Origin of the sequence: Pseudomonas sp. URMO17WK12:I6 (assembly GCF_003253625.1) — a bacterium.
Lineage (GTDB): Bacteria > Pseudomonadota > Gammaproteobacteria > Pseudomonadales > Pseudomonadaceae > Aquipseudomonas.
In genome coordinates, this window is record NZ_QKYZ01000021.1 from 57,106 (window position 1) to 105,191 (window position 48,086).

Sequence of the window (48,086 nt, forward strand, 5' to 3'; positions counted from 1 at the left end):
GCGTCACGCCGTTCAATACCCTGGAAAGCCTGGCCAATGGCGTGACCGGCGCTCACCAGACCGATCAGGCAATCGGCTTGGCGGTGCTCGGCATCACCAGCAACGACATGCCGCCGGAGCGCCTCAACCAGCACATCTGGGACCTTGAACACCTGGGCTGCAGAGTGTTGGTGCTGTGCCCGACCACCGAACTGACGCTGTTCCATCTCTCGGTGCCCAACCCCCACAGTCAGCTCCAGTCCAAACCCGCCTGCACCCGCAAGCTGCGTCGGGCCCTGTCTGATCTGGTCAACCCGCGCCAGCAGCGCAGCGACCCCGCCGAGCCGGTTTCCAGCCGCGCGCCGAAGGTCCTTTGCGTGGACGACAACCCGGCCAACCTGCTGCTGGTGCAAACCCTGCTCGAAGACATGGGCGCCAAGGTGCTCGCGGTAGAAAGCGGTTACGCTGCGGTCAAGGCCGTACAGAACGAGACTTTCGATCTGGTGTTGATGGACGTGCAAATGCCCGGCATGGATGGGCGCCAAAGCACCGAAGCCATTCGCCAATGGGAAAGCGAGCGGCATTGCACGCCACTGCCGGTCGTGGCCCTCACCGCCCATGCGATGGCCAATGAAAAACGCGCATTGCTGCAAAGCGGCATGGACGACTACCTGACCAAACCCATCAGCGAACGGCAACTGGCGCAAGTGGTGTTGAAATGGACGGGCCTGGCGCTGCGCAATCAGGGTCCGGAGCGTAATAGCGATAACAACAGCGGTCATGAACTGCAGGTGCTGGACCACGAAGAAGGCCTGCGCCTGGCGGCCGGCAAGGCCGATCTGGCGGCGGACATGCTGGCCATGCTGCTGGCCTCCCTGGAAGCCGACCGCGAGGCCATCCGCGTGGCCCGTGAAGCCAACGACCAGAATGCCCTGATCGAGCGGGTCCATCGCCTGCACGGGGCAACCCGTTATTGCGGCGTCCCGCAACTGCGCGCCGCCTGCCAGCGCAGCGAAACCCTGCTCAAGCAACAGGACCCGAAAGCCCCCGTCGCACTGGAAGAACTCGAACGCGCCATCAATCGCCTCGCGGCCCATGCGCGCATCAATGCCTGATGCAGCGCAATAACGCAGGAGGACCTGAACGCTAAGCTTAAACCCTATGGCAGCTGCCGAAGGCTGCTACGGGGTTTGAGACTTCCAGGAGGACAGCATGCGCACGATTCTTTTCAGCAGCCAGACCTACGACCGCGAGAGTTTTCTCGCCGCCGTCCTGCCCGCCGGCATCGAACTGCATTTCCAGCCGGCACGACTGAGCCTCGACACGGCGGCGCTGGCCGAGCATCACGAGGTGGTCTGCGCCTTCATCAACGATGACCTCAGCGCCCCGGTGCTTGAACGCCTGGCAGCGGGCGGCACACGCCTGATCGCCCTGCGCTCGGCCGGTTACAACCATGTCGACCTCCCGGCGGCGAAGCGCCTGGGGCTGACGGTTGTGCGAGTCCCAGCCTACTCGCCCCACGCCGTGGCCGAACACGCGGTGGCGTTGATCCTGGCGCTCAACCGCCGTCTGCACCGCGCCTACAACCGTACCCGCGAGGGCGATTTCAGCCTGCACGGGTTGACCGGCTTCGACCTGGTGAACAAGACCGTCGGCGTGGTCGGCACCGGGCAGATCGGCGCGACCTTTGCGAAGATCATGCACGGCTTCGGCTGCCAATTGCTGGCCTATGACCCCTATCCGAACCCACAGGTCGAAGCCCTCGGCGCGCGCTACCTGAGCTTGCCGCAACTGCTGGCCGAGTCTCAGATCATCAGCCTGCATTGCCCGCTCAACGAGCAGAGCAAACATTTGATCAACCGCGAGTCACTGGCGCACATGCAGCCCGGCGCGATGTTGATCAACACCGGGCGTGGCGGTCTGGTGGACACGCCGGCGCTGATCGATGCGTTGAAAGACGGTCAATTGGGGTATCTGGGGCTCGATGTCTATGAAGAGGAAGCGCAGTTGTTCTTCGAGGACCGCTCCGACCTGCCACTGCAAGACGATGTGCTGGCGCGCCTGCTGACCTTTCCAAACGTGATCATCACCGCACACCAGGCCTTCCTCACTCGCGAAGCCCTGGGCGCGATTGCCGCGACAACTTTGCAGAACATCGCGGCCTGGGCGGCCGGTTCGCCACAGAATCAGGTCGAGCGCTGAACGGCTCAGGCCTTGGACAAGAGGATCATCAGGCCCAGCCAGCCGAAGCCCAGCAAGCGCTGCCCCGTTGAATGCCCGCGACGCAGCAGGAACCAGACAAAAAACGGCGGCAGAAAGAAAATCATCAGTTTCAGCCAGAGTTCCACCGGACGCGGTCCATTGAGCACCGGTGCCGGGACCTCAGCCTGGATTTCGGTTTTTCGTTTACGCCCGAAGGCGGCCGGGGTCACCCGAGGCACACTCTCATTGCTCGGCAAACGCCCGAAAGAAAGCGGTGCTTCCACAGGCGCTGCCGTCGAAGTAGCCGCGTGCACCGTTGCCGCAGGCGCACCGCAATGAATGCAAGCAGGCGCCGTGGAGCTGATGCGTTGCTTGCACTCGTAACATTCGATCAACGCCATTTCTGTTCCTTAGAGATGCAAAAGTGGCAGTTTGCCATGGATTAGCAGGCAATTTGAACCTGATCGAAGGTCACATGCCCACGCCATGCTGTGCTGATGCCCGTGCTAGCATATCGCGCATATTTGGAGGACCCATGGTCGAACACGATTTCCGCTACAGCCTGATGAACCCGCAACACACCCTCACCGAATGCCGCGCCCTGGTGCCGGGGCGTTATCAAGTCACCGGCAACGGCGGTTCGATTCGCAATAACGACGTGCTGGTAGTGACCCTCAAAGGCAGCAAGGACTTGTCCATGCGCCTGACCGTCGAAACGGTTCGCCACCTGATCAACCCGCCCGGCCAATGGGTCGCGGTGGCCAGTGGTCCGGTGTTCGGCGAACTGGCGATCCACACCTGGAAAGTCAACTGCGACAGCTGCGCCAAAGAGCTGAGCTTCGAGTTCGCGGTCGACGCCAAGCTGGGCAACAAGGCTGAAAAACCGGCCGCCACCGCACGGATTGCCGAGCTGGGCTGGACCGCAGACGGCGAAAAACACCTGTGCCCGAAGTGCCAGGAGCCTGCGTGATGAAACGCCTTGCTCTGACCACGATGGTCGGTGCCAGCCTGCTGGGCTGCGCCGCCGAGCCGGTAAAGTTGCAACAGAACCGCAGTTACATTCTGGAGTGGATCGGCGAACGTCCGCTGATGGACTACAGCCACCTGACCATCACGCTCGGTGACGATGGTCGGGCCTACGGTAACGGCGGCTGCAATCACTGGTTCGCGCCGTATTCCCTGGAAGGTGAAAAGCTCAGCTTCGGCAAGATCGGCAGTACCCGCAAACTCTGCGCGCCGGCGTTGATGGAACAGGAAAAACGCTTCCTGCAGGCGCTGGAAAACGTCCAGCGCTGGGACGTCTCACCGATTGACCAGATGCGCTTCTGGCCGGCCGAAGGCAAGCCATTGCGTTGGTGGCTTGAAGAGGGGTGATGCCCCTGTAGCGAGGGAGCTTGCTCCCGCTCGGCTGCGCAGCAGTCGCTAACTATCCGACGCGGATTGTCTGACACACCGAGTCGGATGGTTTTAGGGCCGCTTCGCGCCCCAGCGGGAGCAAGCTCCCTCGCCACAGGCGGTGCTCGGTCAGTTGGTCGCCTGCAACGCCTCAAGCTTCGCCATCACCCCCGCCGCCGTCTGCTCGCCCATCAACTGTTCCCGCACCTTGCCCTTGTTATCAATGATGTAAGTCACTGGCAGCGCTTCACTGCGCGGCAATTCGAAAAGGTCGGCCGGATCCTGGGCCAGCACGGTGAACTTGATCCCCAGTTTCTCACTGGCGCCTTTGAGCTCTTCGCCCTGCACATTGTCGAAGTTGACCCCGAACACGCCGATCTTCTTGCCCTGGAGCTGCTCGGCCAACACATTCAGCTGTGGGATTTCGGTCCGGCACGGGCTGCACCACTCGGCCCAGTAATTGAGCACCAGCCATTGTTTATCCAGACGCTCGGCGGCGACCTTGTGACCATTCTGGTCGATGCCATAGTCGTTGCCACAGCCCCCCAGCAATAACGCCCCCATGATCGCCAATGCTGCTGCCAGTCGCCTTGTCATGTCTCAATCCTTGTCAAAAATAGAATGCACCTGCGACCCATCGCCTCCCAAGGTTCTGGATTACGCGCCGCACAGTTAGAATAGCCGCCACTTTACGCAAGAAGCGACCCGCACATGACCGATCTGACGCTTTATCACAACCCGCGCTGCTCGAAATCCCGCGGTGCGCTCGAACTCATCGAAGCCCGAGGCCTGACGCCAACGGTCGTCCGCTACCTGGAAACACCACTGGACGCCGCGCAAATCCAGAGCCTGTTGAGCAAACTCGGAATCAGCGCCCGGCAATTGCTGCGCACCGGCGAGGACGAGTACAAAACCCTCAACCTGGCCGACAGCAGCTTGAGCGAAGCGCAATTGATCGCCGCCATCGCCGCGCACCCAAAGCTCATGGAGCGGCCGATTCTCGAAGTCGGCGACAAAGCCATCATCGGCCGTCCGCCGGAGAATGTACTGGAGTTGCTGCCGTGAGCGCGCCGTACATTCTGGTGCTGTATTACAGCCGCAGCGGCTCGACCAATGAAATGGCCCGGCAGATTGCCCGTGGCGTCGAGCAGGCCGGCCTTGAAGCCAGGTTGCGCACGGTGCCGGCGATCTCCACTGAATGCGAAGCCGTGGCGCCGGACATTCCCGATGAAGGCGCGCTGTACGCCAGCCTCGACGATTTGAAGAACTGCGCCGGCCTGGCCCTGGGCAGCCCGACCCGCTTCGGCAACATGGCCGCACCGCTGAAATACTTCCTCGACGGCACCAGCAACCTGTGGCTGACCGGCGCCCTGGTGGGCAAACCGGCCGGGGTCTTCACCTCGACCGCCAGCCTGCACGGCGGCCAGGAAACCACACTGCTGTCGATGATGCTGCCGTTGCTGCACCACGGCATGTTGATCACCGGCCTGCCTTACAGCGAATCGGCGCTGCTGGAAACCCGTGGCGGCGGCACGCCTTACGGCGCCAGTCATCACGCCGGGGCCGATGGCAAAAGCGGTTTGAACGAACATGAAGTCGCATTGTGCCGTGCCTTGGGCCTGCGCCTGGCGAAGACTGCGCAGAAACTGGAGAGCCATCGTGGCTAAGAAGCCTAAGGTGTTGCCTGCCATCGAATGGCTCGAACCGCGTGTACGGGCGATGCGCGTCATCAGCCTGCTGTGCTTTTTCGGCCTGGCGGGGCTGCTTTGCGCCTACTACCTGGTGTTCGCCGACCTGCATGGCGCGCGGCCGTGGGTGATTCTGCTGATCGAACTGGTGCCGCTGTTGTTGCTGGCACCGGGAATGATCGTCGGCAGTGCCCGTGGGCATTCGTGGATGTGTTTTGTGGTGAATCTGTATTTCATCAAGGGCGCATTGGCCGCCTATGACCCGAACCGGCAGCTGTTCGGTTTGCTGGAGATGGGCGCGAGCCTGGCTGTGTTCTGCTCGGCGATGCTGTATGTGCGGTGGCGGTATCAGTTGAACCGCAAGTTGGCGGGGGAAGGCGAGATTGCCCCCGCCTGATAGCCCCGCGGTGATCGTTCCTACGCTCTGCGTGGGAATGATCATCTTCGTCAGTGGTTAACGGTATACGCCAGCATCATCGAAATCTGGCTCATCGGCCGTCCACCACTCTCTTCGTGCCACTGGTTGAACGCATTCTGCACCGTGGCCAGGTCGCGCAAACTGCTCGGCACCTTGTCGATGATCTGCTGTGCATTCAGCGCTGCCACCACGTCGTAGCTCGGCACGAAGGTGTCCTTGCCGACCATCCGCAAGAATCGCGGCGCCGATAACCCGCCCAACTGATGGCCGTGTTTTTTCAGGTAGGTCCACAAGCCGACGATATCGGTTACCGGCCAGTCGGCGATCAACGCACCGAAACTACCCTTCTCATGGGCCACGTCCAGAATGAACTGCGCATTGCGCGGCACACTCTTGAGCTTGCCCAGGTGGCGGATAATTCGCGCGTCCTGCATCAAGCGCTCCAGATGTTCGGCGCTCATCAGCACGACTTTTTCCGGGTCGAACTTGAAGAACACTTCTTCGAACGCCGGCCACTTGGCATCCACCAGGCTGTGCTTGAGCCCGGCACGGAATACCCGCAATGCCATGGTCGAGAGGTAGCGGTCGTCGCTGATCTTGCGCAATTGCGCCGGGGTCTTGGGAACCGGCAGATGGGCTTCCAGTTCAGCCGCCGAACCGAAGCGGTTCAGACAGTATTCGTGCAGCCACTTGTAATCGCGCATGCCCTCTCCTACGGGATGAAATGAAAACGGCGCCCGCGAGCGCCGTGTGTCTGAGTGACTTGAACCGTCAGAGGTTCACTACGTTGACGAACCGCGATGCGGCGCTTTCGTCGATACGCAGGTTGGTGAAGTCGAACAGGTTGCGGTCCGCCAGTTGCGACGGGATCACGTTCTGCAGGCTGCGGAAAATGCTCTCGGTGCGGCCCGGGGTCTTGCGTTCCCACTCCTGCAGCATCTCTTTAACCACCTGGCGTTGCAGGTTTTCCTGGGAGCCGCAGAGATTGCACGGGATGATCGGGAATTGCTTGAGGTCCGAGTAGGCCTGGATGTCTTTTTCGTTGCAGTAGGCCAGCGGGCGAATCACCACGTTGCGCCCGTCGTCGGCGCGCAGCTTTGGCGGCATGGCCTTGAGCGAACCGTTGAAGAACATGTTCAGGAAGAACGTCTCGACGATGTCGTCACGGTGGTGACCGAGGGCCATTTTGGTCGCGCCGATTTCGTCGGCAAAGGTGTACAGCGTGCCGCGACGCAGGCGCGAGCACAGCGAGCAAGTGGTCTTGCCTTCCGGGATCAGCTCCTTGACCACCGAGTAGGTGTCTTTCTCGACGATGTGGTACTCGATGCCCAGTTCTTTGAGGTAAGCCGGCAGCACATGCTCGGGGAAGCCTGGCTGCTTCTGGTCCATGTTCACGGCGACGATCTCGAACTTGATCGGGGCGACTTTCTGCAAATGCATCAGCACGTCGAGCATGGTGTAGCTGTCCTTGCCACCGGACAGGCAGACCATGACCTTGTCGCCGTCTTCAATCATGTTGAAATCGGCAACAGCCTCACCGGCCTGGCGGCGCAGGCGCTTTTGCAGTTTGTTCTGGTTGACCGTAAGAGTGCCCATGACGCGAAATCCGTGAGGTGTGACGAAAGGCCGGCATTTTACGCAAAAACCCTTCAAGGGCGAAGAGCCCTGACGGATCGTACGAGATCCGGGTGCATATCCGCGATCTTCGGTCATTTCAGCACCACCGAGGATCAAAATCTCAAGACACTTCCGCGATTAACGGTGTGCTTTACAGCGCGATTTGCTCTAAAGCCCTCGCACTATTGCAAGTAACTCCTTTCTATACTGCGACATAAGGTCGCACGCGTATTCAGACCTGTTCTTACCTGGCCACTTTGGCCTGTAAGCGCTCCGCTGGGGGGCGATGGCAACAACAAGAGGAGTGACTGGCATGATCCATCACGTAGTGGGACTCTTTACCCACCCTGACCAGGAATGGAAAGAAATCCGTGGCGACGAGGAAGAAAGCATCAGCCACATGTACCTGACGCACACCCTGATTCTGGCGGCGATCCCTGCCATATCGGCGTTTATCGGCACTACGCAAGTCGGCTGGGTCATCGGTAACCGAGCGCCGGTCATGCTGACTATGGAAAGCGCGCTATGGATGACCATCATGTCGTACCTGGCGATGCTCGGCGGTGTCGCGGTGATGGGCGCCTTCATTCACTGGATGGCCCGTACCTATGACGCCAACCCGAGCCTGGCGCGCTGTATCGCATTCGCCACGTACACCGCCACCCCACTGTTCGTCGGCGGCCTGGCGGCGCTGTACCCGCACTTGTGGCTGGGGATGATCGTCGGCACCGCGGCTGTCTGCTACACGGTGTACCTGCTGTATGTAGGGCTACCAACGTTCATGAATATTCCATCGGACGAGGGCTTCCTGTTTTCGAGCTCGGTGCTCGCCGTAGGATTGGTGGTGCTGGTAGCCATCATGGCGTTTACCGTGATTGTCTGGGGCCTTGGCGTGGGACCGGTCTATACCAACTGACAAACAAGCGCCGACATAAAAAACACGCTCCGCCACTACAGGCCGCCGCAAGGCGGCCTTCTAATGCGAGCAACGACCATTCGGCGCCTGAGCGATTCGCAAGCCCTCGGGGTTGCGGCATACTCGACATCCTTGGAGATCCATCAAGCATGCCCGAGCAACTCAATACCCGCGTCGAAGACTGTTTCCTGCAAGCCGAATCCTTTTTCAAACGACCTTTCAAACGCCCCGTGGTGAGCCTCAAGCTGCGCGGGCAAAAAGCCGGTGTCGCGCATTTGCACGAGAACCTGCTGCGCTTCAACCCGCAGCTGTACCGGGAAAACACCGAAGACTTCCTCAAGCAGACCGTGGCGCATGAAGTGGCGCACCTGATCGCCCATCAACTGTTCGGCGACCGCATCCAGCCCCATGGCGAAGAGTGGCAACTGATCATGCGCGGCGTCTACGAACTGCCGCCCAACCGCTGCCACACCTATGACGTCAAACGCCGCAGCGTGACCCGTTACATCTACAAATGCCCGTGCCTCGACAGTGATTTCCCGTTTTCGGCACAGCGTCATGGTTTGGTGAGGCAGGGGCGGCGGTATTTGTGTCGGCGTTGTCGCAGCACGTTGGTGTTCAGTGGGGAGATGCGGGTCGAGTAGTGAGATTTATGGTGTTTGGGCCGGCCCCTTCGCGAGCAAGCCCGCTCCCACATTTGATCTTCGCCTTGACACAATCCCAATGTGGGAGCGGGCTTGCTCGCGAAGGCGTCCGTACAGCCACTACACAACCACCCTGGCACGCCGCAACGCTTCAATCCGCTCAACACTAAACCCCAACTCCCCCAACACCTGATCGGTATGCTCACCCAGCCTCGCCCCGATATGCCGTGGTTCAGGCAACCCCGCTGAAAACTTCAACGGACAGGCCATCTGCGCCTGAGTGGTCCCATCGCCCCGCGGCACCTCAGTCACCAATTCCCGCGCCTTCAACTGCGGGTGCCGAACCGCTTCGCCCAGGCTCAACACCGGTTCAACACACGCATCGACCCCGGCAAACAGCTCACACAGCCAGGCAAAGTCGTGTTTTTCGAATTCAATGTTCAGCGCGTTCTTGAGCGCCTGTTGCCGGGCAGGTTCGGGGGCCAGTCCCTCGGCTGCCAGCTCTGGCCGGCCCAACGCCGTGCACAGTTGCTGCATGAACCCTGGTTCCAGGCTGCCCACCGCCAACCAGCGGCCATCGCGCGAGCGGTAGTAGTCGTAGAAACCGCCGCCGTTGAGCATCTGGTCTTCCCTGCCCGGCTCCACGCCACAGGCCAGGTACCCGGCACCAGCCATGGCGTTCAGGCTGAAGGCGCAGTCGGTCATGCTCACATCCAGATGCTGCCCCTGCCCCGTCTGCTGGCGCGCGATCACCGCCGCCAGCAAACCGATCACCCCATGCAACGAACCGCCGGCGACATCCGCCACCTGCATGCCCAACGGCAACGGGCCGCTGTCGGCGCGGCCGGTGTAGCTCGCCAGCCCCGCCAAAGCCAAATAGTTGATGTCGTGGCCGGCGCGGTCCCTGTAAGGGCCGGTCTGGCCGTAACCGGTAATCGACACATAGATCAGCCGCGGATTGATCGCCTTCAAGGCGTCATAGCCAAGGCCCAAGCGTTCCATCACACCAGGGCGGAACTGCTCCAGCACGATGTCGTAGTCCGCCAACAACTGTTTGATCACGTCCAGCGCCTCGGGCTGCTTGAGGTCCAGCGCCAGGCTGCGCTTGTTGCGATTGAGGTAGGCGTGGCTGGCCGACACCCCCTGATCATGGGGCGGCAGCACCCGCAGCAAATCCATGCGGGTCGGCGATTCGATGCGCAGCACCTCGGCGCCCATGTCCGCCAACAGCAACGAGGCGAACGGCCCCGGCAGCAATGTCGAGAAATCCAGAACCTTGAGTGATGCCAGTGGACCGAGCATGAGCGTTCTCCAGTGCAGTCCCCCAAGCCTAGGCAGCCCGGGACATTGCAGCAATCACCTTATGTGCCAGTGACGCTGACCGTTACGCTCAAATCGCAGGCAACAAAAAACCCGCCGAAGCGGGTTTTTCATTACAACAAGGCTTACTTGGCGTTCGTCGGGGTTGCCCCTTCGACGTGGCCCAAAACATCATCTTTAGGCTCGTCGGCAATGCCGCGACCGCCCGAGGCCAGCTCGGATTGCAGCACGTCGGTGTCGAGTTCCTTGACCCACTTGGCCACAACAATGGTGGCAACCGCGTTACCGATCAGGTTGGTCAACGCGCGGGCTTCGGACATGAAACGGTCGATACCCAGGATCAGCGCCAGGCCGGCAACCGGCAGGTGGCCAACAGCGGACAAGGTAGCGGCCAGTACGATGAAGCCACTACCGGTCACGCCAGCAGCGCCTTTGGAGGACAGCAGCAACACCACCAGCAGAGTGATCTGGTGAGTGATGTCCATGTGGGTGTCGGTTGCCTGAGCAATGAACACTGCCGCCATGGTCAGGTAGATCGCCGTACCGTCGAGGTTGAACGAGTAGCCGGTCGGGATCACCAGACCTACCACGGATTTCTGCGCCCCCAGACGCTCCATTTTGATCAGCATGCGTGGCAGTACCGACTCCGAAGAGGAAGTACCCAGTACGATCAGCAGTTCTTCACGGATGTAGCGGATCACTTTCAGCACGCTGAAGCCATGAGCGCGAGCGATACCACCCAGCACCACCAGAATGAACAGCAGGCAGGTGATGTAGAAGCAAGCCATCAACTGACCGAGTTGCACCAGCGAGCCCACACCGTAGGCACCGATGGTGAACGCCATGGCGCCCAAGGCACCGAGCGGCGCGAGCTTCATGATCATGTTGATGATGTTGAACATCACGTGGGCGAAGCGATCGATGAAGTCCAGGATCGGCTTGCCGTAGGCACCCAGGCGATGCAGGGCGAAACCGAAGATCACCGAGAACATCAGCACTTGCAGGATATCGCCCGTGGCGAACGCACCAATGATGGTGGTCGGGATCACGTTCAGCAGGAAGCCAACGACGCTTTGATCCGCACCGGCAGCCACGTAGGTTGCGATTTTGGAGGCATCCAGCGTGGTGACATCGATGTGCATGCCGTTACCCGGCTGCACAATGTTGACCACCACCAGACCGACCAGCAGTGCAATGGTCGAAACGATTTCGAAATACAGCAGCGCGTAACCGCCGGTCTTGCCGACCGACTTCATGTTCTGCATGCCCGCGATACCGCTGACGACGGTGCAGAAAATGATGGGAGCGATGATCATTTTGATCAGTTTGATGAACCCGTCACCCAACGGCTTGAGGGCTACACCGGTCTGCGGGTAGAAGTGACCGAGCAGGATGCCGATGGCGATGGCAACGATCACCTGGAAATACAGGGATTTGTACAGTGGCTGACGAGTCGTCATTGCAAAGTTCCTCAAGAGCGCCCGGTGACAACATCCATCTGTTGCCCAAGACACTTCAATTGCGAACCCTCCTGCACTGGAGGGATTTGTTTTGTCGAGCTGCGCAACGGCAGGCATCTGCTGGTTGTATCGCAAGGCCCGTGCCACATTCACCAAAAAGCCTGCGAGCCTTTTGACATCAAGGGTTACAGGTTTCTTTTGGTCACCAACCAGTTACAACTATGTGGCGGATTTCCGCCAACCCGCTTGACCTCGTCCTGTAATTTGGCGGATATCCGCCTTGTTCATCGTCGATGGGCACCGCTACCATCCATTGCTCAGTGGACGGACCTGCCCCATGCGTGAACGCACCATCGCCAGCCATTTCGCCCGTGCCGCCCTCGGCGGCGCACGCCGACGTGGCTACGACTATTCGAGCCTGCTGCAGCAACTGGGGATCAGCCCCGAGTTGCTTGAAGAACCGCGCGCCCGAATCGCGCCGGAACAGTTCACCCGGTTGATCCAGGGATTGTGGCTGGCCCTGGACGACGAATACCTGGGCTTCGGGCAGGCCCCGAGCAAACCCGGCAGCTTCGCGATGATGTGCCACGCGGTGATCCACTGCCGCACGCTGGAGAAAGCACTCAATCGCGGCCTGTTGTTTTACAGCCTGTTTCCCGGGGCGCCGCGTCTGACCTTGAGCCGCGAAGGCGAGATGATTCGCCTGAGCCTCGACGATTCGCCGCTGTGGGACCCGGACCACTTCCTCAGCGAAAGCCTGCTGGTGATCTGGCATCGGTTCGGCAGCTGGCTGATCGGCCAGCGCATTCGTCTGGAGCACGCCACATTCAGCTACCCGAGGCCCGAGCACGGGGCCGAATACGACTTGCTGTTTTCCTGCCCGCTAACGTTCGATACTACTCAGAGTAGCCTGCTGTTCCACAGCCGCTACCTGAACATGCCGCTGTTGCAGGACGAACGAACCCTCAAGCACTTTCTCGAGCGCTCCCCCGCCGACCTGCTGTCACGCCCCGACGAAGGCGACAGCCTGAGCAGCCAATTGCGGCGCTTGCTCAGCCGCGACAGTGCACGCTGGCCGGACCTGGAAGCAGTGGCGGCGCACCTGCACATCAGCCCGCAAACCTTGCGTCGGCATTTGCGTGAGGAAGGCACGAGTTTTCAGGAATTGAAGGATCAGTTACGCCGGGACATCGCGATTTATCACCTGGGGCGGGCGGATCTATCGTTGCAACAGATTGCCGAGCAGTTGGGGTTTTCCGAACCTTCGGCGTTTCACCGGGCGTTCAAGAAGTGGACGGGGTTGACGCCAGGGGCTTATCGGGCGCAGGAGAACTGATTTCACAACTTTGCAGGCAGCCATGCTGTTGTGGCGAGGGAGCTTGCTCCCGCTGGGTTGCGAAGCGACCCCAAAATCTGCAACCGCAGGTTTCAGGTGCACCGCATACACCGGTTTTGCGACTGCTGCGCAGCCGAGCGGGACGGTGCGGCGATCCGACAAGCTCCCTCGCCACAATAAGTGCTCTCACCACAGACTTTCGTCAGCCCTGCGGATCAAGGTTATCCAGCACCCGGTTGACGGCCAGCTCACCGAGCATGACCACCGATTGAATCCCCAACATCATGTTGCGATGGGGCATGTCCATCAGCCCGGCGAACTCACAGAGCATCCCGCTGGCTGACGCCCGGGATTCGCAGGCGTTGACCAGCAGGGTTTCGTTATCAAAAAGAGGTGGCAGCTGTACCCTGGTTAGCAGACCAGGACTCTAGAACCCGGCGCACCGAAGTGCCTTATCTACCTCACCTCGAATTTGTCGACGTACATGTCATCTCTATTACGAATAATGATTGATTTTATTCTGCTCTTGCCCGGCGCACTGAAACTGACATAGGCGTATTGGTAGAGACTCGTATAAGGCAATGGCATCGTGCCAATGACATTGCCTCGTTCATCCATATAAACGACTGCATTCTCTTCGTGCAACTGGTGCGAAACGAACAAAAAGCTGACATGACTGGCTAAACCCGGAAGGGTGATTTCAACCGTGCCTAGCATGTTCAGCGTGACGCGTCCGAGTAGCGACGTGTAGTTTCTGTCGGTGGTATGAACATTCGTCAAATGAACAATTCCGCCCAGTGACTTTAGCGTTATTCCACTTGCAAACTTATGTACGGAGCCGGGGTTAAAACCAATCAGAGGTGAACTTTCGAAGTCTTCAGAGCCGGCATACGATCGAAGGCTGACGATGTAGTTAACGTCCTTGAAGACAACGGTATGACCGCCGACTGTTACCTCGACCTTGAGTGTTATTTCGGCATTATCAAATAACGCATCGAGCCATGGACGCGATATTGCCTGGGTCAATCCGTTTGTCACGTCCTGTTCTGTTATACGGTGGTTCTGCAAAACCGGAAGCGGTGCATGATTTCTATCCACGACCGTTACATCAATGCTCTGCCCGATCGCTATAGATACCCATGGGAGAAGTCGGAAGGTAGCGTCGACCTCAAAATCATCTAGATTTAGTCCACCCGCCTTCGCCTGCAGAATTTCCGCTACCGGCAAACGGGCATCGCCGTCCTCAATCCGTGCAACAGTCACCAACAACGCCCCTGACCGGGCAATCGCCTTGCCACCCCGAATCAACAACCAGCGAAACCTCAGTTGGCTCCCTTGCCGCTCCGCAAGAAATGCCTGGGTCAGGACAGTGTTCGTCCGCTTGTTCGTGTTGAAAGCCACCGCTGGAAATGGCGTGGCACCGGTCGGCGGGTTGATTTCGATCAACTGAGCCTTGTCCCCGGCACGGGCGTCCAGATACTCGACGCGCAGGGTGGCCAGCTCAAAAGGATCGAGGGGCCTGGCAGTGCCGACCAGCGTTGGAGGATTCAGTTTGATCGCGCCTTCGCCAATGACCTGCGCCTCGGCCACTTTGGAAACACCAATGACCTTGCCTCCCCTGATCTGCTCATAAGTCACGGACACCTGGCTATCCAGAAGAATCTTGGCCACCGGTACCGGCAATTTTTGAATAAAAGGCAGTCGACTGACCGTGGCTTCTGCACTGTGCCTCACCACCGGCCCAGTCTCTGGCGTACATGCGTAACTCACTCGAACGATATCGCCGGCCATCCAGAGTGGCGAAAACACATGGACCAGCACGTACAGAAAGTCCTTCACCTTGCCCAGATCAATGGTGCTCGGGTCATCGGAGGGATCATCCGGGTTCTCGCTCAGATCCGGAGCCGTCAGCGTGACGCGCTCCGTATCGACATTGGCCTTGATCGTGCGCGACCAACGCCGCTTGTCGGTCGGGTTGTTCACCTGGGAAACCACGGTGTAGGAGATCGCAAACTCCGGGTGACTACCGGCCCGTTCGAACATCGCCCGCGTGATGACGATCACGTACGGTTTGCCTTCCTCACCGGGTTGCACCGTGAAGGTGAAACGCTCGCGATTAAGCTCCAGGGTGATGACGTCATAGGCGTTCATGAACGGATAGCGCAACGTGAGACGTACACCTTTATCCACCTCGTCCTTGCCGATCTGAGGCGGATTGCCCAGTTCGGGCGGCGGGCTGATGTCCAGATGGGGATGAGCCCCTGTACCGGGAACGTCATTCCCGCCGGGAAGGTCGCGGTGATAAAGCGCCCATGACTCGGTTGATGGGCCACTGTTGCCGCTGGTGCGTTCTACCTCGTAAGTGAAAACATGCACGCCGTCATTCAGAAGCGACTGGAAGACGTTGAAATACACAGGATCGTTCTGATCGGCCGGGGCCACCGGTTTGCGCTCGATCAACTGCGGCTGAGTATCCCGAGGCCCCTTCACGTACAGCGCAATGTTGAGATACCCCCCAAGCAATGGCGGATCGACCACAGCCTGAACCGCCCCTTCCCGACTGCCGTCCTTTTTGACGACCTCCCTGAAACTCGCTCGCGGCAGGCCCTCCACCGGCACGTCGACAGGCGGCGGCGGATCGACGATAACACCAGGTGTTGCCCCCGCAAATTTCACGGGTGAAAGCGCCATCACACCAAGGTTTGTTTGATTGACCGTCATGGGACACCTCTAGTCGTCGACAGGGGCCGCGAGCGCGACCGGATCAGCACAATCAGACACTTGAGCAAAGCCTGTGGCTACTGTCAGAAATAACAGGTAGAGGCCGTATTAAGACGAACGGTCGACAGGTGCGAGGGCATTGGTTGATCTTTTAAGCCAAAAAAACGGCCCGCGAAGGCCGTTTTCTGAGAGGAGCAAACACCGTCGACTAGCCAGCGGTATTCTGCGGATCGAGGTTATCCAGTACCCGGTTGACGGCCAGCTCCCCGAGCATGACCACCGATTGAATCCCCAACATCATGTTGCGATGTGGCATGTCCATCAACCCGGCGAACTCACTGAGCATCACGCTCGCCGATGCCAGGGATTCGCAGGCGTTGACCAGCAGGGTTTCGTTATCGACCTTCGCACCGACATGGTAAATGGTGCTGGGTTTGCGCTTGGTGTCTTTGGGAGTGGGTGGTTTGAGGTAGTGGTCGAGGGCGCGGTCGGCGGCTTCGTGGAGTTTTTTGGAATCGAGGGATTCGTAGGGGGAGACGTCGTCGGGTGCTGGTGGATTAGGTGTTGGTTTGAACATGGATAAAGCCTCCTAGAGTCATGGAGCCGCCACTGTTCGCTGCGAGACGAAAGAAGGTGGCAGCTATACGCGGGTCGCAGACCGGGACTCTAGAACCGGCAGACCCGAAGGTCTCCCACGTACAGCCGCCATAATGTGAACGGAGGATGTTGTGCGTCTAGAGATACACGGGCTGCGAGACCCGATCGCTGATTCGTCAACGACAGGGAAACGATATAGCCCACGCCCCAGGCGCACTAGCCGGCGGATTCTGGCGTAGTCGTAGGCAGCGGCGCAAGGATGTGTAGGTTGGGTGAGTTTCTGGAAGTATCGTTTAAACATCGCCGTTTAAGATCAAAAGATCGCAGCCTCGTTGCACTCGACAGCTCCTACAGGGATTTGCGTCCACCTGTAGGAGCTGTCGAGTGCAACGAGGCTGCGATCTTTTCGGCCAAGCCCCTACATCAAACCACCGGAAAATGAATCCGGAACGCCGCGCCGCCCATCGGCGAATCCCCCAGCGTCAACTTGGCGCTGTAGCTTTCGATGATGTCCTTGACCACCGCCAAGCCAATCCCCTGCCCCGGATGCTGGCGGTCCAGCCGCTCGCCGCGCTCGAGAATCCGTGCGCGTTGGTCCGGTGGTACACCGGGGCCATCGTCTTCAATGCAAAGCTCAATGCTACTGAGGGTTTCGCGCACGCTGATGCGTACTTCGTTCAGGCACAGGCGATAGGCGTTTTCCAGCAGGTTGCCCATCATTTCCAGCAAGGCGCCCTGCTCGATCGGCACGTAGCACTGATCCGGCAGATCGAAGGCGACCCGCACGCGTTTGTCGCGGTAGACCTTGTCCAGGGTGTCGCAGAGGCTTTGCAGCACCGGGCGCAGGCGCACCTGATGGCGCACCAGGCCGCTTTTGCGCAGGCTGGCCCGTTGCAGTTGATAGCTGATCTGCTGGCTCATGCGCTCGATCTGGGTTTGCAGCACCCAAGCCTGATCGCGCTCTTGCGGCTTTTGCGCCATGTCTTCGCTGACCCCTTGCAGCACCGCCAGCGGAGTTTTCAGGCTGTGGGCCAGGTCGTCGAGAGAGTCGCGATAACGGCTGCGCTGTTCACGCTCGCTGTGCAGCAAACGGTTGAGCGAGCCGGTCAGGCGCAGCAGTTCGCGCGGGTGTTGTTCGCTGAGGCTTTCGCGGGTGCCGCTTTCGATCTGGTCCAGCTCCTGGCTCAGCCGGCTCAACGCCTGCAAGCCCCAGGTCAGGCCGACCCAGAGCAAGACGAGCAACACCAGCAACGCGGCACCGAAGCCCAGGTAGAGGTTTTCCCGCAGGCCTTCGAGGGTGACTTCGTATTCGCGCACCGGTTGCAGCGCGACGATGCTGAACGCCGCGCTTTTGCCGCCGAGCAGCTTGACCTCGACGTCATAGACGAAAAACTCTTCACCATTGGCTTCGCGAATCCTCGCGAACTCGTTCCCGCGCCCGTCGTAACGCGGCTTGTAGTTGATGTTCTCTTCCTGGGTGGCCCTCGAGCGCCAGACCAAGTGACCTTCGCGGTCATAGATGTAGCCGAGCAAACGGCTGTCGGTGAGGTTGAAACGCTCATCGGGTAACTGCGCCGGCATCTGCAAGCGGTTGTTATCCACCCGGGCGGCGGAGATCAGCGTGGTGACGTCCGACGCCAGGCGCTGCTCGATGGAGTCCTGCAACGCCAGGCTGAACGCGCCCTGCATCGCCGGCAGTAACGCCAGCATGAACAACACCGCCAGGGTGGTGGCGGCGAGCATCAAGCGGACACGAAGGGAACGAATCAAGTGCAGCGCTCATTGAACAGGTAGCCGAGGCCACGCACGGTATCGATCGGCTTGAACCCGGCCGTGCCTTCGAGTTTGCGACGCAAGCGGCCGACCAGCACTTCGATCACATTCGGATCGCGCTCGTCGTCATCCGGGTAGAGTTGCTCCATCAAGCGGTCCTTGGCCACCACTTGCTGGTGATGGCGCATCAGGTATTCGAGGATCCGGTATTCGTAGGCGGTCAGCGCCAGCGGCTGGTCATCGAGGGACGCCTGTTTGCGATTGAGGTCCAGCAGCAAGGGACCGGCGACGATGGTCGACTGGGTGAAACCGCTGGAGCGACGCAGCAAGGCATTGAGCCGGGCGTCCAGCTCTTCGAACTGGAACGGCTTGACCACGTAGTCGTCGGCACCGGCGGCGAGGCCTTCGACCTTGTCTTGCCAGTTGCCGCGCGCGGTGAGGATCAGGATCGGAAACGTCTTGCCCTGGGAGCGCAGCTGACGAATCAGGTCGAGCCCGCCCATGCCCGGCAAACCGAGGTCGATCACCGCCAGGTCATGGTTGAACTGCTCGGCCTGATGCAACGCATCGATGGCGTTGGCCACGGCCTCGACCACGTGGCCGCTGTCCGTCAAACGGGTCTGCAGGTGATGGCGCAACAGCGCTTCATCTTCGACAACCAGCAATTTCATAAGGCTCTCCGGGGCAAATCAACATCTCCAAAGGTCAGTCAAGCCTGCTCCCACAGGTTGCGAGGCTTAACTGACTGGCAACCAAACGCTGTTTAGAAAGCGTAGTTGGCGGACAAGTACGTCTGGGCGCTGCTGGTCAAGTCCAGCGACCCCTGTTTGCTGCCGCCGCGCTCGCTCATCTCGGTGCTGGCGTTGCTACGCAGGTAACGGTAACCCAGCTCGACCGAGGTGTTTTGCGAAACTTGCTGCAACACGCCGAGCTGGCCGCCAATGGCGTAACCGATGTCGCTGTCGCGGCTGAAGCCTGGCGATTCCTGGGTCATTTTGGTCAAACCGGCCGTGGCACCGCCGAACAGTTTGGTGCTGCCACCCACTGGGTAAAACAGATCGTAGCTGCCCAGCAGGTTTTCCTGACGCAGTTTAATGCCATTATGCGAGCCCGACACGTTGTCGTAAGTGGCGTAGTAGCGGCCCTGGCTGTCTTGCTGGCCCACACGCAAACCCCAGGTGTTGTCCTTGCCGATCACACCGTCGGCGTTCGGGTGGTTGAGGTTGTCGTTCAGGGCACTGGATTTTTTAACCTTGTCGCTGGTCTGGCCAAAGGTCAGCCCGGCAAAATTGGTGGTGTCGGCGTGGGCGGCAACACTGGCGCCCATCACGGTGAAAGCCAGCAGCAGCTTTTTCAAAGTAGTCATTGGGGAATTTCCTCATGCGCTATGTGCTTTTTGGGTACGGGGCAAGGTTACTGACCTCACCCTGTACAGCCCCTGAACGCACTCTGAACCTGAGCTGAATCAAATCGGCTACGCTTTCTTGACGTTTGTTTATAAGGAGATTCAGCCATGCGTGTGTTGCTCGCCCTTGTATTACTGGCCGTGAGCGGGGTCAGCCAGGCCGCCATCAAGACCCAGGAAATTCCCTATCAGAGTGCCGATGGCACCAAGCTGATTGGCTATTACGCCTACGACGACGCCATTAAAGGTCCGCGTCCGGGTGTGGTGGTGGTACATGAATGGTGGGGGCTCAACGACTACGCCAAGCGTCGCGCCCGCGATCTGGCGGGTCTGGGCTACAGCGCGCTGGCGATCGACATGTATGGCGACGGCAAGAACACCGAACACCCCAAGGACGCCATGGCGTTCATGCAAGCCGCGACGAAGGACAGCGCAGCAGCCAGCGCGCGGTTTCAGGCCGGGCTCGATTTGCTGAAGAAACAGCCACAGACCGATCCGGCCAAACTGGCGGCCATCGGCTATTGCTTCGGTGGCGCAGTGGTGCTGAATGCCGCTCGTCAGGGCTTGCCGCTGGCGGGCGTGGTGAGTTTCCACGGTGCACTGGCGACCAATACGCCGGCGGTGCCTGGCAGTGTGAAGGCGAAAATCCTGGTGGAGCATGGCGCCCTGGACAGCATGGTCACAGCGGAAAACGTGACGGCGTTCAAGACGGAAATGGACAAGGCCGGTGCCGACTATAAATTTGTCAGCCTCGAAGGCGCCAAGCATGGCTTCAGCAACCCTGATGCGGATCGTCTGAGCCATGGCGATCATGGCGGGCCGGACATTGGTTACAACAAGGCCGCCGATGAGAAGTCGTGGGCGGACATGCAGGCGTTTTTCAAGAAGATCTTTGGCTGATCAGATAGACCTCTGTGGCGAGGGGGCTTGCCCCCGTTGGGCTGCGAAGCAGCCCCAAAACCTGCAACCGTATTTCGTCAGGTACAACGCGTTTGCCGCCTTTACGACTGCTACGCAGCCGAGCGGGAGCAAGCTCCCTCGCCACAAAAGCCCTCAGCCACTACCCAGCCTCAAGGCAACCCGGCAAAATGCCCGTCATGAATCCCGTCCCCGCCCTACCCGCCTGCTGCACCCCGCTCGACGCCCATTGGCCGCTGCCGTTTGTGCTGCCCGATACGGTCCTGCTGGGCACTCACTTCGATACCAAGCAATTGGCCAGCGATGATTTCCAGCGCAGCGCCATCGAGCCGCCCGCGAGCATCCAGCGTTCGGTGGCCAAGCGTCAGGCCGAGTTTCTTGCCGGGCGGATTTGCGCTCGGGCCGCATTGCAACAGCTGGAAGGGCTGAGCTTCATTCCGGCCATTGGTGAAGACCGCGCACCGGTGTGGCCAGCGCATATCACCGGTTCGATCACCCACAGCACCGGCCGGGCCGCGGCGATTGTCGCGAACAAGGCCCATTGGCGCGGTTTGGGGATGGACCTGGAAAACCTGCTCGACGCAGAACGGGCCGAACGCCTGGCCGGAGAGATTCTCACCGGGCCTGAGTTGCAGCGCATGACCGCCGGGGCCCGCGATCAGTTGGCGATGGTGGTGACGCTGACGTTTTCGGTGAAGGAAAGCCTGTTCAAGGCGCTCTACCCGATCGTCCAAAAGCGCTTCTATTTCGAACACGCCGAAGTGCTGGAGTGGAGCGAGGGCGGTGAAGTGCGGTTGCAGTTGCTGACCGACCTGTCCAGTGAGTGGCGCAGCGGCACCGAACTGGACGCGCAGTTTGCGGTGATGGATGGGCAGTTGTTGAGTCTGGTCAGTATCAAGGCCTGAAGCCCCCTGTCACGTGCCCAACCTCAACGCCGCTCCTGATTCCTCGGCCAGCTCAAACTGAAACACGCCCCGCCCAGGCTTTTGCTCTTGCTGATCAGCGCTCGCCCGTCGTGCCAATGGATGATCCGCCGCACAATCGACAACCCCAGCCCATGCCCACCCGAGGCACGGGTGCGGCTGTCGTCGAGGCGCAGGAACGGGGTGAAGATTTTCTCCCACGCGGTTTCCGGCACGCCCGGCCCGTCATCCTCGACATCCACCCGACAGCGCTGCTGCCCCACCTGATAACTGACGGTCACCCGTGAATGGGCGTGGCGCATGGCGTTGCTCACCAGGTTCTGCAACGCCCGGTGCAAGTAACGCGGCTCGGCCTCGACCCAGGCGCCGTCGCAATCGGCGGCGGACAGGCACAAGCCGCGCTGTACCGTGACCTCGGCGCGCAACGGTGCCAACTCCTCGATCACCTGATTGACCAACGCATCCAGATCGATCCGCTGGAAATTCAGCGCCGGCGAGCCCTGCTCCAGCCGCGCATAAGTGAGCATCTCATCGACCAACCGATCGAGATCCTCAATGTCGTGGTCCATGCCCTCGCGGTATTTCTCCAGCGCCTCAGGCGTGCTGGCCGAGCCGATCATCTCCAGGCCAAAACGCAGGCGCGCCACTGGTGTGCGCAATTCGTGGGACACGGCACGCACCAGTTCTCGCTGAATCGCCAACAATTGCTGCAAGTGCTCGGCCATGCCATTGAACGCCGAGGCCAGCCGCCCCACCGAGTCGGCGCCACGGGCCGGTACGCGGGTTTCCAGGCTGCCCTTCGCAATTCGCGTGGCGGCGGCTTCCAGACCGCGCAAACGACGCTCCAGTTGCCGCACCAACAGATAGACAATCAAACCAATCAGGCTCAAGCCAAGCGCCGCGATCAGCACCAGCCACTCGGGCGGGTAAGGATTCATCTGATACAGCGGACCGATTTCCAGCACCCACGGTGTACCGACCATGCCGGCAAACACCCGGATCGAATCGCCGCCCTTGCCCAACGCCATCACCGTGTCGCCTTCTGACACGCGGCGGCTCTGGTCTTCGTCCATGTCGGCCTCATCAACCGTCACCAGCCGCAGATCGAAGCCGAAACCCTTATCTTCCTTTAACTGCTCCAGACGCTTGGGCTGCTCGGCCACCGGGTAGCGCACCAGTTCATCGGCCAGCAGGTAGATGGTCGCCCGCGCCAGTTGCTCGCTGATCTGCTGGACTTCACCGGTGAGCACCAACTGCTCCTTTTCGCTGACCAGGCGATAAACCTTCGCCGCATGCGGACCGGTCTGCTCCACCAGGGCCTGGCCGTGCAACACGCGGGTGCGCTGGGTCAGGTCGAGGTCGGTCTGGGGGAACGTCTTCAGCGCCAGCGGAATCCCGAGCAAGCGCTCCCACAACAGCAACGCCCGATGGCGCTCGGTTTCGTTCATCGGTTGCAGGTTATCGGCCATCAGCGAGAAGGTGCCGTGGGCCAGGCGCTCGCGGTACTGCTCGCTGCGTACCTGATTAAGCAAGTGCAAGGCCAGCACACCGAGCACGGCCACCAGAATCAGCGCCGCGCACATGCCGCCATAAATACGCAGGAAGATCGAGTTCACAGGGTGCAGGCTTCCGGCACGAACAAATAGCCTTTGCTGCGGACGGTCTTGATCAGCCGCGGATGGTCCGGGTCATCGCCGATCTTGGGGCGGATGCGCGAGATGCGCACGTCGATCGAGCGGTCCTGGCCGTCATAACCGATACCGCGCAGCGCGGTGAATATTTCTTCGCGGGACAGAATACGCCCGGCATTGGCCACCAGCAGCCAGAGCAGATCGAACTCGGCGCTGGTCAATTCGATGCCTTTGTCATGCAGCCAGGCTTCGCGCAATGCGTTGTCCACCACCAATGGGCCGAACTGCAGGCGCCGTTGTTTTTCCTGGGGCACTTCAGGGGTTTCACTGCGCCGCAGCAGAGCCTGGATGCGCGCCAGCAATAAACGCGGACGCACCGGTTTGCAGACGTAGTCGTCGGCGCCCAGGTCCAGGCCAAGAATCTGATCGGTGTCATCGGTGCGCGCGGTGAGCATGAGGATCGGCCCGTCATAGCGGTCGCGAATCTTGCGGCAAATGCTCAAGCCATCTTCGCCGGGGAGCATCAGGTCGAGAATCACCAGGTCCGGTTTCTCCTTGATGATGCGTGCTGCGGCCAGGGCGCCATTACCCTCGATCGATACTCGCAGGCCATTGGCTTCCAGGTAATCGCGGGTCAGTTCGGCCAGACGCTGGTCGTCCTCGACAATCAATACCTGCCAGGCTTCTTGCTCCACGATGACCTCTGCTTGCCAACACCATCAATAAGGAAGGATCCACCCGTCTTTTTGTAATGATTGGGGAGGATAAGAATGCATCTGCATGGGCCGATTGTATAAACGCCACACGTCTGGAACACAAGCCGGTAAATGCGTTCGGACACAACGGTTTTTTGTGATAGGGTTCGCGCCCTTAAAAATCCGGATGACTGTTTTCTGTCGCTGAAAATCAGTGAAAAATGGTCGGCTCCAGCTAGGTCGCGGCCTACACGCCCGTTCCCTCTTTCACACACAATTTACGCACAGGTTTATCCACAGGTAGTACGTTGCAACACCCTCCAAAACGCATTATCTTGTACCTCGGCGCAAAAAAAACCCTACATGTAGGGTTTTATGCCAAAAACCAAACACAAACCGGACACCGATTTCAAGCGCTTTTATTGCCTCTTTCCGGTTGAACCAAACGTATTTTCGAAAGACCAAACCGCGTGTGCGGATGGCTACTGTTTTTAAGCCCGAAACGGCGATAACGGTACGGGTGTTGCAGTCATTTACTGCCACTCAAAACGGAATTCGGTTTCAGGCCCAAGGCGTGACACCAAAGACTTCGGCATGGAAGCGGCGCCCAATAGCCCCCTTCCTGATCTGTCCCGAAGTTGGTATGCCCGGCCCTCGCCGGTTGTAGTGCTTCAGGACAGAACGGTGGGCACCGTGATGGTGCCCAAACAAACATAGAGAATGTGGAGACAACCCCCCATGCAAACCGACACAACTCGCGAGAACCCGCAAGGCACCTTGCCGCAGGCCGCCGATTCGAATTCGGATCTGTCCGCCACCGCGCCTGGCCAACTGCGCGTGATCAAGCGTAACGGCACTGTCGTCCCTTACACCGATGACAAGATCACCGTCGCCATCACCAAAGCGTTTCTCGCAGTTGAGGGCGGCACCGCTGCCGCTTCGTCGCGAATCCACGACACCGTTGCCCGCCTGACCGAACAAGTCACCGCGACTTTCAAGCGTCGCATGCCTTCGGGCGGCACCATCCACATCGAAGAAATCCAGGACCAGGTCGAACTGGCCCTGATGCGTGCCGGCGAGCAGAAAGTCGCCCGCGACTATGTGATCTACCGTGATTCCCGCGCCAAAGAGCGCGCAGCGCACTCCCCTGCCGAAGAAGCCGTCAACGCTCACCCATCGATCCGCATCACCCGCGCCGATGGCAGCCTCGCACCGCTGGACATGGGTCGCCTGAACACCATCGTTACCGAAGCGTGCGAAGGCCTGGAAGAAGTCGACGGCGAGCTGATCCAGCGCGAAACCCTGAAAAACCTGTACGACGGCGTGGCCCTGACCGACGTCAACACCGCCTTGGTGATGACCGCCCGTACGCTGGTCGAGCGTGAGCCGAACTACTCGTTCGTGACCGCCCGCCTGCTGATGGACACCCTGCGTGCCGAAGGCCTGGGCTTCCTCGGTGTCGCCGACAGCGCGACCCACCACGAAATGGTCGACCTGTATGCCAAGGCACTGCCTGCGTACATCGCCAAAGGTATCGAATTCGAATTGCTGAACCCGGTTCTGGCGTCCTTCGACCTGGAAAAACTCGGCAAGGCGATCAACCACGAGCGCGATCAGCAGTTCACGTACCTGGGCCTGCAAACCCTGTACGACCGTTACTTCATCCACAAGGACGGTATCCGCTTCGAACTGCCACAGATTTTCTTCATGCGCGTGGCCATGGGCCTGGCGATCGAAGAGAAGCAGAAAGAAGACCGTGCGATCGAGTTCTACAACCTGTTGTCGTCCTTCGACTACATGTCCTCGACCCCGACCCTGTTCAACGCCGGTACCCTGCGTCCACAGCTGTCGAGCTGCTACCTGACCACCGTGCCGGATGACCTGTCGGGCATCTACCACGCGATCCACGACAACGCCATGTTGTCGAAATTCGCAGGCGGCCTGGGCAACGACTGGACCCCGGTTCGGGCGCTGGGTTCGTACATCAAGGGCACCAACGGCAAATCCCAGGGCGTCGTGCCGTTCCTGAAAGTGGTGAACGACACCGCCGTCGCCGTTAACCAGGGTGGCAAGCGCAAAGGCGCTGTCTGTGCCTACCTGGAAACCTGGCACATGGACATCGAAGAGTTCATCGAACTGCGCAAGAACACCGGTGATGACCGTCGTCGTACCCACGACATGAACACCGCCAACTGGATCCCTGACCTGTTCATGAAGCGTGTCTTCGATGACGGCAAGTGGACCCTGTTCTCGCCGTCCGAAGTACCGGACCTGCACGACCTGACCGGCAAGGCCTTCGAAGAGCGTTACGAGTACTACGAAGCCCTGACCGAGTACCCGGGCAAGGTCAAGCTGTTCAAGACCATTCAGGCCAAAGACCTGTGGCGCAAAATGCTGTCCATGCTGTTTGAAACCGGCCACCCATGGCTGACCTTCAAAGACCCGTGCAACCTGCGCAGCCCGCAGCAGCACGTGGGCGTGGTCCACAGCTCGAACCTGTGCACCGAGATCACCTTGAACACCAACAAGGACGAGATCGCCGTTTGCAACCTGGGCTCGATCAACCTGCCGAACCACATCGTCGACGGCAAGCTGGACACCGCCAAGCTGCAACGCACCGTGAACACCGCCGTGCGCATGCTCGATAACGTGATCGACATCAACTACTACTCGGTGCCGCAAGCGAAGAACTCCAACTTCAAGCACCGTCCGGTCGGCCTGGGCATCATGGGCTTCCAGGACGCTCTGTACCTGCAGCACATCCCTTACGGTTCCGACGCTGCCGTCGAATTCGCCGACAAGTCGATGGAAGCGGTCAGCTACTACGCGATCCAGGCTTCCTGCGACCTGGCTGACGAGCGTGGCGCCTACGAGACGTTCCAGGGTTCGCTGTGGTCCAAAGGCATCCTGCCGCTGGATTCGCAACAGATCCTGATCGAGCAGCGTGGCCAGAAGTACATCGACGTTGACCTGAACGAAACCCTGGACTGGGCACCGGTTCGCGCCCGAGTGCAGAAAGGCATTCGTAACTCCAACATCATGGCCATCGCACCGACCGCAACCATCGCCAACATCACCGGCGTGTCGCAGTCGATCGAACCGACCTACCAGAACCTCTATGTGAAATCGAACCTGTCGGGCGAATTCACCGTGATCAACCCGTACCTGGTTCGCGACCTGAAGGCTCGCGGCCTGTGGGACTCGGTCATGATCAACGACCTGAAGTACTACGACGGTTCGGTGCAGCAGATCGAGCGCATCCCGCAAGAACTCAAAGAGCTCTACGCGACGGCCTTCGAAGTGGACACCAAGTGGATCGTCGACGCCGCCAGCCGTCGTCAGAAGTGGATCGACCAGGCTCAGTCGCTGAACCTGTACATCGCCGGCGCTTCGGGCAAAAAACTGGACGTGACCTACCGCATGGCCTGGTACCGTGGTCTGAAAACCACTTACTACCTCCGTGCCCTGGCCGCGACCAGCACCGAGAAGTCGACCATCAACACCGGTAAGCTGAACGCTGTTTCCAGCGGCGGCAACCACGGTGACGACTCGGTCCTGGCAGCCCCAGCCGGTCCAGCTCCAGTGCCGAAGGCTTGCGCCATCGACGAGCCGGATTGCGAAGCTTGCCAATAAGCTGAGCCGGTAGGCGCTCCAGGGCGCTTACCTGAAACCCCCGATGAGCCTCTGGCTGGTCGGGGGTTTTCTTTTGCCTCAAGGAAAGTAGTACCCCGCGAAGAGGCCCTCACCAATGACAAAAAGCCCCAATGCTTAACAAATATCCCGGCCATAAAAAAACCCCTCTCGCGAGGGGCTTTTATGCAGCGACACCCAGCATCAGGTCATCTGAATGATGGTCTGCATGATGGTGCTCTGGGTGGAGATGGTCTTGGCGTTCGCCTGGTAGTTGCTCTGCGCCTTGATCAAATCAACCAGTTCGTTGGTCAGGTTGACGTTGGACTCTTCCAGCGAGTTGGACACGACCGAACCCAGGGTACCGGTTTTCGGCGCATCGACACCGGCCACACCGGAGGCGAAGGTTTCTTTCCAGCGCGTACCGCCAATTGGCTGCAAGCCTTGCTCGTTGGCGAAGCTCGCCACAGCCACCTGGCCGATGGCCTTGGTTTGCTGGTTGCTGAAGTTGGCGGTCATGACGCCGCTGGCGTCGATGGTCAGGCTGGAGATCTGGCCGGTGGCGTAGCCGTCCTGGTATTGGGCGGTACGGGCGGTTGGCGAGTTGTAAGAAGTGGTCAGCGCCATGTTGAACGCGATACCGCCAGTGGCAGCGACGGAACCGTTCGGCCCCCAGGTCACAGGAATCGTTGCGGCGTTGGTAATGGCACCTGGCACCCAACCGGTCATGGTCAACGTGTTGCCAGTCTGGGTCCAGCCGGCACCCGCCGTCAGCGTGTTAATGCTGCCGTCGGAGTTGAAAGTGATGTCAGCGGTGATCGGCACTGGAGGCGTGGTTGCAGGGTTGGCCGGGGAGCGACCGTCCATGTAGGTATAGACACGCCAGGCATTGGTACCCGTCTTCACGTAGTACTGATCCATGGTGTGCTCATTACCCTGGCTGTCGTAAACCTTGGTGGAGATGGTCTTGTTATAGCTGTTGGTATCGGTCGGGCTGAACGGGGCCACGGTCGGCGTGGTTTCCGCCGAGTTCAGGTTCATTGTCTGATCAACCTTGGTAGTCGGATTCGGCTTCAGGCTCGAGGTATCGATCTTCAAGTCAGTCAACACACCGTTGATGATCTTGCCATTGGAATCGACGCCATACCCCTGTAAGCGGTTGCCGTTGTTATCGACCACAAAGTTTTGAGCGTCGGTCTTGAACGCACCGGCACGGGTGTAGCTCAGGGAACCGTTGTCGCTGAGGATGAAGAAGCCGTTGCCCTGAATGCCCATGTCCAGCACGTTGCCGGTGTTGTTCACATCACCCTGGCTGAACTGCTGGGAAACGTTGGCCAGGCGCACGCCGTTACCGATGGTCTTGCTGCCGGTACCCAGGCGAGTGGCCGAGTACACGTCTTCGAATTCTGCACGGGACGATTTGAAACCGGTGGTCGCGACGTTGGCGATGTTGTTGCCCGTCACGTCCAGTTGTTTGTTGGCTGCATAGAGACCGCTAAGGCCGATATTGAAAGACATATTCCACTCCTTTGTGCCGTGTTAGTCGGCTCTATAGACCAATGGTTTGCACTTTGGACAGGGCAACGCTGCCCTGGCCTGCCAGGTTCAGCATCAGCTCACCGCCGGTCTGGCTGATGGTCACGCTGTTGACGGTTGCCGGCAGGTAAGTAACCAGTGAGGTCGCTTTGCCGTCGTAGGTTGCGCTGGCAGAGAAGGAGTACGTGCCGGCCGCGGCGACTGCTCCGGCATCGTTTTTGCCGTCCCAGATGAAACTGGCGTTGCCAGCGCTCTGGCTGCCCATGTCGATGGTGCGGATGGTCTTGCCTTCGGCGTCACTGATTTTGAGCGTAACCGGGTTCGCCGACGCCGGCAGCACAACCGTACCGTTGAGGTTCTTGGAGGTGTCGACCACGGCTTTGCCGGTCTGCGCGATGACCGAACGGCCCACCAGCGAAGAAGCCTGCAGGGCTTGCGACGAGTTGTAGTTGCTGGCAATGCCGCTGACGGTGTCGTTCAGCGTGGTGATGCCTTCCAGACTACTGAACTGCGCCAACTGGGCTACGAACGCGCTGTTGTCCTGAGGATCGAGCGGGTTCTGGTTTTTCAGCTGGGTGACCAGCAGTTGCAGGAACGCATCCTTGCCCAATGCCTTGCTGCCGGTGGCACTGCTGGTCGCCGCGGAAAGACCATCACTGGTGGTCGTGGTCTTGACCGAAGAGTTGGCCAGGACATCCTTGAGGCTTACGCCGCTGGTGGTATCGGTAACACTCATCGAAAGTCGCCCCTTATCACTGACCGAGGGTCAGGACCTTCTGCATCATGGTTTTGGCGGTGTTCATCATTTCGGCGTTGGTCTGGAACGAACGGCTTGCGGAAATCATGTCGGCCATTTCTTCGACGACGTTGACGTTCGGGTAGTAGACGTAGCCCTTGGCATCGGCGGCCGGATGATTCGGCTCGTAGCGCGCTTCAAGGTTGCTCTGGTCTTCGACCACACCCAGCACTTGCACGCCTTGACCGGCCGCGTCCTGGTTCTGGAACAGCGAATCGCTGCCGCCGCTCTGGCCGCCCTGGAACATGGTGGCGAACACCGGGTGACGGGCGCGGTAGGTCTGGTCGATGCTCGACGAAACGGTCTCGGCGTTGGCGATGTTACTGGCAACGGTGTTCAAGCGAGTGGTCTGGGCACTCATGCCGCTACCGGCAATGTTGAAAACACTGGACAGGGACATGAATTACTCTCCGCGCAGGGCTGACACCAGCCCTTTGAATTTACTGTTGAGCAGGGTGAAGCTGGCCTGGAAGTTGACCGCGTTTTCCGCGTAGTTCGACTGTTCCAGTTGGGCGTCCACGGTGTTCTGGTCGATCGACGGTTGCATCGGCGTGCGATACATCAGCGACTCGTCGCCATTGCCCAGGCCTTCAGCTTCGATGTGACGGCTGTTGGTCATGCTCAAGGCGAATTTGCCGTTTTTGGTTTTCTCGTTCTGCTCGGCGAGCACTTTCGAGAAGTCCAGATCCCGAGCCTTGTAGTTCGGGGTGTCGGCGTTGGCGATGTTGTTGGCCAGGACTTCAGCACGCTGAGCGCGGAAGCCCAGGGCTTGTTCGTGGATACCGAGCGCTTTATCGAAGCTGATGCTCATGTCGGGAAACCTTCGGGTGACCTGATTTTTCGTAACGTGAACATAGCAAGCGGCGTGCCAATTCAAAAAAGCCCGTAAACCGGGGCTTTGCGAGCAGTAACGAAGCGGCAATGCCAGAAAAGCGGCAACCGATTTCCGCCGCCTGCCGCTTTTCTGCCGCTTTCCCAGGGCAACACCGATCAACTGTAGGAGCGAGGCTTGCCCGCGAAAACGGTGTGCCAGACAACAATCATCATTGACCGCCCCAACGCTTTCGCGGGCAAGCCTCGCTCCTACAGGTATTGGGGTGCCTATGAGAAACAAGCAGGCAAAAAAAACGGGAGCCCCTGAGGACTCCCGTTTTTTTGTATGCCGTCATCGAATCACTTCGCCTGGTAAATGATCCCCGGGCTGCACTGGACCATCTGGTAATGGTCCGGCAAACCGTTCAGCGCTTCGGACGCGCCAAGGAACAGATAACCGCCCGGCTTGAGCGTGCTGTGAATGCGCAACAGGATGTCTTTCTTCACCTCGGCGGAGAAGTAGATCAGCACGTTGCGGCAGAACACGATGTCGAACTTGCCCAGGCTTGCGTAGCTGTCCAGCAAGTTGAACGAGCGAAACTCCACCCGACTCTTGATTGGTGCCTTGATGGCCCAGCGCCCCGGCCCCTTGGGGTCGAAGTAACGCTGAAGGCGCTCGGGCGACAGACCGCGACCGATGGCCAGGCTGTCGTACTCGCCGGTCTTGCAGTTGGTCAGCATGCTGCCGGACAGGTCGGTGGCAACGATCTGCACGCCCATCTTCAACTGGCCCATGTTGACCCGTTCGAACTCATCGATGGACATCGACAGCGAATACGGTTCCTGACCCGACGAACACGCCGCCGACCAGATCCGCAGGCGCTGACCGGGGCTGGCCTTGATCGCTTCAGGCAATACCTTGTTCTTCAAGACTTCAAACGGATAGGTGTCACGAAACCACAGGGTTTCGTTGGTCGTCATGGCATCCACCACCATCTCGCGCAAACCGCTGCGCGGCTGGGTCTGGATGCGCTGAACCAGCTCACCCAACGATTTGATGCCCTGCTGTTCCATCAGTTTGTTGAGACGGCTCGAGACCAGATATTGCTTGTTTTCACCGAGCAAAATGCCACAGGCTTTTTCCAGGAATACCCGGAACTGTTCGAAATCCAAATTACCCGTAGACAAAGATACCGCCTCTTAAATCGTGTTGACCGCCAGGGGCAGAAGGCCTCTAGCTGTTATCTGCTGCTTTGATCCGGTCGACTACCCGGGATGCCAGGTCATCAGGACGGAACTTGGCCAGGAAGTCATCGGCACCGACCTTCTTGACCATCGCCTGATTGAACACTCCCGACAACGAAGTATGCAGGATGATATGGAGCTTTTGCATGCGCGGATCGGCGCGGATCTCGGCCGTCAGGGTGTACCCGTCCATCTCCGGCATCTCGATGTCGGAGATCATCATCAGGAACTCTTCTTCCGGCTTCTTCCCCTCGTCAACCAGCTTGCGCAGGTAATCCAACGCTTGCCGGCCATCGTTCAACGCCACCACTTCGACACCGATCGTTTGCAGGCAACGGGTCACCTGCTTGCGTGCCACCGACGAGTCGTCGACCGTCAATACGCGCAAAGAGAGCGCCTTGTGCTGGGTCTCAACATCGACCACGCCCACCGAAATCGCTTCCGGCGTCGGCGCCACTTCCGCCAGCACCTTCTCGACGTCGATGATTTCGACTAACTGGTTGTCGACCCGAGTCACAGCCGTCAGGTAGTGATCGCGCCCCGTGCCCTTGGGTGGCGGATGAATCTCCTCCCAGTTCATGTTGACGATGCGCTCCACCGACCGAACCAGGAAACCCTGGGTCTTGGTGTTGTACTCCGTGATGATCACGAAGGGATTGCTCTGGTCCAGCAACCGACCGGCACCGGTCGCCATCGCCAGATCCAGGATCGGAATGGTTGCCCCCCGAATATTCGCCACACCGCACACGACAGGACTGGACTTGGGCATCAGGGTCAGCTTGGGGCATTGCAGCACCTCGCGAACCTTGAACACGTTGATCCCATACAGCTGCTGGCCGTCGAGACGGAACAACAACAGCTCAAGGCGATTCTGCCCTACCAGTTGCGTGCGCTGGTTCACCGAATCCATTACACCAGCCATGCCCAGACTCCTACACCAACGCTAAGTGTGTTGCGACGCACATTCATCACGAAACGGCACGGCGCTTGCTTTTTAACTCTTATGAACACAGAACCGACATTTTTCCGACACCTGACATCAACCTGCCGCAGATTGCTCTGCGCGATGTCGGCCGCTTGCCTGTTCAACGCTGGCAGCCCTGCCCTTGCTGATACGGTTACCTTGCCTGACATGCTTATCGGCGTCACCCAGGGCTTTCTTGAATTCACCGTAGAGGACTATCTGGCCACCAGTCAAACGCAAGGTCGCTACGAAATCCAGGTCAACCAGCTCGATCCGCGCCTGCGCATGCCTATGTGCGACAAGGAATTGACAGCCACCCTCGAGAGCCCGGCAAGGCCTCTGGGACGGGTCACGGTCAAGGTTCGCTGCGATGGCGCCTCGCCCTGGACGGTCTTCGTGCCCGCTCAAGTGAAGCTGTTTCGCGACATTGTGACGACCACTCGTCCGCTCAAGCGCACAGGGATTATCGAACCTCAGGACGTAACCCTGCGCGAGCGTGATATCAGCCTGATAAATCAGGGGTTTCTGACTTCCGTCGATCAGGCTATCGGGCAAAAACTTACCCGACCAATGGTCGCCGATCAGATCATTACGCTGGTGCATCTCGAACAGGCGGAAGTGGTTCGCAAGGGCGACCAGGTGGTGATTACCGCCCGCAGTGGTACGCTCAGTGTGCGCATGCCGGGTGAAGCGCTGTCCAACGGCGGCCTGAGGGAACAGATTCGCGTGAAGAACCTTAACTCCCAGCGGGTCATCAAGGCGCAAGTCACTGCGCCCGGCCAGGTGGAAGTGGCCATGTAAGGGCTCTGTGTTTGTGAAGTGATGGCGCACCGCCTGGCGGTTGCCTAAACTGTGCCGCATGCAGGGCATGCGCTGGCGCATGCGAGCTCATTGATAAATGGGCCTAAAGTTTTTCGGGGAATCGCCGAAAACATGGCAAGCGTCCAAATATCCAGAGGTTTTTTGTCATGGTCATCGATTTCAGTCGTTTAAACAGCTCCTCGTCACTTACGGGCAGTACGCGTACCAGCACCGCCAAGGAAACCGCCGAAGCCGGCCAATCCGCGCCGCTGAATACCCCGGCCGAACAGGCCAGTACCACCAAAAGCGGGGAATCGGTACACCTCAGCAATGAGGCTCAACAGTTGCAGAAGGTCACTGACAAGCTGCGCGATCAGCCTGCCGTCGACAACGCCCGCGTGGCTGAGTTGAAAGCAGCGATTGCCGATGGCAGCTATAAAGTCGACAGCAACCGTGTAGCCAGCAAACTGCTCAACTTCGAAGCCCAGCGCTAGGCCACGGCCCGCGCCAGGCTTTTGGACGCTTAAAACCCAAGGCCAGCCATGCACGACACTCAATTACTGCAACTGATCATCGACGACTTCGCCCCGGCGCAACAACTGCTGGAGCTACTGCAAACCGAGTCCCTCGCCTTGCACGGTCGCGACATGCCACTGCTCGAAGAAATTCTGGCGCATAAACAGGCATTGATCATTCTGCTCGAACAACATGGCCGCAAGCGCAGTGAAATCCTCGCCAGCCTCAACCTGCCAACCAACCGCCAGGGCCTGGAGCAACTCGCCAGCCAGTCGAGCATTGGCGAACGGTTGCTGGGACAGAGCGACGTGCTCACCGACCTCCTGGCCCAGTGCCAAGCCGCCAATGTCAACAATGGCCAGTCGATTCTGGTGCAGCAGGCCGCCACGGCCAACCAGCTGAAAATCCTCACCGGCGGCGAGCCGCCAGCGCTCTACGATGCCCGCGGATCAACCTCCAAGCTCGCCAAGCCACGCCCGCTCAGTCAGGCTTAAGCCTTTCAATGAGCACGCCCTATCAAGACACGCAACATGCTGGCAGAATGCCGGCCAGTAGTCATATTTGCCTGGAGATTGATACCCCGTGTCCAATGCCTTAAGCGCGGAAGATGCTCCGCAGCCACCCAAGGTGCTCACCACGCCTTTGGAAATCTCCGGCAACCTGCGTCAGCTGCAAGACAGCCATGACCCGCTGATCATCACGTTCCACGAGCGCAGCCAGCGCTTCCAGAGTTATCTGGTGGACGTCGACCGTGACAGCAACATGATCGCCCTGGACGAAATGATTCCGCGCGACGGCGAACGCTTTCTGCTGGCCGGCGAACCGTTCAAGGTCGAAGGCTTCCACGACGGCGTGCGCATCGCCTGGGAAAGCAATGGCCCGCTGACCATCGACGAGTCTGGCGATGGCCGCTGCTACCGGGGCACGCTGCCCGATGAGGTGGTTTACCACCAGCGCCGCAATGCTTTCCGCGCTGCATTGAAGCTGGCACAACTGGTCAATGTCGAGCTGGGTGGTGAGAAACTCAAGTCGCCCCTCGGCGGCAAACTGTTGGACATCTCCGCCACCGGCTGCAAGTTGCGCTTCGAAGGCGACATTACCGCCAAGCTGCAATTGGGCCAGGTCTACGACCGCTTCATCGCCGCCCTGCCCTTTGGCAGCATGACGGCACCGGTGGAGCTGCGTTACCTGCACTTTGAAGAAAAGATCAACACTACCTTCGCCGGCGTGCGTTTTCACAACATGAGCGGCCTGGTGCAACGGCAAGTCGAGCGGTTCGTCTATCAGCTGCAACGTGAAGCGCGGCGCTTCGATAAAGACGATTTCTGATACGCCCCGCCAATAAAAAACGGGCAGTCCCTTACGGTGACTGCCCGTTTTTTTATGCCTTGATCACGGCCGCGCTTCGGTAAAACTTTGCTCGCGACCTGCGTCCGGGTCTTCTGAATCCGAAACTGGTTCAGGTTCTGGTTCAGGTTCTGGCTCGGCATCCGGATTGACATCAGCCTCCGGGTTGACCGGGTTCTGCATCTGATCCTGCACCACCTGCTCATCGACACGCGGGTCAAGGCAAGCCACCAGTGGCGAACTCGTCATGCTGTCCGGCATGGCCACGTGATGCAGTGGAGCATCGTCCACCTGATGCAGATTGGTGACTGCTTTCGGGCGGATTCGCCACACCAGCACCAATGCAAAAAAACTGAAAAAGGCATACAGCATCTGGCTGCCGAACAACTTCATCAATACCCCTGCCACCAACGGTCCGACACTCGCGCCGACACCGTAAGTCACCAGCAGCATCGCCGTCAGCGACACCCGGCGATCACCCTCGACGTGGTCGTTGGAGAACGCCACCGCCAGCGGGTACAGACAGAATTGCACCAACGAACAGAGGAACCCGGCGATGAACAGCACCTCCAGTTGCACCTGCGGCATGATCGCCAGCGGCAACGCGGCCAGTGCCAGGCTAAACGCAAAACTTCGGATCAATACCGCCCGGTCATAACGATCCGATAGCCATCCCAACGGCCACTGCACCACCAGGCCTGCAAAAATGCAGCTGCCCATGAACAGACCGACCTGCTCGGTGGACAATCCTTGCTGGGAGGCATACAGCGGCGCCAGGCCGTAGAACGAACCGACGATCAATCCCGCCCCCAACACCGTGCTCAGTGACTGCGGCACGCGTTTGATGAAGAAGCGCGGTTCCATCGGCGCCGGGTGCAATGGCGCCGGGTGAATCCGCCGGGTCAGGGCCACCGGCACCAGACACAGGGCGAAACACAGAGCGACCAGCATCAGCAGTTCCAGGCCCAGCCCCGGGTGCATGACCAGAATCAGCTGGCCCAACACCAGCCCCAGGTACGAAGCGATCATGTAGCCGCTGAACACCACGCCACGCTGCTTGGCTTCTGCCTGCTCATTGAGCCAGCTTTCGATCACCATGTACTGGCACATCATGCCCAGGCCAACGATCACCCGCAGGAACAGCCACGCGGGCAGCCAGTCCACCAGGCCATGGCCCAGCACCGCCGCACCGACGATCCCGGCGCAGGCTGAATAAGCTCGAATATGCCCGACCCGGGCAATCAGCCGATGGCCGATCTTGCCGCCCAGCACCAGGCCGAAATAGTTGGCCGCCATCAACGCGCCGACCCACAGGCTGTCGACCTTATCGGCCGCCAGGCGCAGGGCAAGGTAAGTACTCAACAGGCCCGAGCCGATCAACATCATCAGCGAGGCGAAATAAAGTCCTCGAAAGGATTTCAGGATTTGGCGCATTGGCGTTCCGAGCGGCTCCTTGCAGTGAGTATCGGGCTATCGACAACGATAGCCCGATGGCGACAGGTCGTCAGGCCTGGGCTGCTAGAACACGCCGTTCCCAGGGAGTAATTTCATCGAGGAAGCTGGTCAACTCCAGGGTCTTCGAAGCGATGTAGCCTTCGATGAACTCCTTGCCGAACAGTTCCTTCGCCAATTGGCTACGTTTCAGACGTTCAAGAGCGGCATGCAAGGTACACGGCAACGCAAGATTATCCGGCACCACGAATTCACCCTGGATCGCCTCGCTCGGCTCCAGTTTGTTTTCGATGCCATACAACCCCGCCGCCAGGCTCGCGGCGATCGCCAGATACGGATTGGCATCGGCCCCCGGCAAGCGGTTTTCGACCCGACGAGCAACCGGGGAACTGGCCGGAATGCGCAGGCCGGCCGCGCGGTTATCATGGGACCAGCAGGCATTATTGGGCGATGCAAAAGGATGACACAGGCGCTGATAAGAGTTCACGTTCGGCGCAAACAGCGCAGTGAAATCCGCCAGGCCGGCCTGTTGGCCACCGATGAAATGACGGAAGGTCGCGGTCGGCTCGCCGGCCTTGTCGCTGAACACGTTACGCCCGCTGTCGATCTCGACGACGCTCTGGTGAATATGCATCGAACTGCCCGGCGTGTGAGCCAACGGCTTGGCCATGCAGACCACGGTCAGGCCATGCTTGAGCGCCACTTCCTTGAGCAGATGCTTGAACAGCAAGGTCTGGTCGGCCAACAGCAGCGGATCGCCATGCAGCAGGTTGATCTCGAACTGGCTGACGCCCATCTCGTGCATGAAGGTATCGCGGGGTAAGCCCAGCGCCGCCATGCCTGCGTAGACTTCAGTGAAGAACGGCCGCAAGCCGTTATTGGAGCTGATGCTGAATGCCGAATGACCGTCCTCGCGACGACCGTCCAGGCCCACTGGCGGCTGGAAGGGTTGCGTCGGGTCAGGGTTGGGTGCGAACACAAAGAATTCCAGCTCGGTCGCCACGACCGGCGCCAGACCGAGGGCGGCGTAGCGAGCGATCACCGCCTTGAGTTGGCCGCGAGTCGACAGGTGCGAGCTCTCGCCAGTCAGTTCCTGTGCATCGCATATGGCCAGTGCCCGAGGGTGCGAACTCCAGGGCAAGCGGTGGATCTGCCCCGGATCAGGCACCAGCGCCAGATCGCCATCATCGCTGCCGTAAAAGTGCGCCGGCGGATAGCCTCCCATGATGCATTGCAGCAGCACTCCCCGCGCCATCTGCAAACGCCGCCCCTCAAGAAATCCTTCAGCGGTCATTACTTTGCCGCGTGGCACGCCGTTCAGGTCCGGCGTGACACATTCAATCTCATCAATGCCCGTCAATCGCTGCGCGAGTGAGCGATGGCCATCGGTTGTCATGACGCAATCCTTGTTGTTGTACGAGCCGCGAACGGCGACCCGTACAAAATAGGCTCCGGCTGTTCGGAATATCAAGCAGCGTCAAACAAAAAGGCGCAATCCTGTGAGGAACGTGTCGTTCAGGGGAGATAGAGGCTGAACACGCCGCCACCCAATGGCCCGCCATTACTGATTTCGGTACGTCCGCCCACACCATCACGCTGATGCAAGGCGGCAATCCGCCCGGCAAAGTACAAGCCCAGGCCGGTACTGCCGCTGCTGTGGTTGATGCCCTGCACATAGTCGGCCTGACGCTCGATCATCTCGGGTGGATAACCCTCACCATCGTCGTTGATGGTCAGCACCAATTGCCCGGCCTCATCGCTGACACTGATCAACAAGGCATGCCGGGCATAACGAATGGCGTTGTTGATGCAATTGGCGAGCACCGAGGCAATCAGCTCCCGATCGAAGAAACCCAGCGGGCTCAACGGGTCCACTTCATAGGTCGCGATAATGCCCCGGCTGGCGAACACTTCTTGATGAGCCGCCAGTTGCGCCTCGATGAAGTCATCGAGCTCATGGTAGGCCGGCTGCAATGGCATCTGGTTGACGCCCAGCTTGTACAGCCCCAGCAACTGCACCAGCATGCCATTGAGGTGGGCGAACTCGAAGTCGATGACGCCCTGCTCCGGGGTGTGCCGCTCAGGGTCGGGCAAACGCGCCAGCCATTGGCTGTGCGCCTGCATCAGCATGGCCAGAGAGTTCTTCATGTCGTGCACGGTGGAGGCAATCACCGTAGAGAAGTCGAGTGACGGTTCGCTGTCGATCATTCGCCGAACGCCTTGATTTTCAGTTTCTGGTAGCGCGGATAACGCGCATCGGTATCGGGCATCAGGCCGACCGTTTTCAGGCAGGCCCGGCACTCTTCCAGCTCGGCCGACGGCACGCTGGTGTCGGTGCCATGCAGCAGCGACTGCGCCATGTTCAGGGCAATACTGATGTTCTTCGGTTGCAGCGCCAGGGCTTTGCGGAACACTTCCCGGGCTTCCACCAGATTGCCGGTCTTGTACACCCGCACGCCCTGACGGTTGAGGTCGGCGGCGGCATTGCCCGAGTTGAGGATGGTCGGGTCGTCGGTCAGCTTGGCGATGCCCTTCATCACGGTCGGATCGTCGCCGTAGATTTCCGCACAGTTTTTCAACATCGAAGCACCGGCACTCGCCTGCCCGAGCATTTGCAACTGCTTGGCCACCAGCAGCGCCGCTTCGGCGCTCATGAACTGTTCCATGCCATCGAGGCGCATCATCGCTTGCTCGGTGAGCTTCTCGGCGGTCTCGGCATCGTTGAGCAGCAGGCTGGTGGCCTTCATCAGACGCGCACGAATCTGCAGGCCTGGGTCGGAAGGGTTCTCCTTCGCCACTGCACTCAGCGTCGTGTTGATTTCCAGGCGGGTCCGCGTGTCCAGGCCCTTTTCCGAGCCTTTGCTGATCAAGGCATGGGCCAGGCCGAGGTTGCTTTCCGCATCCTTGAAACGTGACTGCGCCCCTTGGTTCACGGCCTGGCGATAGGCTTTGGAGGCAGTGTCGAAATCTTCGTTGGCCATTGCCAACTTGCCCAGCAACGCTTGCCGGCGCACCGCCAGCGGCGACAGGCGAATTGCTTCTTCCAACACTTTCTGCGCCGCTTTGGTGTCACCTTCGGCGACCAGCACATCGGCCATGCCATCGTAGAGGGCCGGCATCATCGGGAAGACTTTCAAGGCTTTTTCGTAAATGCCCTTGGCCTGACTGACCTGCCCGCGCTTGAACAGCAATTGGCCCAATCCGGCAAACGCCCAGGGCAAAGGCCGATCTGCAATGATGCTGTCGTAAAGACGCTCCAGCGCTTCGTTCTGGTTCAAGTCGCGCAATGCATCGGCGCGGTAGCGCAGGCACAGCGGCGAATAACGAATGTCCTGTTTGCACAAGGCGATGCAGGCGTTGAGCACTTCAACCGGTTTGCCCCGGTCAAGCGCTTGCAGGATCGGCTTGAGCAAGGTCTTGCGCTGTTCCAGTCGCTCCAGGCGCTGGGCCAGGCCGGAGCGGTTGAACGGTTTGGTCAGGTAAGCGTCGGGCTCATGCTCCAGTGCGCTGAGCACCATGGCCTGGCTGGTTTCGGCGGTGACCATGACAAACACACTTTCGTGGCTGATCAGCTTCTCGATCATCAGGTCTTCGAGCACCTGCTGACCGTTTTTCTTGCCATCGCCCAGGTGGAAATCCTGCAGGATGAAGTCGTAGGACTTCTGCGAGCACATGCGCAGCGCCTGCTCACCGGTATCAGCGGTGTCGACGTCCTTGACGCCCAGCTCCCGCAGCATGGACCTGACGGAACTGCGGAAATCCGAGAAATCATCGACGATCAAAAAGCTTTTTTGGTGATACGACAGCATCGAAGATTTCCAGGCAATTTAAGGAAGAACAACCTAAAGGCAATGGCTGCGAGTTCAGCTTCGCGGCCTTTCAGGCGCGCAGATGATAGCGAGAGGCCATTGGCTATCAAGCAATTTCGCACAATCGCGTGATGAGCTTTACCGGCCGCCAGCGATGAAATCACAACGGCTTGTCGCGTTATCGGCCAGTAGTCGCGTTCCCTTGAAGCAGCGGGAGTGCAATCGTTCCTTTTACTGCCAAAAGATCATACGGCTACGCATAGACGCGCTAAATATTTGAAGGTGTTATTGAAAAACGGGATTATCCTGATTTATTGAAATGCGCTAATTATTGTCCGCTTGAACCCAATACGCTCTAAATCGCCGGCAAAGGCCAGGAAATGACCACCACCCCCAAGCACTCGGCCACGGCTCCCGAGCGAAAGGCCCTGACCCTCAGTACCCTGGATTTTCCAGTGGTGGGCATCGGTGCGTCGGCTGGCGGGCTGCAAGCCATCAAATTGTTTTTCGAGAACATGCCTAACGACAACGGCATGGCGTTTGTGATCATTCTTCACCTGTCGCCCGACCACCAAAGCGTCGCAGACAAGATCATCCAGGAATCGACCCGGATGCCGGTTCTGCAGGTCACCGAAACCGTACCTATCGAGAAAAACCGGGTCTATGTCATCCCGCCGGCGCGGCGACTGGTGATGAATGGCAATAACCTTGAGATAATTGAAAACGACCCACAACTGGGACGCCATGCTTCGATCGATCTGTTCTTCCGCGACCTGGCGCAAGTACACCGCGAGCGCGCCTTCTGCCTGGTGCTCTCGGGCAGCGGTTCCGACGGCGCAGTCGGCCTGTCGCGTATCAAGGAACAGGGCGGCATTACCCTGGCCCAGGTACCGGAAGACGCCGAGTTCGACGGTATGCCTCGGGCGGCCATCGAAACCGGCATGGTCGATCTGGTATTGCCCGTAGCAGACATGCCGCAAAAGCTGCTGGACCTGTGGCACAACTCCCGGGAAATCAGCTTGCCCGCCGCCAATGATCCGGAACTGCAATCCTTCGCCTCTGTAGCCGAACGTGATGCCGTGCTCGCCGAACAAATGCTGCACGACATCCTGATCCAGTTGCGTACCGGCACCGGTCATGACTTCAAGCACTATAAACGCGCAACGGTATTGCGGCGGATCGAACGCCGGATGCAGGTCACGGCCCAGCCCGACTTGGGAGCTTATTACCGCTACCTGCTAAGCAATCCCGAAGAAACCAAGGCGCTGCTGGGGGACATGCTGATCGGCGTGACCAACTTTTTCCGTGATCGCGAAGCCTTCGAAGCGCTGGAGCGGGATGTCATTCCGCAACTGGTCAGCGCCGCGGTTTCGGCGCAGCCTGAAAAGGAAGAAATCCGGGTCTGGTCGGCTGGCTGTTCCACCGGCGAAGAAGCCTATAGCCTGGCGATGCTGGTCAATGATCAGCTGCAACAGGAAGCCAGCAAGGCCTCACTGCAAGTTTTCGCCACCGACATCGACGAGCGCGCCATCAGCTTCGGCCGGGCCGGCCTGTACCCGCAAGCCATCGTGACGGATGTGCCGCCGACGCGGCTGCGGCATTACTTCATCAAGGAAGATGAGCACTATCGGATTCGCAAGGAAATCCGCGAGAAGGTGCTGTTCGCCAAACACAGCCTGCTGTCCGATCCACCCTTCTCGCAAATCGACCTGATCGTGTGCCGGAACCTGTTGATCTATCTGGATCGCGAAGTACAGCGCGAAATCCTGCAGATGTTCCACTTCGCCTTGCGCCCCGGCGGTTTTCTGTTCCTCGGTTCCTCCGAAAGTGCAGACGCTTGCCATGAGCTGTTCACGCCGGTGGACAAACGCAACCGGATCTTCCGCGCCAAGACTGGCACCGCCAATAGCCGACGCACGCCGACCGTGCCGCGCGGTGGTTATGTGCGCTCCAATATTTCCCATCAGGCACCGCAACACGCCGTGCAGCGCAAACTGTCCTTCGCCGACATCCACCAGCGCGCCCTCGAACGCGCGGCCCCGCCGAGCATGATCGTCGATGCCAACGCCGACATCCTGCACATGAGCGAAAGTGCCGGGCGTTTCCTTCGGCATGTGGGCGGTGAGCTGTCACGCAACCTGCTGACTCTGATCCTGTCAGAGCTGCGCCTGGAAATCCGCACCACGCTGTTCCAGGTCCAGCAGAGCGGCCTGGCCGTGAAATCCCGCGAGGTGCCGGTCAAGCGCGAAGAGCGGCATTACAAGGTCAGCCTCGAGGCGCAGCCTTACAAGGATGAAGAGGCGGACGGCGAGTTCATTCTGGTGATTTTCGAGGAAGTCGAAGTCGATCCTTCGCAAGCGACGGCCAAGACCCTGCTTCAAACCGAAAGCCAGGTGCTGTCCAATCTTGAGCGTGAACTGCAACGCACCAAACTGCACTTGCAGGACACCATTGAACAATCGGAAATTTCCAGTGAAGAACTGAAAGCTTCCAACGAAGAAATGCAGGCGATCAACGAAGAACTGCGCTCGGCCACCGAAGAGCTGGAGACCAGCAAGGAAGAGCTGCAATCGATCAACGAAGAGCTGCTGACGGTCAACTACGAGCTGAAAACCAAAGTCGAAGAAACCGACAAGATCAACGACTACCTGACCAACCTGATCGCCTCCACCGACATCGCCACGGTGTTTGTCGACCGCAGCATGCGGATCAAGTGGTTCACTCCGCGTGCCACCGATATCTTCAGCATGCTGCCGGTGGATACCGGCCGCTCCCTGCTCGACATCACCCATCGCCTGCACTACGACGACCTGGCGAGTGACGCGGCATCGGTGTTCGAATCATTGAACATGATCGAACGTGAAGTCAGCAGCACCGACAAGCACTGGTACATCGCCCGCCTGCTGCCCTATCGCTCCAGCGAAGACCGTATCGACGGCACCGTGCTGACGTTCATTGACATCACCAAACGCCGCGAGGCCGAAGAAGAACTGCGCCTGGGTGAAGAACGCATGCGCCTGGTGGCCGAAAGCACCCGCGACTACGCGATCATCACCCTTGATGAACAAGGCGTGATCACCACCTGGAACAAAGGCGCCGAACTGATCTTCGGCTACAGCAAGGCTGAGGCCGAAGGCGCTTACTACGACTTCATTTTTTCCGCCGAAGACCGCGCCTCCGGCGTGCCTGAATCCGAACTGCTGGGGGCTCGCACCCATGGCCGTTCCGAAGATGAACGCTGGCACCTGCGCAAGGACGGCAGCCGCTTCTATTGCAGCGGCGAAGTGACCTTGCTCAGCGGTGACAACCTTCGCGGCTACGTGAAAATCGCCCGGGACCTGACCGGTCACAAACGCCAGCATGAGGAACAAAGCCAACAACTGGCCGAGACGCTGAACACCAATTACCTCAAGGATGAGTTCTTCGCGGTCATGTCCCACGAACTCAAGCATCCTCTGAACCTGATCCAGCTCAACGCCGAACTGTTGCGGCGCTTGCCGGTGACCAAGTCGGTGGCGCCGGCCGCCAAAGCCGTCAACACCATCTGCGATGCTGTCAGCAGCCAGGCGCGGATCATCGACGACCTGCTGGATGTCGCCCGCGTGCGCACCGGCAAGCTCAAGCTCAAGCCTATCGCCGTGGATCTGGCCAGTGTGCTGCGCGATATTTACACCGTCGTCCTCAACGACCAGCACAGCACCACCGTCGAGCTGCATGTGCCTTCGGAGCCGTTGATGGTGCGCGCCGATCCGACGCGCCTGGAGCAGATCATCTGGAACCTGGTGAATAACGCACTGAAATTCACCCCGCCCGACGGCCGCGTGCAATTGATCGCCAGCCTGGCCGAGAACATGGCGCGGCTGGACGTCAAGGACAATGGCACCGGCATCGCGGCAGAGAACCTCGAACACGTATTCGACCTGTTTGGCCAGGCTGAAACACAGCACGCCAACCACCAGCGCGAAGGGCTGGGCATCGGTTTGTCACTGGTGCGCCAATTGACCGAGGCGCAACATGGCACGGTTGAAGTGAGTTCGCCGGGCGTTGGGGAAGGCTGTACCTTCACTGTCTATTTGCCCCTGGCCAGTAGTGAAGGCAAAACCCAAACCACAACGCCAACCGATGAGGTATCAGGAAAACTGAGCGGCCTGACGATTCTGCTGGTCGACGACTCCGCCGAGGTACTGGAAACCCTGAAGATGCTGCTGGAAATGGAGGACGCCGAAGTCGTTGCCTTCGATCATCCGAAGGACGCTCTGGATGCGGCTGCAAACAGCCACTTCGACCTGATCATTTCGGACTTGGGCATGCCGGTCATGAACGGCCATGAACTGATGCAAGCATTACGTCAGTTGCCGCATGTCAAGGATGTGCCGGCCATTGCCCTGACTGGCTATGGCGCTATCAGCGATATTAAAAAGGCTCGTCAATCGGGCTTTGACCAGTACATTGGAAAACCGGTGTCCTACGATGACCTGATCGCGACCATCGAGACCCTGCGACAGCCCCGGGCATCAGGTTCTGAATAGCTCAGCGTAAATAGGCGCGTTGTACACAGACGCGCCGGTCAATCGCCTGCTTCAGTCGCTCCTTGTGGTCCGCCCAGACCCTGGGATCGACTTTGGGCGCGCGCATGAGGTCAAGCATGGCCGCTTTGGCGGTCAGGTATTCCGACCACGCATCTTCACAGCTGAGCTTGAAACGCTCACGTTCGTTCATTTCCATCCGCCGCAGCGCCAGTACCGACTCATCGGTGATGACCGTGCCGAGCGTCAGTTGCACCCGATGAGGTGCAACGAAGGCCTGCGTGCCCGCGACGATCTCGCCCGCTCGTAGAGCGCCCCACTTCAACGCCGCACAGTAAGTCTCATCGCGGCCCCTGTCGTGAAACTCCTCACACAGCATGATCCCACGGGCATCGTAAACACCGATGAACACCTGGGTGATTCCCTCATGACCCACGCGCGCCCGCACTTCCACTTGTACCCCGTCACCGAGCACTTCTTCATGGGTGCGGTGAGGCAAACGGGTGTCGGTCCATAACCAGAACTGTGCACCTCTGTGTCGCATTGCTTGGCTCCGTGAGTGGAGTCAGAAGTAAGGCACAGCAATAACGGACTTTCCACGTAAGTCGTCAGGTGGTTCGAGCAAGAAAAAAACCGCCAGGGGAATGCTCTGACGGGCTTTTTTAACCGCTGACGCTGCAATTTTAGAGTTTCCTTGTACTGGAATTATGCAGCCAGCCCTTGCCGCATAAGGGTTTCAGCTCATTTGAGGTGCACCACTATTGAGTGCCTGCGGTCACTTCGCCAAAAACAAATCGACATAATATTGACACCAAAACACCCACTTGTCGGAATATTGGCACATCGTACTGTTACCTGCGCTTAACACCTTTACAAAGCCTGACCCCACAACTAAACACCTATCAAACTGATATCAGGAAAGGCCGTATCCCTGAATCAGTGCTGTACCAAAATACGGCCTCATCCAGCCATTACTTCAGGAGTCCCTTCACTATGGGCGCTCTCAGGATACTGCGCGCCACGCGCAGCGCAGCCTCAGGCTTGGGCCCACGTTCGCCCGACCGCTCCTGCGATTCGCTCCTCAAGTACGGCGAGTTTCTTCACCCCCGCGAGACCAGCGCCCCTCTGCCGGCAGCACCTGTCCCGTCAAGCCCAGACGGTCGACGATGTCCGGTAGCCGCCCCGTACCGCTCCTGAACACTCTGAGCGGCGCAAGCACGGGACTTCGTCCTGTTAGCAGTCCCTGGCAATTCCAATAAAAAAAGCATTCTCGGGAGAAAGACATGGCTACCACCACCACGACCAGCGGCGGCACCGTAACTTCGTTTTCCAATACGCCGCAGGCGCAGGACGACATTTTCACTACAGGTGTCATTGGCACGAGCAACGTGACCATCACTGAAGACCTGCAGGGTGTCGTGTACCTGGATGTCATGTCCAATGACCTGGGCGGTAACGCAAAGACGCTCTGGTCAGTTGATAACGCGACCAGCCTTTCTACTGCCACCAAGGTTTATGCCCCGGCCGATCTGCTGGTCCAGGACACGAGCAGAATTGAGGCGACGAGCACCGACACCAGCCTCAACGGGGCAAAAATCTGGATTACATCGGATGGCAAAGTCGGCTACGACGCCGCTACCTTATCGACTGCTTTCAAGACGCAACTTCAGGAGCTTGCTGCCGGAGCGTCCCTGGCAGACAGCTTTACGTATGCGATTCGTCTCGGCAATGGCACCCTCAGCTGGGCCACTGCGCAAGTGCAATTTGCCGGTATGAATGACAGTGTGACGATGAACGTCAGCGTGCAGGCTGGCACGGTGACCGAAGATGCGCCCACAACGCCGAGCACTACCGATTCGCTGAGTACGACGGGCACGATTGCATTTAGCGACGTCGATCTGAGCGACACGCATACCGCTTCATTCGTGGCGGCGGGAGGCAATACCACAGCGCTGGGCAACTTCAGCCTTGCCTCTGTCATTGAAGCGGCCAATGCGGCCAACGGCACCGTTAACTGGACTTACACCGTGAACAATGCGGCAGCCCAGTACCTGGCCCAGGGTCAGACAGCTACCGAAACCTATGTGGTCACCGTCAATGATGGGCATGGTTCGTCGACAACGCAAAATGTGATCATCACCATCACCGGCACCAACGACCAGGTGCACATCACCAGCGGCGTGCAGACCGGCGATGCCAAGGAAGACAGTGGCGACTACGCCGCCAACGGCAGCATCACCTTCACCGACGCCGACCTGATCGACACCCACAGCGTCACCGTCACACCGGGCGCTTCCGGCTACCTGGGCAGCTTCACCACAGATCCACTGCACGACAGCACCGGCACCGGTAGCGGTTCGCTGGGCTGGCACTTCGCGGTAGACAACGCCGCCGTGCAGTTCCTGGGCGAAGGCCAGATCCTCACCCAGACTTATAACGTGGCGATCGGCGACGGCACGGTACAGACCGTGACCATTACCATCACCGGCACCAACGACCGGCCGACGCTGACGATTGCCGACACCACCGGCGCCATGAGCGAAGGCAACGGTACGGCCACACTGAGCGACAGCGGCGCACTGAGCTTTGCCGATGTGGACAACATCGACGTGGTGACTGTGTCGCACACCTCCAACGGCAACATCGCCTGGAGCGGCGGCACGCTCGATGCGGGTGTGGCCTCAGCACTGGTCGCCGGGTTCTCGGTTGATCACAACAGCTGGGACTACAGCACCAACCAGAACCTCGATTTCCTCGGCGCGGGTGAAACCGTCACCTTCTCGTACACCGTGGTCGCCACCGACAACAGCGGCGCGGCTAACGCTGCTTCGACGACCCAGACCGTGACCATCACCATTACTGGCAGCAACGATGCACCGGTGCTCAGTTTCGCCAACGGCAATGATGTGGGCGCCGTGCAGGAAGACACCACCCTCAGTGTCAGTGGCCAGTTCAGTTCAAGCGACATCGATCATGCAGCCACCGCCACCTGGTCGATCAATGGCTCGGCAAC

At 59.4% G+C, this 48,086-nt stretch carries 43 protein-coding genes and 1 pseudogene (1 of these 44 running past the window's edge); 19 read left to right on the forward strand and 25 right to left on the reverse strand.

What is annotated here, in order from left to right; genetic code table 11:
* On the forward strand, positions 1-1,094 hold the 3' end of the coding sequence (locus F475_RS27015) for a response regulator (protein ID WP_018926296.1). Its footprint begins 1,657 nt before the window's first position; the window shows 1,094 of its 2,751 coding nt (coding positions 1,658-2,751); its start codon lies off the left edge, out of view; its stop codon occupies positions 1,092-1,094.
* 97 nt (positions 1,095-1,191) lie between these two features.
* Positions 1,192-2,181 carry a 2-hydroxyacid dehydrogenase gene (locus F475_RS27020; RefSeq protein WP_111455168.1) on the forward strand — a complete coding sequence of 330 codons (990 nt, stop codon included), beginning with the start codon at positions 1,192-1,194 and terminating at the stop codon, positions 2,179-2,181.
* 5 nt (positions 2,182-2,186) lie between these two features.
* On the opposite strand, the gene F475_RS27025 is transcribed toward F475_RS27020, so the two are convergent.
* Positions 2,187-2,582 carry a hypothetical protein gene (locus F475_RS27025; protein ID WP_111455169.1) on the reverse strand — a complete coding sequence of 132 codons (396 nt, stop codon included), beginning with the start codon at positions 2,580-2,582 and terminating at the stop codon, positions 2,187-2,189.
* A gap of 134 nt (positions 2,583-2,716) precedes the next feature.
* Between F475_RS27025 and F475_RS27030 the strand changes: the two genes are divergently transcribed.
* Complete coding sequence (locus F475_RS27030; RefSeq protein WP_111455170.1) at positions 2,717-3,151, forward strand: hypothetical protein; 435 nt, start codon at positions 2,717-2,719, stop codon at positions 3,149-3,151.
* Positions 3,151-3,555, forward strand: a complete 405-nt coding sequence (locus tag F475_RS27035; protein ID WP_007937547.1) for an META domain-containing protein — start codon at positions 3,151-3,153, stop codon at positions 3,553-3,555. The genes F475_RS27030 and F475_RS27035 overlap by 1 nt, the downstream gene beginning before the upstream one ends.
* A gap of 150 nt (positions 3,556-3,705) precedes the next feature.
* Here F475_RS27035 and F475_RS27040 read toward each other — a convergent pair whose 3' ends face one another.
* The gene (locus F475_RS27040) at positions 3,706-4,173 is read right to left on the reverse strand and encodes a TlpA disulfide reductase family protein (protein ID WP_018926300.1); all 468 of its coding nucleotides are present in this window, start codon (positions 4,171-4,173) and stop codon (positions 3,706-3,708) included.
* 114 nt (positions 4,174-4,287) lie between these two features.
* Here F475_RS27040 and arsC point away from each other — a divergent pair, with 114 nt between their 5' ends.
* The 3 genes from arsC to F475_RS27055 are packed head-to-tail and all read left to right on the forward strand — an operon-like array spanning position 4,288 to position 5,661.
* Positions 4,288-4,641 (forward strand): arsenate reductase (glutaredoxin), encoded by a 354-nt coding sequence (gene arsC, locus F475_RS27045; protein WP_018926301.1) that lies wholly within the window; start codon positions 4,288-4,290, stop codon positions 4,639-4,641.
* On the forward strand, positions 4,638-5,243 hold the full coding sequence (gene wrbA, locus F475_RS27050; protein WP_018926302.1) for an NAD(P)H:quinone oxidoreductase: 606 nt from the start codon (positions 4,638-4,640) through the stop codon (positions 5,241-5,243). The genes arsC and wrbA overlap by 4 nt, the downstream gene beginning before the upstream one ends.
* On the forward strand, positions 5,236-5,661 hold the full coding sequence (locus F475_RS27055; protein WP_018926303.1) for a DUF2069 domain-containing protein: 426 nt from the start codon (positions 5,236-5,238) through the stop codon (positions 5,659-5,661). Before wrbA ends, F475_RS27055 begins: the two co-directional genes overlap by 8 nt.
* A gap of 50 nt (positions 5,662-5,711) precedes the next feature.
* Here the strand turns inward: F475_RS27055 and F475_RS27060 are convergent, their stop codons facing one another.
* Positions 5,712-6,386, reverse strand: coding sequence for a DNA-3-methyladenine glycosylase I (locus F475_RS27060; protein ID WP_007937540.1), 675 nt, complete (start codon positions 6,384-6,386; stop codon positions 5,712-5,714).
* A 67-nt stretch (positions 6,387-6,453) separates the two neighbouring features.
* A complete protein-coding gene (gene ttcA / locus F475_RS27065; protein WP_007937538.1) occupies positions 6,454-7,278 on the reverse strand; it encodes a tRNA 2-thiocytidine(32) synthetase TtcA in 825 nt (274 codons plus the stop codon).
* 334 nt (positions 7,279-7,612) lie between these two features.
* On the opposite strand from ttcA, the gene F475_RS27070 reads away from it, so the two are divergent.
* Positions 7,613-8,215, forward strand: a complete 603-nt coding sequence (locus tag F475_RS27070; RefSeq protein ID WP_018926304.1) for a Yip1 family protein — start codon at positions 7,613-7,615, stop codon at positions 8,213-8,215.
* Positions 8,216-8,364: 149 nt separating this feature from the next.
* A complete protein-coding gene (locus F475_RS27075; RefSeq protein ID WP_111455171.1) occupies positions 8,365-8,859 on the forward strand; it encodes a SprT family zinc-dependent metalloprotease in 495 nt (164 codons plus the stop codon).
* 120 nt (positions 8,860-8,979) lie between these two features.
* Here F475_RS27075 and F475_RS27085 read toward each other — a convergent pair whose 3' ends face one another.
* Both F475_RS27085 and F475_RS27090 read right to left on the reverse strand, forming a co-directional pair.
* On the reverse strand, positions 8,980-10,161 hold the full coding sequence (locus F475_RS27085) for a CaiB/BaiF CoA-transferase family protein (RefSeq protein ID WP_105346267.1): 1,182 nt from the start codon (positions 10,159-10,161) through the stop codon (positions 8,980-8,982).
* A 143-nt stretch (positions 10,162-10,304) separates the two neighbouring features.
* The gene (locus F475_RS27090; protein WP_111455173.1) at positions 10,305-11,639 is read right to left on the reverse strand and encodes a dicarboxylate/amino acid:cation symporter; all 1,335 of its coding nucleotides are present in this window, start codon (positions 11,637-11,639) and stop codon (positions 10,305-10,307) included.
* Positions 11,640-11,976: 337 nt separating this feature from the next.
* Here F475_RS27090 and F475_RS27095 point away from each other — a divergent pair, with 337 nt between their 5' ends.
* Positions 11,977-12,975 (forward strand): AraC family transcriptional regulator, encoded by a 999-nt coding sequence (locus F475_RS27095; protein WP_018926307.1) that lies wholly within the window; start codon positions 11,977-11,979, stop codon positions 12,973-12,975.
* A gap of 202 nt (positions 12,976-13,177) precedes the next feature.
* On the opposite strand, the pseudogene F475_RS27105 reads toward F475_RS27095, so the two are convergent.
* From F475_RS27105 to F475_RS27130, 6 genes and pseudogenes are all read right to left on the reverse strand, one after another.
* A pseudogene (locus F475_RS27105) lies at positions 13,178-13,360 on the reverse strand (DUF6124 family protein); the annotation flags it as partial.
* Between the two features lie 71 nt (positions 13,361-13,431).
* On the reverse strand, positions 13,432-15,696 hold the full coding sequence (locus F475_RS27110) for a hypothetical protein (protein WP_111455175.1): 2,265 nt from the start codon (positions 15,694-15,696) through the stop codon (positions 13,432-13,434).
* 208 nt (positions 15,697-15,904) lie between these two features.
* Positions 15,905-16,273, reverse strand: a complete 369-nt coding sequence (locus F475_RS27115) for a DUF6124 family protein (protein WP_096480920.1) — start codon at positions 16,271-16,273, stop codon at positions 15,905-15,907.
* Between the two features lie 443 nt (positions 16,274-16,716).
* Positions 16,717-18,063: an ATP-binding protein gene (locus F475_RS27120; RefSeq protein ID WP_064616500.1), complete on the reverse strand. Its 1,347-nt coding sequence runs from the start codon at positions 18,061-18,063 to the stop codon at positions 16,717-16,719.
* A complete protein-coding gene (locus tag F475_RS27125) occupies positions 18,060-18,737 on the reverse strand; it encodes a response regulator (RefSeq protein WP_111455176.1) in 678 nt (225 codons plus the stop codon). Before F475_RS27125 ends, F475_RS27120 begins: the two co-directional genes overlap by 4 nt.
* 92 nt (positions 18,738-18,829) lie before the next feature.
* A complete protein-coding gene (locus F475_RS27130; RefSeq protein WP_086944560.1) occupies positions 18,830-19,432 on the reverse strand; it encodes a hypothetical protein in 603 nt (200 codons plus the stop codon).
* 147 nt (positions 19,433-19,579) lie between these two features.
* On the opposite strand from F475_RS27130, the gene F475_RS27135 reads away from it, so the two are divergent.
* Together F475_RS27135 and F475_RS27145 are read left to right on the forward strand one after the other, a co-directional pair.
* Positions 19,580-20,371 carry a dienelactone hydrolase family protein gene (locus tag F475_RS27135; RefSeq protein ID WP_019650369.1) on the forward strand — a complete coding sequence of 264 codons (792 nt, stop codon included), beginning with the start codon at positions 19,580-19,582 and terminating at the stop codon, positions 20,369-20,371.
* 197 nt (positions 20,372-20,568) lie between these two features.
* The gene (locus F475_RS27145) at positions 20,569-21,294 is read left to right on the forward strand and encodes a 4'-phosphopantetheinyl transferase (RefSeq protein WP_218281489.1); all 726 of its coding nucleotides are present in this window, start codon (positions 20,569-20,571) and stop codon (positions 21,292-21,294) included.
* Between the two features lie 23 nt (positions 21,295-21,317).
* Here the strand turns inward: F475_RS27145 and F475_RS27150 are convergent, their stop codons facing one another.
* Positions 21,318-22,928 carry an ATP-binding protein gene (locus F475_RS27150; RefSeq protein WP_018926316.1) on the reverse strand — a complete coding sequence of 537 codons (1,611 nt, stop codon included), beginning with the start codon at positions 22,926-22,928 and terminating at the stop codon, positions 21,318-21,320.
* A complete protein-coding gene (locus F475_RS27155; RefSeq protein ID WP_086944557.1) occupies positions 22,925-23,638 on the reverse strand; it encodes a response regulator in 714 nt (237 codons plus the stop codon). Before F475_RS27155 ends, F475_RS27150 begins: the two co-directional genes overlap by 4 nt.
* Before the next feature lie 738 nt (positions 23,639-24,376).
* Here F475_RS27155 and F475_RS27160 point away from each other — a divergent pair.
* Positions 24,377-27,271 carry a ribonucleoside-diphosphate reductase subunit alpha gene (locus F475_RS27160; protein WP_018926318.1) on the forward strand — a complete coding sequence of 965 codons (2,895 nt, stop codon included), beginning with the start codon at positions 24,377-24,379 and terminating at the stop codon, positions 27,269-27,271.
* Between the two features lie 201 nt (positions 27,272-27,472).
* On the opposite strand, the gene flgE is transcribed toward F475_RS27160, so the two are convergent.
* The 6 genes from flgE to F475_RS27190 form a co-directional block, all read right to left on the reverse strand.
* Positions 27,473-28,786: a flagellar hook protein FlgE gene (gene flgE, locus F475_RS27165; RefSeq protein WP_064616487.1), complete on the reverse strand. Its 1,314-nt coding sequence runs from the start codon at positions 28,784-28,786 to the stop codon at positions 27,473-27,475.
* A 31-nt stretch (positions 28,787-28,817) separates the two neighbouring features.
* Entirely contained in the window at positions 28,818-29,540 is a 723-nt protein-coding gene (gene flgD, locus F475_RS27170) for a flagellar hook assembly protein FlgD (RefSeq protein WP_064616485.1), read from the reverse strand.
* Between the two features lie 16 nt (positions 29,541-29,556).
* Positions 29,557-30,000 carry a flagellar basal body rod protein FlgC gene (gene flgC, locus F475_RS27175; RefSeq protein ID WP_007937507.1) on the reverse strand — a complete coding sequence of 148 codons (444 nt, stop codon included), beginning with the start codon at positions 29,998-30,000 and terminating at the stop codon, positions 29,557-29,559.
* Positions 30,001-30,003: 3 nt separating this feature from the next.
* Positions 30,004-30,411: a flagellar basal body rod protein FlgB gene (flgB, locus tag F475_RS27180; RefSeq protein ID WP_007937506.1), complete on the reverse strand. Its 408-nt coding sequence runs from the start codon at positions 30,409-30,411 to the stop codon at positions 30,004-30,006.
* A gap of 362 nt (positions 30,412-30,773) precedes the next feature.
* Positions 30,774-31,601, reverse strand: a complete 828-nt coding sequence (cheR, locus tag F475_RS27185; RefSeq protein ID WP_026286437.1) for a protein-glutamate O-methyltransferase CheR — start codon at positions 31,599-31,601, stop codon at positions 30,774-30,776.
* Between the two features lie 46 nt (positions 31,602-31,647).
* Positions 31,648-32,580: a chemotaxis protein CheV gene (locus F475_RS27190; RefSeq protein WP_007937503.1), complete on the reverse strand. Its 933-nt coding sequence runs from the start codon at positions 32,578-32,580 to the stop codon at positions 31,648-31,650.
* Positions 32,581-32,661: 81 nt separating this feature from the next.
* Between F475_RS27190 and flgA the strand changes: the two genes are divergently transcribed.
* The 4 genes from flgA to F475_RS27210 all read left to right on the forward strand — a co-directional run bounded on the left by flgA (position 32,662) and on the right by F475_RS27210 (position 35,268).
* A complete protein-coding gene (gene flgA / locus F475_RS27195; protein WP_064616483.1) occupies positions 32,662-33,423 on the forward strand; it encodes a flagellar basal body P-ring formation chaperone FlgA in 762 nt (253 codons plus the stop codon).
* A 167-nt stretch (positions 33,424-33,590) separates the two neighbouring features.
* Complete coding sequence (gene flgM / locus F475_RS27200; RefSeq protein WP_007937499.1) at positions 33,591-33,917, forward strand: flagellar biosynthesis anti-sigma factor FlgM; 327 nt, start codon at positions 33,591-33,593, stop codon at positions 33,915-33,917.
* A gap of 48 nt (positions 33,918-33,965) precedes the next feature.
* Positions 33,966-34,433 (forward strand): flagella synthesis protein FlgN, encoded by a 468-nt coding sequence (locus tag F475_RS27205; protein ID WP_064616481.1) that lies wholly within the window; start codon positions 33,966-33,968, stop codon positions 34,431-34,433.
* A gap of 88 nt (positions 34,434-34,521) precedes the next feature.
* The gene (locus tag F475_RS27210; RefSeq protein ID WP_111455178.1) at positions 34,522-35,268 is read left to right on the forward strand and encodes a flagellar brake protein; all 747 of its coding nucleotides are present in this window, start codon (positions 34,522-34,524) and stop codon (positions 35,266-35,268) included.
* A 63-nt stretch (positions 35,269-35,331) separates the two neighbouring features.
* Here F475_RS27210 and F475_RS27215 read toward each other — a convergent pair whose 3' ends face one another.
* From F475_RS27215 to F475_RS27230, 4 genes are all read right to left on the reverse strand, one after another.
* Entirely contained in the window at positions 35,332-36,720 is a 1,389-nt protein-coding gene (locus tag F475_RS27215) for an MFS transporter (protein ID WP_111455179.1), read from the reverse strand.
* Between the two features lie 70 nt (positions 36,721-36,790).
* Complete coding sequence (locus tag F475_RS27220; protein WP_177431134.1) at positions 36,791-38,032, reverse strand: glutamine synthetase family protein; 1,242 nt, start codon at positions 38,030-38,032, stop codon at positions 36,791-36,793.
* A gap of 221 nt (positions 38,033-38,253) precedes the next feature.
* On the reverse strand, positions 38,254-38,946 hold the full coding sequence (locus F475_RS27225) for a sensor histidine kinase KdpD (protein ID WP_064616474.1): 693 nt from the start codon (positions 38,944-38,946) through the stop codon (positions 38,254-38,256).
* A complete protein-coding gene (locus F475_RS27230; RefSeq protein ID WP_019650359.1) occupies positions 38,943-40,547 on the reverse strand; it encodes a tetratricopeptide repeat-containing response regulator in 1,605 nt (534 codons plus the stop codon). The genes F475_RS27225 and F475_RS27230 overlap by 4 nt, the downstream gene beginning before the upstream one ends.
* A gap of 380 nt (positions 40,548-40,927) precedes the next feature.
* Here F475_RS27230 and F475_RS27235 point away from each other — a divergent pair, with 380 nt between their 5' ends.
* On the forward strand, positions 40,928-45,076 hold the full coding sequence (locus F475_RS27235; protein ID WP_111455181.1) for a CheR family methyltransferase: 4,149 nt from the start codon (positions 40,928-40,930) through the stop codon (positions 45,074-45,076).
* Position 45,077: 1 nt separating this feature from the next.
* Here F475_RS27235 and F475_RS27240 read toward each other — a convergent pair whose 3' ends face one another.
* Entirely contained in the window at positions 45,078-45,617 is a 540-nt protein-coding gene (locus tag F475_RS27240; RefSeq protein ID WP_086944554.1) for a hypothetical protein, read from the reverse strand.
* Between the two features lie 739 nt (positions 45,618-46,356).
* Between F475_RS27240 and F475_RS27245 the strand changes: the two genes are divergently transcribed.
* On the forward strand, positions 46,357-48,086 hold a 1,730-nt coding region (locus F475_RS27245), incomplete at its 3' end, for a VCBS domain-containing protein (RefSeq protein WP_218281490.1).

Excerpts from the sequence above, each read along its gene's own strand:
- F475_RS27115 (WP_096480920.1), bottom strand. The coding sequence starts at position 16,273 with ATGTTCAAACCAACACCTAATCCACCAGCACCCGACGACGTCTCCCCC.
- F475_RS27095 (WP_018926307.1), top strand. The coding sequence starts at position 11,977 with ATGCGTGAACGCACCATCGCCAGCCATTTCGCCCGTGCCGCCCTCGGC.
- F475_RS27020 (WP_111455168.1), top strand. The coding sequence starts at position 1,192 with ATGCGCACGATTCTTTTCAGCAGCCAGACCTACGACCGCGAGAGTTTT.
- F475_RS27240 (WP_086944554.1), bottom strand. The coding sequence starts at position 45,617 with ATGCGACACAGAGGTGCACAGTTCTGGTTATGGACCGACACCCGTTTG.
- F475_RS27040 (WP_018926300.1), bottom strand. The coding sequence starts at position 4,173 with ATGACAAGGCGACTGGCAGCAGCATTGGCGATCATGGGGGCGTTATTG.
- F475_RS27205 (WP_064616481.1), top strand. The coding sequence starts at position 33,966 with ATGCACGACACTCAATTACTGCAACTGATCATCGACGACTTCGCCCCG.
- F475_RS27190 (WP_007937503.1), bottom strand. The coding sequence starts at position 32,580 with ATGGCTGGTGTAATGGATTCGGTGAACCAGCGCACGCAACTGGTAGGG.
- flgM (WP_007937499.1), top strand. The coding sequence starts at position 33,591 with ATGGTCATCGATTTCAGTCGTTTAAACAGCTCCTCGTCACTTACGGGC.
- F475_RS27070 (WP_018926304.1), top strand. The coding sequence starts at position 7,613 with ATGATCCATCACGTAGTGGGACTCTTTACCCACCCTGACCAGGAATGG.
- F475_RS27135 (WP_019650369.1), top strand. The coding sequence starts at position 19,580 with ATGCGTGTGTTGCTCGCCCTTGTATTACTGGCCGTGAGCGGGGTCAGC.
- F475_RS27125 (WP_111455176.1), bottom strand. The coding sequence starts at position 18,737 with ATGAAATTGCTGGTTGTCGAAGATGAAGCGCTGTTGCGCCATCACCTG.
- F475_RS27215 (WP_111455179.1), bottom strand. The coding sequence starts at position 36,720 with ATGCGCCAAATCCTGAAATCCTTTCGAGGACTTTATTTCGCCTCGCTG.
- flgB (WP_007937506.1), bottom strand. The coding sequence starts at position 30,411 with ATGAGCATCAGCTTCGATAAAGCGCTCGGTATCCACGAACAAGCCCTG.
- F475_RS27230 (WP_019650359.1), bottom strand. The coding sequence starts at position 40,547 with ATGCTGTCGTATCACCAAAAAAGCTTTTTGATCGTCGATGATTTCTCG.
- F475_RS27035 (WP_007937547.1), top strand. The coding sequence starts at position 3,151 with ATGAAACGCCTTGCTCTGACCACGATGGTCGGTGCCAGCCTGCTGGGC.
- ttcA (WP_007937538.1), bottom strand. The coding sequence starts at position 7,278 with ATGGGCACTCTTACGGTCAACCAGAACAAACTGCAAAAGCGCCTGCGC.
- F475_RS27090 (WP_111455173.1), bottom strand. The coding sequence starts at position 11,639 with ATGACGACTCGTCAGCCACTGTACAAATCCCTGTATTTCCAGGTGATC.
- F475_RS27030 (WP_111455170.1), top strand. The coding sequence starts at position 2,717 with ATGGTCGAACACGATTTCCGCTACAGCCTGATGAACCCGCAACACACC.
- F475_RS27085 (WP_105346267.1), bottom strand. The coding sequence starts at position 10,161 with ATGCTCGGTCCACTGGCATCACTCAAGGTTCTGGATTTCTCGACATTG.
- F475_RS27225 (WP_064616474.1), bottom strand. The coding sequence starts at position 38,946 with ATGATCGACAGCGAACCGTCACTCGACTTCTCTACGGTGATTGCCTCC.
- F475_RS27025 (WP_111455169.1), bottom strand. The coding sequence starts at position 2,582 with ATGGCGTTGATCGAATGTTACGAGTGCAAGCAACGCATCAGCTCCACG.
- flgA (WP_064616483.1), top strand. The coding sequence starts at position 32,662 with ATGAACACAGAACCGACATTTTTCCGACACCTGACATCAACCTGCCGC.
- F475_RS27110 (WP_111455175.1), bottom strand. The coding sequence starts at position 15,696 with ATGACGGTCAATCAAACAAACCTTGGTGTGATGGCGCTTTCACCCGTG.
- F475_RS27235 (WP_111455181.1), top strand. The coding sequence starts at position 40,928 with ATGACCACCACCCCCAAGCACTCGGCCACGGCTCCCGAGCGAAAGGCC.
- arsC (WP_018926301.1), top strand. The coding sequence starts at position 4,288 with ATGACCGATCTGACGCTTTATCACAACCCGCGCTGCTCGAAATCCCGC.
- F475_RS27060 (WP_007937540.1), bottom strand. The coding sequence starts at position 6,386 with ATGCGCGATTACAAGTGGCTGCACGAATACTGTCTGAACCGCTTCGGT.
- F475_RS27220 (WP_177431134.1), bottom strand. The coding sequence starts at position 38,032 with ATGACCGCTGAAGGATTTCTTGAGGGGCGGCGTTTGCAGATGGCGCGG.
- flgE (WP_064616487.1), bottom strand. The coding sequence starts at position 28,786 with ATGTCTTTCAATATCGGCCTTAGCGGTCTCTATGCAGCCAACAAACAA.
- F475_RS27075 (WP_111455171.1), top strand. The coding sequence starts at position 8,365 with ATGCCCGAGCAACTCAATACCCGCGTCGAAGACTGTTTCCTGCAAGCC.
- flgD (WP_064616485.1), bottom strand. The coding sequence starts at position 29,540 with ATGAGTGTTACCGATACCACCAGCGGCGTAAGCCTCAAGGATGTCCTG.
- flgC (WP_007937507.1), bottom strand. The coding sequence starts at position 30,000 with ATGTCCCTGTCCAGTGTTTTCAACATTGCCGGTAGCGGCATGAGTGCC.
- F475_RS27145 (WP_218281489.1), top strand. The coding sequence starts at position 20,569 with ATGAATCCCGTCCCCGCCCTACCCGCCTGCTGCACCCCGCTCGACGCC.
- F475_RS27160 (WP_018926318.1), top strand. The coding sequence starts at position 24,377 with ATGCAAACCGACACAACTCGCGAGAACCCGCAAGGCACCTTGCCGCAG.
- F475_RS27130 (WP_086944560.1), bottom strand. The coding sequence starts at position 19,432 with ATGACTACTTTGAAAAAGCTGCTGCTGGCTTTCACCGTGATGGGCGCC.